Below are 54880 nucleotides of genomic sequence, written 5' to 3'. Positions count from 1 at the left end.
CTATTTCGCTAATCACAACGAACTGATTGAAAATTCAATTGGCAACCTTCTTAGCAGATCAACACCAAATATCATAGGCCCGAGAATTAAAGCGAACTCAAAAAGCGGTTGACATTAGTCTTAAAACTAACGTCAACCGCTTTTAGTTGGTCAACAACTCGTCAACCTGATAAAACCTTATTGCATGTGTAATAAGCCCATCTTGTGCATCGTTTCAGCAATCTGAACCGAATTCCAAGCAGCCCCCTTCAACATGTTGTCAGAAACGTTCCACATCTGGAAAGCTTGCGGCGTTTCTTGATCCGGCCGAATCCGACCAACGAACGTGTCGCGGGACCCTTCGGCGTTGTGAGCCTGCGGGTAAATTTGGTGATCAGGGTCGTCTTGCAAGACGATGCCCGGTGCCGCTGCCAAAGCATCTTGAATGCCCTTGACCGTGGCCTTTGGATCCTCAACTTCGAAGTAAATTGATTCTGAATGACTCACTGGAACTGGAATCCGAACACAGGTAGCCGTTACCTTAATGTCCTTCGCATCCATATCATTCAACATAATCTTCTTGGTTTCGTGGATCATTTTCCATTCTTCATGGGTGTAACCGTCTTCTTCAAACACGTCAATTTGTGGGAGCGCGTTGAAGGCGATCGGATAATGTTTCTTATCCCCAGCAGTTGGTAAAATTTCCGCGTGCATTTCTTCACCGTTTAAGTAGGCTTGCGTTTCATCGTGTAATTCCTTTAAGGCCCGGTTACCCGCACCACTAACGGCTTGATAAGTTGAAACAATGACCCGCTTCAACCCAAAGGCCTTGCGAATTGGTTCCAACGCAACCACCATTTGAATCGTCGAACAGTTCGGGTTCGCCACGATACCGTGATGTAATTTCAGGGCTTCGGGGTTTACTTCGGGAACGACCAACGGAATCTTTGGATCCATCCGAAACGCACTCGTATTGTCAACAACCACCGCACCGCGTTTAACGGCTTCGGGGGCAAACTTCTTGGAGACCGACCCACCCGCTGAAAACAGTGCCAAATCAATTCCTTCGAATGATTCAGGAACGGTTTCTTCAACCGTTAATGCTTGGCCGTTAAATTGAAGTTGCTTACCTGCTGAACGACTTGATGCCAACAGCTTAACCGAATTAACCGGTAAACTTGTTTGTTCCACCATTTTGATCATCCGTGCACCGACTGCACCGGTTGCGCCAACGATCGCGACGTTATATCCACTCACTATGAAGACCTCGCTTTGATAGTTATTGAAACATTATTATAACACGCTTTTAAAGATTGGAAAATAATGAGCCTACAAAATTACCCTTTTCTAATGTCAATTAACATTTAATTAGGTCGTTCACGAAAACCGATGCTTTGGCGGCCGGTCATTGTAAGCGTATACTAAGGGCAACGAAAGGAGCGCTTTTGCATGTGTACGAGCCTTACCTATACCGATACGCGCGGCGGTCACTACTTCGCGCGCACCATGGACTTTCCCACGACCACGCCCTGGCGACCAATCTTTTTGCCCCGGGGCTATCAGTGGCCCACCGGCCTACAAACTAACCGCACGACCCGCTACGCCATCTTAGGCGGCGGCCGCCTTCCAATTCACTTTGCGAGCTGTTTGATGGCGGACGGTCTCAACGAAGCCGGGCTGACCTGTGCCGAACTTTACCTGCCACACGCCGTGCACTACCAGTCAGCCGCCCAAACCGACCAAATTAACCTAACCCCACAGGGCTTCATCAACTGGGTCCTCGGTGAACACGCCACCGTGGCCGAAGTTCAAGCTGACCTACCACGGGTCAACCTAGTTGCCGGCCTGTGGGGCGGTGCTGATCAGGTCTACCCCTTCCACTGGTTCATCAGTGATCAAACTGGCGCCCAAATCGTAATTGAACCGACCACGCCCACCCTGCACGCGCAAGCCAATCCGGCGGGCGTTCTAACAAACACGCCGACCTTACCCGTTCACTTAACGAACTTGCGGCGGCTACTCGACGTTGCGGACCAGCCGTTTGAAGCTGTCCGAACCGCGGCCCAAAATTGGGTTGCGTCTCAGCGTCCTTTACCCAGTGGGGTGGTGCCCACCCGGCGCTTTAATCACATGGCGATTCGCCGCCTCGGTAGTCCGCAACTCACGCCCGCCCAGGCGCCAACGACCCTACTCGACTGGCTGGCAGCCGTGAGCATTCCCTTCGACCCGGCCAAGCGCAACCAGGTCAGTCACAACTACACCCACTACCGCAGTGTAATTGATTTAACACACGCGACTTACCACTTCGTTGCGCGCACGACGCTGCGACACCAACAAATCCAATTAACGCCGACGATGGCCGCGACTTGGCACGCGCCGTTTATCTTTCGCGCGGACTAGTGCCGGCGTTTCAAAAAGTGATCAAATTCGGTATTGATGGCGGCGCGCACCCGCGGATCCTTTAAGTCCGCCGGGTCATCCGGCTGCGCCCCCGTCATCCGACTGACAACTTGCAAGTAACCAAACAGCACCTGGCTCGGATCAAGGTGGTACTGACCAGCTAATTGCACAGCTAAATCGTAGCGGTCCGGTCCTAATAATGCGGAATAATCCATATTTAATAACCCCATTCTTAATTGATTGTCGCCATAGCTTAGCACATTCACCCGAATTTTTCAGAGACCAGCCCCGCGCCGGAAAAATGGTTCTGTACCAATTGGTGTTGCGGTTGCCGCCAGCAGCGGGGGTAACCGGGTGGCTAGCTTGACCCTGTTTTAACAGCTTGACATCACATATTATGAACTAAAAAAATCCGCACCCCTGAACAATTCGTTCAAGGATGCGGATTTAATCAGCCACTGTTAACTTGTGACTAGCCTTGCCGCCGAACAGTATAAACGCTAAAACCAATTAGCATTAACAGTAGGGCTAAGCCAACTACAACTGCGAGCGGTTGCGAACGCCGTTCACCAGTTTGTGGCAACTGGTTAACCGCTGGCGTAATGGCATTGGCTGGCCGCTGACCATTAACGGTCGCGGCTGAACCATTGCTGGACGCCTGACCCGTTTGACCAATCGTCGCCGTTGAACCAGCTTGACTAGCGCCCGTTGCTGGTGCGGTCACCCCTGGCACAGTTGGTGTTGTGGGTGCGGGTTGACTCGGCGCGGGCTGCGGCTTAGCCGGTGCTGGCGTCGCTGGTGCTGGCGTCTCCGGTTGACCTAAATCTGGTTCGCCAGTCCCGGGTTGCGCCGGACCAGTCGTCCCCGGAGTACTGGTTCCAGGTGCGGTCGTCCCGGGTTCAGTTGTTCCCGGCTGACTAGTACCTGGGTTCTCAGGTTCAGTTGTTCCTGGATTCTCCGGCTCTGTGGTACCAGGATTTTCAGGTTCAGTTGTTCCTGGATTCTCCGGCTCAGTGGTGCCAGGATTTTCAGGTTCAGTCGTTCCTGGATTCTCCGGCTCAGTGGTGCCAGGATTTCCAGGTTCGCCCGGAGCCGCTTCAATTGGCTGATTGGTGGCGCTCACCTTAACGGGCGCCGTCTGACCACTCGTAATCGTAAACTTGATTGGTGTGGCGTTCAATTGGTACCCGGTTGGGGCCTGCGTTTCAACGAATTGATAGTCACCAGGTGCTAAGCCGGCGACCGATAACTGACCAGTTTGATCAGTTGTCAGCCCCGTTTTCAGCACTTGACCAGTGCCGTCGGTCAATTGATAAACCGCTCCGGCTAACGGCTCCTGCGTATCAAACGCGGTTTTCGTTAAAACAACCTCACCAGTCGTTGGGGCCACTGGCAGCTTTTGGTTTGACTGCGTCAAGTCCGTTAATTCACGCGCAGTATTCAAATCAATTGTGAACGGAATTGGCGTTGAATCCAGCTGATAACCCGTTGGCGCTTTCGTTTCAACTAACTGATAGTTACCTAACCGTAAGTTGCTGATGATCAGCTCACCGTTGGCATTCGTCGTCAATCCTGACTGAATCACGTTGCCGGCACTGTCTTGCAACTCGTACTCAGCGCCACTCAACGGTGCCTTCGTATCCGCGTCTTCCTTTAACAGCATGATGCTCCCGAGGTGGTCCTCACCATTCCCGGTCCCATCACCGCCGTAACTAACGTTGCTACTAATCGTGACGCCGTTCATCGATGCTGAATTCGTCCAATTGTTACTATTTTCCGTCACGTTGGCTAACTGAACGTTGTAGACCATGTTCACCGCGGTCGTAATGTCATGGAACGTAAACGTAATCTGGTTACCATTGACCGCTACGGTTGGCGTGGTCGTCCCACTTTGAATGAAGTTACCGACGTCATTGTAGCTCCCAGTTTGAGCCACAACCGAACCCGGAATAAAGGTCTGATTTGGCCCCAGGGTATCGGTGACCGTGACCGTTCCCAAATTCTGACCGGTTGGGTTAAACGCCACGTTCCACGCTAACGTTGACGGTAAGCCGTTGGCGTCATAATCCCCAATCCAACCAATTTTGTTGATTGACCAGTCAAAGTGTACGTCGTTATCAACGGTCCCCTTCGCGAAAAATTGGAGGGTTCCCGTCCGGTTCGTCCCAGTTTGCGACAACGCATCGTTAAACGTAATGGTCCCGGTCGTTTGCCCGGCCTGGATTGCAAAAGTCCCAACAACGCGCCCATTATTATCTTTCAACGGAAAACTAAGGTTGACCGGCGCGACGGCCCCGTTTGGTAACGTCACCGTCGTCGTATCGCCATCCGCAATTGGTTGCCCATCTCGAATTGACCAGTTATACTGCACAGTATAGTCTTCCCATTTGCTTAACGTATTCGTGTCCGTAATGACGTGGCCATAGCGGTCCGTCACGGTTGCGTCACTACCGGTTAACCCCAGTGCTGGGATTTCATCGGCGCGAGCAACGGATCCCAGTGCGAAGACCGTTGCAATAACTGTCAACAGACCAAGAAGGGCTGTAAACAATTTGGCTCGCATAAACTCTTTCCCCCATTTCTATCATGACTACCTAACACACAACTAAACCATTAGAACGTTTAGCTCGCCGCAACTTAACTGGCTAACGGCGACGTCCCCACGCGTCCTAACTACGTTAACCATAAAACCATCCCGTTACGGAGGTGTACTAATAAGCCTTAAATGAAAATTTGCCGAACAAATTCGCCCCTTAACCGTTGGGGACCGCATTCATTCGGCAAATCTAATTGTATTGCTGATTTAGGACGCCGCTTAGAACCTGCGTTGCATCTGTTGGTGCCGTAACCCGGCTTCCATAAATTCCGGGCCCACTGCTTGAAAACCCAGCTGCTGATAAAAGCTCTGCGCGGTCACTTGCGCGCCCAACACTAAACGCTGCGTGTTAGCCGCCCGCGCATCCAGGGCAATTTGGGCCAGTAACTGGCGGGCATAGCCGTGACCGCGAGCCGTTTTGAGTGTCGCAACCCGCTGTACGTGCCAACTACCAGGGCCTTCCGGGGTAATGCGAGCAGTCGCCACCGGCTGGTTCTGGTCATCGTAAGCCACGTAATGCCAGGTCGCCGCCGTCACTTGATCCAGCTCATCTTCCGGGGCAATCCCCTGCTCATCAATGAAAACTGCTCGCCGAATTGCGAGCGCGTCGCGGTAAACCGCCGACGTCGTTTGATTACTTTTTTCAATTTTCATACCTTTTGACCACCTCTAAAGATGAGCATACCGGTTGTTTTAATTACCGTCAATTCTGCATTTAACGCATTCTTAAAAATGTTAGCGATTTCGAACCGGTCTCTTATGTTAAAATGACTTGATAGTACCTTTAACGTTACCCTAAATTTGTCACAGAATGAGGTCTTATATTCATGTTTACCAAATTCCGCCAACTCGTGAATACGCGGATCGGGTTCTTTTGGCTCTTAGTATTACTATTCTGGGCTAAAACGATTTTCGCGTACCTCGCAGAGTTCTCATTGGGCGTGGCCGACATCTTGCAAGTATTCTTAATGTTGGTCAACCCAATCGCAACCACGGTTTTTCTGTTTAGTCTAGCTTTTTATATTCGGAAAACTGGCTATTATTACTACCTATTACTGTTGATTGATGCGCTCGATACGATTTTACTGTACGCTAACGTCATTTATTACCGTGAATTCACCGACTTCATGACGGTGAGTACGATTACCGGTTATTCCAAAGTTAATCAGGGACTGACCGGCTCGTCACTGGCTTTAATGAAGGGCTACGACCTGATTTACTGGGTCGATTTAATCGTCGTCCTCGGCCTGTTACTGGTTCACGTTATCAAGCAGGACCAACGACCAATCCGGAAGCACTCGGCGTTTGCCTACACGTCGGTCGCCCTGGCTGGCTTTGGCCTTAACTTGGCGCTTGCCGAAGCCAACCGGCCACAGTTATTGACCCGGACCTTTGACCGTAATTACCTGGTTAAATACCTCGGTTTAGACGCATTCACGGTGTATGACGCCATTAAAGATGAGCAAACGAATCATCAGCGGGCGAGCGCCAAGAAATCGGAACTAGATACGGTTCACGATTTTACCAAGGCTCATTACGCAGCGCCGAATGACAAGATGTATGGGATTGCCAAGGGTAAAAACGTGATTGTCATTCACTTGGAAAGTTTCCAACAATTTCTGATTGATAAAAAAATCGACGGCAAGGAAGTTACCCCGTTCCTGAATAAGTTGTATCATAGCCAATCGACTTACGCCTTTAAGAACTTTTTCCATCAGGTTGGCCAGGGTAAAACTAGTGATGCCGAAAACATGTTGGAAACGAGTACTTACGGACTGTCCACCGGGTCACTATTCTCGCAACTAGGTTCGGATAACACTTTCCAAGCCGCTCCGGCAATTTTAAACCAGCGCGGCAATTACTCGTCCGCCGTCTTTCACGGAAACGTCGCCAGCTTCTGGAACCGCAATAACACTTACAAGAATATGGGTTATCAATACTTCTTTGATGCTAGCTACTTCGATACCACTGGTGATAAATCAACCGGTTACGGCTTGAAAGATAAATTACTATTCAAGCATTCCGTCCAGTACCTCGAACGACTCCAACAACCGTTCTACGTTAAGTACATTACGGTCACGAACCACTTTCCGTTCACGTTGGACGAAGAAGATACCGACTTTAAGACGACTGATACTAGCGATTCCGCCATTAACGGCTACTTCCAAACGGCCCATTACTTGGATCAATCAATTCAGGAATTCTACCAGTACTTAGAAAAAGCTGGCTTATTGAAGAACTCGATGATTGTTCTGTACGGGGACCACTACGGCTTGTCCAACAGTGAAAACGATACGTTGGCGCCAATTCTTGGTAAGTCGGCCGACGATTGGAGTTCGTTTGACAACGCGCAATTGCAACGGGTTCCGTTCATGGTCAACCTCCCCGGAACGACCGGCGGAAAAATCGAATCCACCTATGGTGGTGAAATTGACGTCCTCCCAACCCTGCTCCATTTGCTGGGAATTTCTAGCAAACGCTACATTCAGTTTGGGACCGACCTCTTCTCCAAAGATCATGACCAGACGGTCGCGTTTCGAAACCGTGATTTTGTCACCCCGAAGTACACCGTCCTCAATGATACCGTTTATGACAATCATACCGGTGAAGAGGTCGATACGAGTGACGACGAGGCCCTCCAGAAACGGATCGACAAACTGCAAAAGAAGGTCAACAAGGAACTGAGCCTGTCGGATTCGCTGAACACGAAGAACCTTTTGCGCTTCTATACGCCGAAGGACTTTAAGGCCGTTGATGCGTCCGACTATAACTACGCTGACGAACTCGAAAAGACCATTCAGATTGAAGAAAAACTCAAGAAGGGCTCGACTAGTCTGTATAGCAAGAACGGTAACAAATCGACCGAATCACTGTACAAGACGGACGCGCCTGAAGATTCACATAAGAAGACCGACTCAACGCGGATCAAGATCACCAATCCGGATGAAAATGATACCAACCAGTCCACTTCTAGCAGCAGTGCTTCCGGTCAATAACTGGTTGTCCTGCAACGGAACCCCCAACTGCCATTGTCGTAGTTGGGGGTTTTGTTCACTAAGAAAGTAACGACCACAACGTTCATTTCTAAAGTAACCGTGATAGCTTTTAACCATTTCGTCAGTTTTTTTCGACGCGCCCGTGCTAAACTATAACTATCTATGACGATAAGGGAGTTTTGATAATGGGTGCATGGCAATTTTGGTGGGGCGCGACCCGCCGGTTTTATCGTAATTGGGGAAGTTACGTCGCGCTAATTTTTGGGACCAACCTAGTGATCAGCTACTTAGCGATTCCGTTTTTCAACGAAGCGTTGGAACTGTTACTAAAGAGTCAGGGCGTCGCTTACGTTTCGTACACTAACTTCGCGGCCATTGCCCGGCAGGCACCGCTGGCGATGCTGGGAATGCTCGTTTTATTAGTGGCGCTGATTGAGCTCGTCTACTGGCAATTTGCCTTCTTGTTACTGGGCATTACCAACATTCTCCGCGGGCGGCCGCAAACGGTCCGCCAGGTTTTACGCGCAACGGTCGGTAGCTTACGGCACACGTCTTTGAGTAGTTTTCCCCTCTTCGTGGGCTACTTCATTGTGATCCTCCCGTTTGGCAGTTTCATGTTTACCACCCCACTGCTGAACAAGGCCCGGATTCCAGCATTCATCGTCAGCTTCCTGATGGACAATCCCTGGATGACGGTTGCGCTGGCGGCGTTTTACCTGATTACCGGCTACCTGGGGTTACGTCTCATCGCCCTGCTACCACTGATGATTTTGGACCAGCTCCCCTGGCGGATTGCGGTTCGGCGTAGTTGGTCGCAGACCAGGCACCGGACGCTCCGCAATTTATGGGCTATGCTGGTCATTCTCCTCATGACCGGTCTTAGTGTCAGTTTAATTTACGGCGTACTCTACGTTGCTCAGCTAGCTTGGGATCAAACGACGCTGGCAATGGGCGCCGCGACCGTCAACCTCTTTTTGATGGAAATCGCAACTGAAATCCTGATCTGTTACACGACCGCGCTCTTCATGATGTTGTTCATCGCCCTTTACCGGCAAGATTTAAGCCTCATTTCTAAGCGCCCCCGCTACTTTAACGAGCCGCCGCATTTAAAGCGGTGGACCCGTACTGGCGTGGTTGCGGGCCTCGTTTTAGCCAGCGGGGTCCTCGTTGGCTTTAACCTAATTTACCTCAACGGGCTGGCAATTAGTAAACCACTCATCATTGCGCACCGCGGGGTCGATCACCATAACGGCGTTCAAAACACCATTCCCGCTTTGAAAAAAACCGCACAGGCGCACCCGGCCTACGTTGAGATGGATGTGCAAGTCACCAAGGATCATCAGTTTGTCGTGATGCACGATACCAACCTCAAAACGCTAACTGGTAAAAACGTGCGCACGGCCAACCTAACCCTTGCGCAACTGCAGCGTTTAACCGTCCGGGAGAACGGCCACGCGGCTAAAATTCCCAGCTTCGACGCTTACTTACAAGCCGCCCACCAGTCTGGCCAACGCTTGCTCGTGGAAATCAAGACGAACCGCGCCTACACCCGGGCCGACACGCGCCGCTTCGTCCAGCGATATGGTGCCAGTTTGAAGCAGCACCACGATCAGGTCCAGACGTTGAGTTACCGGGTGATGAGCGACCTCAAGCAACGTGATCAGCAGCAGACGACCAGCTACATTTTACCGTATAACCTGACCTTCCCACATACCGTGGCGGATGGCTACACGATGGAAGTCACGACCCTTAACGACCGCTTTGTTGACAAGGCCGAGCGTGCCCATAAACTAGTTTATGCGTGGGACATCGACGATGAGGATCAGATGACCCAGATGATGTTCATGGGCGTTGACGGCGTGATCACCAACAACACGCGTCAAATGCAGCGCCAAGTCCGAACGACTACTGAGCACCCCAGCTACGCCAAACTACTCCTCACCTTCATGAACGAACTGAGTTTAACGGACCAGAGTTAAAACCAACACTTGCATCAAATCACAAAACCCGCTGACGGTTAGCACCATTGCTAACTGTCAGCGGGTTTAATTTAATTATGATAAAAAATGACTAGCGCCCCTGCTTTTCAAATAAAGTGGTACTGTGCAACGGACTGCGCCGTTCCGGATAGAGCGTCATCATTAACTGGTTGACCGCGTTCGGGGCCTCCCCAAACCCGCTGGCAATCAATCCCAGTTTGCCCGGATAAGTAACGGTGTCCCCAATGGCCGCAATGCCCGGTACATCGGTCTTCATTTCCGTATCAACCGCAAACAACCGGTGAGTCAGCGTTGGTACGACGTGCCAGTTACGAATGACTTTATTGTCCGCGATAAACCCGTAGTTAACCACCAAAGCGTCGACGGCCAACTGCTCTTCGGCTTCGCCGCGCACTTCACGCATCGTTAGGCCTAATTGGCCGGTTGGCGTCTCTGCTAATTTTTTAATTAAAAATGGGGTTTTAATAATCACCGACGACGCCTTCAACAAGTCAACGCTGTGCTCCATTCCCCGAAACTGGTCGCGGCGGTGCATAATGTACACCTGTTTGGCGACCGGTTCCAATAATAGCGCCATGTCAATCGCCGAATCACCCCCACCGGCAACCAGCACGGTCTGATCCTTAAACTGCTCCACCTTTGGAATGTGGTAGAATAACTGCCGGCCTTCAAAGTCTGCCGCGTTATCCACCGCGAGCCGGCGCGGCTCAAACGCACCGTTCCCGGTCGCAATGATAATCGCCTTCGTCTTGGAAGTTTGGCCGTCCGCGGTCGTCACCATAAAATCGCCAATCTGACCTGCCACGTCGGTCACCGCCGCGTTCAACCGGACGTCGATTGGAAACTGCTTCATCTGCCGGGCAAGTTGTGCAACCAATTCGCGCCCCTTAATACCGGGGTAGCCGGCGACGTCGTGAATCAGCTTTTCGGGATACAGCGCCTGCACCTGCCCGCCCAATTCGGGTAAGCTTTCCAACAACTGGACCCGGGCGTTGCGCATGCCCGCGTAAAACGCCGCGAACATTCCGACCGGACCCCCACCAATAATCGTTAAATCGTAAGTTGTACTCATCATGTTCCTACTCTCTTAAAAAATTTGACGTTGGCTTAATTCTAGTGGATTTACGCTTAGAATGCAAAGCGAACTGCTAGCGCTCACAAATCCCGTAACGGCGCGATTTACCCAAATTTGTGCCACCATTACTATCGCATTGTTTGCTTAATTGCCAAACCAATGCACCTGGCGTTGCTTCACTGTACAAACATGGTAAATTATGGGTGCCGAGTTAGGCAAGTAATCAGCAAGAATGGGGGTATGTCTTGTGCGTAAAATTTGGTTTTTATTGTTAGCCACCCTTAGTGGGCTCCTCTTAAGTTTGGCCGCACCACCACTCGTTAGTCAGGCGCGGGTGATTACCGAAGCGACCGGATTGGACGTCAATAGCGCCGTCATTAAAGACGCCGCGGGTAACATCCTGTCGCATGACGCCGAGTTACCGGAAAGTTCGGAATACACCGTCAACTATAACTGGAGTATTCCGAACACTAGCCTCGTCCGTTCGGGTGACACTCTGAGCGTTCAGGTCCCAACCAACGTTAAAATTCCCGCCGATGACGCCTTCCCAATGGTTAGTTCTGACGGCGGAACCATCGGGACCTTCTTCATTGCCGCGGGGAGTCATACCGGGACCGTCACTTTAAACAGTTACTTTACGTTACGACCGTTAAACCGCCGTGGGTATATTCACTTAGCCGTTATCGGGGCCACCCCGGATCAACCGATTGACTTAGCGCCGATTGCGATGAGTAAATCGGTAGCGTGGGCCGACCCACTTGACCAAACCAAATTAAATTGGACGGTTGACGTTTTAGCGAATGAAAACTCACTCGTCAACCCAGTCATCACGGATCAAATCAGCACGAACCAGAGCTACGTCGCTGATAGTGCCAAGTTAACGGATGAGTTAGGAAACCCAATCGATGCAACGGCCACCGTTAGTGGTAGTCAGCTAATCGTCACCGCGACGGGGGCGTTCGTGGGGCATTTAACGTTAACTTACCAGACAACGACCAACGAGCCAACGGGGGAAGCCCTGTATACCAACCAGGCCACCTACATTGATGATCAGGGAAATAGCGGTTCCGCCGACGCGTCAATCGTGCGGCCCGCACCGGTGGAAGATGATCCCCCGGTAACGGCGCCGGAAAATCCGGATACGTCAACGCCGGAAAATCCGGATACGTCGACGCCGGAGAACCCCGATACGTCAACGCCGGAAAATCCGGGTACGTCGACACCGGAGAACCCCGATACGTCAACACCGGGAAATCCGGGTACCTCAACGCCGGAAAATCCGGATACTTCGACACCGGAGAACCCCGATACGTCAACACCGGAAAATCCGGGTACCTCAACGCCAGAAAATCCGGATACGTCGGCGCCGACGAACCCAAGTCAACCACAACCCGAGGCCCCAACGACGGCCGCCCCGGAAGTTCCAGGTCCGACTGCACCGGTAAACGACCAACCAACGCCGCCAACTAGTTTGCAACCAGCCCCTAGCCAACCGACTGGGCCCGCCCCAGCAACCGGATTGCCCGCCCTGCCGCCAACGACCGCGAGTGCTAATTCCACTCAGCAGCCCGTTACGGGTGCGACGCCAGCACTGCCAAGTAATCCAAGCTCCTTCGTGCCCACCACAACCACCATTGTTGCGGCGCCGGGTTCAGCTAGCGTGACGACCACCCCGGCCGCTTCCGCTGAAGAAGCCGATGAAGAAACCAATTCAGTGCGGGGACTCCCACAAACCGGTGAACGTACGGAAAGTACGTGGCTCGCAACTGGAATTGCCTTACTGTTAAGCTTACTAGCATTAAGCTACTTCACCTGGATGCGTCACCGGATTCATTGACTCCGTGACACGAGCGTGATTGTAATCGCTGTCATCTTTAGATATTGGCAAATAAGCGACCGTGGCAAAAGCCACGGCCGCTTATTCGTCTTCAAAGGGGCGGCGCTAATTCGTGCGGCTCCCGTTGGCTGGTACCACCCAACTGCCCGTCACCACCTTCATGCTGGTTGCGGTTACGGGTCTTCTTCATTCATTTTCATGATCTAATTGGTCTAACGCTGCTTTTAACTGCGCCTGTTCACTCGGCATGAGTGACGGGTACGCCAACGGTAACTCAGCCAGGCGCTGATTAATAATTTCAGAAACGCACAACCGCGAATACCACTTACTATCAGATGGAATCACATACCACGGCACCTGCTTAGTGGCGGTGTGCGTCAAGGCATCCCCGTAAACCCGCTGGTAAGCATCCCAGTACTGACGTTCACGCACGTCGGCCGCCGAAAACTTCCAATTATGACTGGGAATCTCAATGCGCCGAATGAAGCGTTGCTTCTGTTCAGCCTTTGACATGTGTAAAAAGAATTTCAAAACCAAAAATCCATTGGCTTGCAAGTAGGATTCAAAGAAGCGCAGGTCGTTGAAACGGCGTTCAAAAAACGCATCGTCAACGTCACTGACCGATTGAAGTGCACCAATATGGGCGTTAACGATTAGCTCGGGATGAACCCGGCTAACTAGCACGTCTTCATAATAGGACCGATTAAAGATCCCAATCATGCCCCGCTCGGGAACTTGCTGGTGAATTCGCCACAGATAATCGTGGGCCAGTTCGTTACTCGTCGGCTGCTTAAACGCCGTCACCCGACAGCCCTGTGGATTCACCCCACTCATAATATGGCGAATCATGCTGTCCTTCCCGGCCGCGTCCATCGCTTGAAAAATAATCAAGACGCCGTAGCGGTCCTGAGCATAAAGCTTACCTTGTAACTCCTTTAGTTGTTTGATATTCTTCGCAATTTGCTTTTTGATTAGTTTTTCATCCGCAAACCGCGGATCCGGTGCCGTTGTTTGCGCCGCTAGTGTCAACTGTTCCTTACCCGTATAGCGGTAATGCTTTTCAAAGTTCACCCGTCAACATCCCCTTACAATTACTTCAGTTTTAGTATAAGACAGCGATTACATTTTGACTAGGGGCCGCTAAGTCCCCGAAAAAGCCAAGTTTTCACGCGAATTTCCGAACGGCCGTTGTCACCGTCCCCTGAAACGTTTACAATTAAGCTAACAACAACGCTAATCATTAAAAACTGTCTTTCACAGGGAGGATTTTGCAGATGGCAAAACGGAAAATGATTTTAGACTTGGATACTGGGATTGATGATTCACTGGCAATCGCCTACGCTGTGGGTGCGCCCGACGTCGATTTAATTGGGATCATGAGCTCGTACGGTAACGTGCTCGTTGACCAAGCGGCGGACAATAGCCTGCGGATTTTAGAGTTACTCGGTGCCACCGACGTACCGGTCTTTGTCGGTGAACCGCATTCCAGCACGACTGAACACTTCGACGTAATGGCAATTTCACAACAAATTCACGGTAAAAACGGGATTGGTGAAGTGGCGTTGCCAAAACCGAAACGCGCAGTCGAAACCCAGTCTGCGGTGGACTTTTTAATTGACGCGGCCCACAAGTACGGGTCCGACTTAACGCTGGTGCCAACCGGCCCGCTGACGAACTTAGCCGCCGCTTTGAAAAAGGCGCCCGAAATCGCCACCGAAATTGGCAATGTGACCATTATGGGCGGTGCACTGACCGTTCCTGGGAACGTGAGTCACTTCGCAGAAGCCAACATTAACCAGGACGCTGAGGCGGCCAACGCCGTCTTCACCAGTCCAATTCACTTAACGATGGTTGGATTAGACGTTACCCTGCGGACGTTGCTTACGACCACTGAAACTAAATCTTGGCGTGACCTGCAAACGACCGCTGGTGAAAAATTCGCCGACATCGTGGATTACTATATTGATGCGTACAAGGTAACGAGCCCGCACTTGCACGGCTGTGCTTTGCACGATCCGTTGGCCGTTGGGGTCGCAATTGATCCAAGTTTTGTGACTACTTTTGACTTAAACATGTTCGTGCAGGCCGAGGGTGAAGATTATGGTCGGACCATTGGCGATCCGGCCCGCTTGAAGGAACCAACTAACGTTAAGGTGGCAATCAACGTTGATCAGGACCGTTACTTACAAGCGTTTATGGATAACCTGACGGGGCTGTTTAAGAAATATTAGAGTGTGAAACCAAGCGGGTTGACCTTGAGCATTGCCTAGCTAAGGACATGATGCCTGGGTTTGGCATTGTGGCCTTAGCGTAGCAATCGCAGAGGTCAGCTTGGTTGAACACGTTTCGGCGATATTGCAGGTAAGTGTCAAATGAGCACTGCCTAGACAGCGGTGTGACGCGGGCTTTGCGTTGGACCGCTGTCGTAGCAGGCACAGGCATCAGTTGGTTTGGAGCACGTTTCAAAACCAGAGTGTGATGCCCAGCGGGTTGGTCTGAGGATTAGCCTAGCCACTGGTGCGATGCGAACTGTGCATGGTGCTAGTGGCGTAGCTAACCGCAGGACTATGCTGGGCCGAACACGTTTCGGCGATATCGCCATAAAGTGCCAGATGAACTTCAGCCTTACCTAGCTAAAGAACCGGGGGGACCGTGGCAAAAGTCACGGTCCCTTTTACGTTGCCTCATGTTAATCGCTAAAAGTCAGCTGGCTCCGCTTAACCGACTTTTGGCACACTCCCTTTCAATTAGCCTTTTCCCCACCAGTAAATTATGCTAAATTGAAGTTATCCCAACACTTAGAAAGTAGGTCCTATCCGTGGCACAAAAATACTATGCCGTTCGACGTGGCCGACAACCAGGCATTTACCGTTCCTGGCCGGAAACGCAAAAGCAAGTCAGTGGTTACCCTCAGGCGCAGTACAAGAGCTTTACGACCGCAGCGGCCGCCCAAGCTTTTATGGCTGGCCGGGCACCTAAAACTAACACCCCAACAACGCGGTCAACCGCAGTCGTAAGCCCTCAAACTCCGGCGGACATCGTCGTTTACACCGATGGCGGTTCCCGTAACCACGGTAACGTTGCCGGTGACCACGTCCATCAAGACGATCCAGCCGCGTGGGCGTACCGGATTGAATTACCCGGTGAAATCGTCACCGATTCGGCCGGTGAATGGGGTGCGACCAACAACCGAATGGAAATCATGGCTTTCTTGCGCGCGCTGGAACAACTTGCCAAGTTAGACCAAACGGCCACGCGGATTCAATTCGTCTTAGATTCGCAGTACGTCTTAAACGCCGTGACCAAGGGCTGGCTGGCGGGTTGGAAACGCCGGGGCTGGAAACGAGCCAGCGGACCCCTCGTCAACGCCGAATTGTGGCAAGCCGTCGATCAGCTTTTGCCGCGCTTCCAGCACCTTCAGTACCGTTGGACTAAGGGCCACGCGACGAATCAGGGAAACGTCTACGTTGACCACCGCCTGAACCAAACGATGGACGCCATGCAGGCTAACCAGCCGACCGCTGCGCATTCCCAAGTCACCCCTAAATCAATAGCATCGGCCAAGCCTAAGCCCGCACAACCGCAACCGGCCAAGCCAGCCGACCCGGCAACGGTGCAGAAATCAGTCGCTGCCATCCGGGCAATGTTGAAGAAGACTAATCAATCCGATTAGCCGAGCTACGGCAGTTGACCGTTTCAAGCAATCTAAAATTTACTATTAGTTGGTGTCAATGGCTCAAAGCCGTTGGCACCAACTTTTTTGAGTTACGTCCAAACAGTCCCATTACCCCGCACAACGATTTAACCAACTATAAGCGATTGAAAGCACGTGAATAATGGTTACTACGACGAATTTATTCCAAATTAACAAAAACTATCCGCACACATCACTTTCGTGGGCAAATGGGCGTCCTTTCTGTATACTAATTTTGTACACAACTCGATAAAACGGGTAAATGCCACTTTTGCACCTCAAGTGCGCGCCAACTGCAACATCCCTGTCTAAAATAAATTACTTAGGTGGTCCAATCATGACTTTTAATACTGACGACTTTCTCTACCATTTTGTTCAAGACGCACTCTTTAACAATCTAATCTACTTGCTAATATCCGTCATCAGCTATACCATTGCTTTTGCCATCCTCACCAAGCGTTCCAAGGCCTTATTGCAGCAGTCCAAAGCATTGCTTAAAAATAATGTCGCCGAACCAAAACCGGACAGAGATTCCAAACTGGAACGGATCCTGTCGTTCTTGAAATATCCCCTGATTCTAAGTTTGCTCGTCTACCTTCTGCTCCGGTTATTTTTGCACCTTAATCTCATCCTGCCATTAACCTACACTGTTCAGCTAATTTTCAGTTTGATGGTCTTGCTCCGCGTTTCCGCTAATAATCAGTATATTCACCAAGCGTATCAATATTCTCAACGCCCCGCTGAACAAGTTCAAGCGGTTGTGCGCGGCAACTTGTCTTTAGCTAACATGCGGTCGCTTCAAGTCCAATTAAAACAACTGTGTCTCGTACTCGGCGTCATCAATATTTTGCACATTCTTAGCTACTTTATTGTCTTTGATACTATTCAACTTGATCTACAATTTTTTGCATGACGTCGCGCGTTATGCAAAATAAATAATGCAACTCAATTACGGAACTAGTTGGGTTGCATTATGTCTGATTCAATTGTAACTACACAAGGTTACCACCCATTAATCCGCACACGAATCCCGTGCTGCTCGATAGCGTGGGCGTAATCTACTAGGTCATCCGCCTGTAACTGTTTAACGTCTTTCAAGGCATAGTCACGCCCCAGGTCTTGGTACTTTTTCAGTCCGAACTGATGAAACGGCAATAGTTCAACTTCCGGAACGCCGAGTTTAACGAATAACTGACCGAAATGGTCGGCATCTTCCAACGTATAGTTAAACCCCGGAATAACTGGAATGCGGACCATCATCGTTTTATGGGCCTGGACAGCGGTTTCAAGATTTTTTAAAATCACACCGTTATCGGCGCCAGTCCCAGCCCGGTGACGATTACGATCCCACTGCTTACAGTCATAGTACATGAAGTCCATGTACTGCATAAATTCTTTAAATAGTTTTGGCGTTGTGTAACCGGTCGTTTCACAGGCTAGGTGAATTCCGGCCGCCTTAATGGCCTTGGCCAGTTCAATCGCAAACGGCGCTTGAAACAGCACTTCGCCACCCGAGAAGGTCACCCCACCCCCGGATTCATCATAAAAATCCTTATCCTGCATAACAACCTTCATCACGTCTTCTACCGTCATGTAATCGCCAACGATAGTTTCCTTGGCAGTTTGTTCGTCGTACATCGACTCTTGAATTCCGGATTGCGATTCCGGATTCGCACACCACTTACAGCGTAACGGGCAGCCTTTAAAGAAAACTACCGTTCGAATGCCCGGACCATCATTAATACTAAATTTTTGAATGTTAAAAACAAGCCCTTTTAAGGGGGCCGTCGTACTGGTCGTCATCATGCTCACTCCCCTGATTGATTTACAACCTTAGCCTAGCACGATTTTTATCAAGCGTAAATGGTTTTTATTTCGAAAGAAACTAATTGAAACTTAGTTGCGTATTTTAAAAACTTGCGCTAACCTAGCCTAAAGAGGAAGTGATCCCGATGAATCAACGTAACGAACGACTACTCCAAATTGTTAACCAGCGAAAGAGAATCGAAGTCAACGAGTTAGCGGCCCTCCTCGACGTTTCGAAAGTCACCATTCGAAAGGACCTGACCCAATTAGAACAGCGGGGGCTCTTACGTCGGCAACACGGTGTCGCTATCATTAACAACCCCAATGATTTAAAGTTTCGGCTCGCTCAAAATTACGATACCAAGCGTCAAATCGCCACGGCGGCCGCAAGCTTAATTGAAGATAATGAAACAATTATGATTGAATCTGGCTCAACCTGCGCCCTTCTGGCCGAAGCCCTCGCACAGAGTGGCAAACACGTGACAATCATCACCATTTCATTTTTCATTGCCAACTACGTCCGTGACTACGATAACATCACCGTAATGGTGCTCGGAGGCGCCTACCAAGCTGATGCTCAGGTTGCGGTCGGGCCAATTACGAAGGCCACCCTCGCCAATTTCCATACGAATAAGTTATTCGTTGGCGTTGACGGCTACGCGGCCGACTACGGCTTTTACGGTAATGACATTATGCGGGCCGACACGGTTCAGGCGATGGCACAAAACGCCGAACAGACCTACGTTTTGACGGACGCTAGCAAGTTCACCGCACCTAGCACGGTTCGCCAACTCGGTTGGCAGCAGGTCAATCACGTAATTACCGACGCACAACTGCCGACTGCGATTGCGCGTCGGTTACGCCAACACGTTCAGTTAACCGTCGTTCCCAAATAAACTCAAATTTGCATTTCAAAAGGCTGTGACCTCCCCGCCACCGCCTTTTTTGATAACTTCGAATCCACCTATCGAAACGGCTACTAAATTGCACAATTGTGCATTCCATTAAAGATTCTATTTTTCACTTGAAAACGCTTAATTTTCCGGGATGCCCATGCTATGATGATTACGTAAGAAAGATATATGAGTTTCAAACGACAGAAAGGAAGACGAACATGTCAGAAACTTTAACAAAAACCACGAATCATTTTGGTCAACTCACTCCAATGATGGACCGCTTCCGCGATAGCATCATTGACGCTAAACCATACGTCGATCCCGAACGGGCGATTCTCACTACTGAAACTTACCGCGCCCACCAGGACGAGCAGGTTGATATTTTACGGGCTAAGATGTTAGAAAACGTTTTAAATAAGATGACGATTTTCATCGAAAACGACACCCTCTTAGCCGGGAACCAGGCCCGTCAAAACCGCTGGGCCCCCGTTTTCCCAGAATACTCAATGAACTGGGTGATCGACGAACTCGATCAATTTGAAAAGCGTCCCGGTGACGTTTTCTATATTACGGAAGAATCCAAACAAGAACTCCGCGAAATCGCTCCATTTTGGCAACATAATACCTTAGAGGACCGCGGTTACGCGAGCTTCCCCGAAGCCAGTCGCATTTTCTACGACCTTGGCATCATTGGTGCCGACGGGAACATCACGTCCGGCGATGGCCACATTGCCGTGGACTACAAGAACGTGGTTAACAAGGGGCTCAAATGGTACGAAGACCGGATTAAAGCTAAGCTTGCGGCCATCGATTTAACTGATTTTAACCAGCAGAAGCAGTACTACTTCTATAAGGCTGGTTTAATCGCAATTAATGCGATTCATCATTTTGCCCAACGCTACGCCGACCTCGCGGCTAAACAAGCCCAAACCGCAACCAATCCAGAACGGCGCGCGCAACTCGAAAAAATGAGCGCCATTTTAAATAAGGTGCCGTACGAACCGGCTGAGACCTTCTACGAAGCCGTTCAAGCCGTCTGGTTAACGCACCTGACCTTGCAAATTGAATCGAACGGCCACTCCGTTTCATACGGCCGCCTCGATCAGTACTTGGACCCGTTTTACGAACACGATTTAAAGACCGGCGAAATCAATGCCGACCAAGCGACCGAATTATTGACCAACCTGTGTTTAAAGACCCTCACAATTAACAAGGTCCGGTCATGGCAACATACCGAATTCTCAGCTGGGAGTCCACTTTACCAAAACATTACGATTGGTGGACAAACTCCGGATGGGCATGACGCGGTCAACCCAACCTCTTACTTGATTTTGCGGGCAATTGCCCAGGCCCACTTGCCACAACCAAACTTAACGGTTCGCTACCATAAAGGACTCAGTGACAAATTCATGCGTGAATGTGTGGAAGTCATTAAACAAGGACTCGGGATGCCCGCCTTTAACAACGACGAAGTCATCATTCCATCCTTTATCCGGCGCGGGGTTAAAAAGGAAGACGCCTACAATTACAGTGCCATTGGCTGTGTTGAAACTGCCATTCCTGGTAAGTGGGGCTACCGGTGTACCGGGATGAGTTTCATTAACTTCCCACGGGTTCTATTGCTCGTCATGAACGGCGGGATCGACCCCGAATCCGGTAAGCGGCTCCTCCCCGATTACGGTAAATTCACTGACATGACGTCCTATCAACAATTAATGGACGCTTGGGATAAAGCCCTGCGTGAAATGACCCGTCAAAGTGTCATCATTGAAAATAGTTGTGACTTGGCGCTTGAACAAAACTATCCCGACATCCTTTGCTCCGTCTTAACCGACGACTGCATTGGCCGGGGTAAAACGATCAAAGAAGGGGGCGCGGTTTACGACTTTATTAGTGGGCTCCAAGTTGGGATTGCTAACCTTGCCGACTCACTGGCCGCCATTAAGAAACTCGTCTTTGAAGAAAAGCGCTTAACGACCGCTCAGCTTTGGCACGCACTTGTAACCGACTTTGCCGGCGAAGACGGCGAAAAGATTCGGCAAATGCTCATCAACGACGCGCCAAAATACGGTAACGACGACGACTACGTTGACGACCTGATTGTCGACGCTTACCAACCATACATTGACGAAATCGCAAAGTACAAGAATACCCGTTACGGTCGCGGTCCAATCGGTGGCTTACGCTACGCCGGGACGTCCTCAATTTCGGCCAACGTTGGTCAGGGCCATAGCACCCTCGCCACGCCGGATGGTCGCCACGCCCGCACACCATTAGCGGAAGGTTGTTCTCCAGAACATGCCATGGACGTTGATGGCCCAACCGCCGTCTTTAAATCCGTTTCTAAGCTGCACACCGAAGACATTACTGGTGGGGTGCTCCTCAACCAAAAGATGTCGCCACAAATTTTGCGCAGCGATGAAAGTTGTATGAAACTGGTCGCGCTTTTACGGACCTTCTTCAACCGGTTGCACGGCTACCACGTTCAATACAACATTGTGTCCCGTGACACTTTGATTGACGCGCAGAACCATCCTGCTAAGCACCGCGACTTAATCGTTCGGGTTGCCGGCTACTCGGCCTTCTTCGTTGGGCTATCCAAGGAAACCCAAGATGATATCATCGAACGGACGGAACAATCGCTCTAGAATGGGCATCATTTTAATTGAATAACACAAAAAGTCCGCCTCAACACTTACTCAAACTTTCATCCCGATATTGAGTTGTTGCGAGGCGGGCTTTTCGTGTCGAATCACCCAAATATTGTAGCACCTGAAAAACAAAGAATAGGTTCCAATTCAACCTTGGTTCAGACACCCAATCGTTAAAAGCATAAAAAACGCACCCGCACCGACGCTAATCAAAGCGGCACTGCGAGTGAGTTTTCATCTACACTTCAAAAAGTTGTTCGGGAATAAAGAGGTGGCCCAACGTGGCCGCCATAATTGCTTTAATTGCGGGCATCCGGTTAGCCGCCTCCTCAAAAATCAACGACTGCGGACCGTTTAAAACGTCATCCATAATTTCATTAGTAAACTGCCGCAAATGCCGACCGTACTCAGCCCGGAAATGAAGTCAACCGGCGAAACGATTGGCCTGGGGCCGAATTTCGAGGCGGCCTGGCAAGCCGTTATGCCGGACAGCTACCAACTGCCGACCAAGCCCGTTGAACTGCTAACGGATGCCGCCACTTGGCAGCACCCTGCAGTTCAGGCCGTTTTGAAGGCCGCCAAGGTTCCCGCCACCATTCTGTCTGCTGACCAGCCACTCGCCGACCACACCTACGTGGGCTTCACTTTAACCGATAAAGCCAACAGCCCGCTCGTCACGACCGTATTAGCGCACGGCTGGCCACTAGTTACGGCGTTGGATACGTTACGGGCGTGGGTGGCAGCGCTCGTCCCCGTTCAAAATTAACTAAAACTTTTGGCGAAGAGGCTAGTAAAGGTTGCGTTTACTGCACAAACGCTATTTATATTTTTATTAATGCACAAATGTGCAACCATCACCAAAGTTCGGCCTTAAAAGCCCGCCCGCTCGCGGTTTAGCGAATTTCTTCCTTAAGAATTGTAGTTAGCGCTTTCATTTCCCGTTATAGTATAACCGTAAACAAAAACAGGGGTGAAAATCATGGAATTCTTATTAGATACCGTTCACATTGAAGACATTAAAAAGTACGCGCGCATCATGCCACTCAGCGGGGTAACGTCGAACCCGTCAATCGTTAAAAAGGAAGGCCAAATCGACTTCTTCCCACACATGCGTGCCATTCGGGCCATCATTGGCGACCAAGCTAGTTTCCACATTCAAGCCGTTGGTCAAACCACGGAAGCAATGATTCAAGACGCCCACACCATTTTGGAAAACGTCGACGACAACGTCTTCGTCAAAATTCCAACGAACGAAGCCGGACTCGCCGCCATCAAGCAATTAAAGGCCGAAGGGGTCAACGTCACCGCAACCGCAATCTATACCAAGTTCCAGGGTTACCTGGCAATGTCGGCCGGCGCTGATTACTTAGCACCCTACTACAACCGAATGGTTAACATGAACATTAACGCTGACGAAGTGATTGGTGAATTAGCCAATCAAATCGCCCGTGAAAACAGCACCACTAAGATTTTAGCGGCCAGCTTCCACACCGTTCAGCAAGTTAACTCGGCCTTTGAAATGGGCGCTCAAGCCGCAACCATGGGCGTTGACATTTTAAAGACTGGCCTAAGTGCACCAGCCATTGGTGCCGCCATCAACGACTTTACCGCTGATTGGGAATCGCTTTATGGTAAGGACAGCACCATCGCTTCAATTGCCAAGCAACCGCTACACGCTTAATTAACTTAACCGATCAAATCTCCTTAACGACAATCAGGCCCCTAGTTCGCATGTGCGTGTGACTAGGGGCCTGATTTTTAAGCTCTGTACCACTTGGTGCTGATCTGCTGCCTGCAGCGGGTGTAACCGGTTGGCTGGAACACTGCGGGCATCGATTTGAATCTCTTCTTTATCTCCGAATATTAATAGCCGAAACGTGCTATCGGGGGCAACGACTTCCGCCTAGCTACGAACTGGCAACGATTGGAAACCCACCAATCATCACCAGTTCTAGGCTATGACGCTTGCTGGCAATGGGGCCGAAACGTGCACTAACCAGCAGCTTCCTCCGCCTAGCTACAATAGTCACACGATGGTAAAGCCCACCATCATGTGACTATTTAGGCTATGCTCGGAAACTACCCGCTGGTTAGCGCACTCTTAATTAATCCACCCAATCTCCTTCAAACCATGCGCAATCCCATCATGGTCACAATCCGTCGTCGTCATATCCGCCTGCGCCTTAATTTCCGGCGCCGCATTGCCCATTGCAATGCCAATGCCCGCGCTCTTCAACATCTCACGGTCATTCTGGTTATCACCAAACGCCACCACGTTTTCCGGCGCCACCTTTAACGAGGCCGCCAACTTTGCAACCCCCTGTGCCTTCGAACCGACCCGCGGAATAATATCCACCCCGTACCGGTGGAACCGCACGAACGAAAACTCATCCGCGTGCGGCAACCGGTGATCCAACTCGTTCGGGTAAAACATCATCGCCTGGTAAATATCATGCGTTAAATAATAGTCCGGATCATAGTGCAACTCCGGCGCCCGGAACGTCTGCAACACCCGCTGCGTAATCGGCGTCGGGTGCGTATGCGCGTGCAAGCCATCCAACGATTCAAACACGATGTCCATGTGGTTGCGGTCCGCCGCCGTAACTAATTCTTGCACGTTCGCACGCGACAGCGTGTGACCATGAATTTGCTGGTGGTTCGCAAACGCCGCTGAACCGTTGCAGAGCACGAAATCTTGGAGGTCTAAGCGGTTAATAACCGCTTTTGCCATCGCTAGGTTTCGGCCCGTCGCAATCGCAACGTTAATCTGCCGCTGTTTCAACTGTTTAATACTCGTTAAGGTACTCTTCAAAAACGTTTTGTTGCTTGCTAGCAACGTATCGTCAATATCAAAAACTGCTAATCTTGCTACCATATCATGGGCCTCCAGCCTAACGTTCAATAAATTTTGATTTAATTAATTGGTGCGTGTGGGTATTGCTAATCGCCAGCTTAAAGGCGGCTTGGCCCAGTGCTTCCAAGTGATGGTCAATCGTGGGTAACCCCAACAAGCGACCCGATAGTAAATTTTCCTGACCAATGACCGTAATTTTCGGTAACTGGTGTTCGCGATAATAGCTGACAATCCCGGCAGCAATGTCATCGCTATTGGCTAAAATGCCATCAACCGCGGGCGTTAATTGCGCAAAATAGGCACCGGCGCGGTAGCCATCTTCAAAAGTAACCGCCCCATCAAATAAGTTCTGCGCGGGTAAAGCGCCCAAAACTTCTTGGTACGCTTGCCGTGTCATCCGGGCACTCGCACTAATCAAGTTATTGCGACTTAACAAAACACCTAAGTTTTGAATGCCCTGACGCTGCGTCCATTGGAGCGCCTCGACAACTGACTGCCGGCGGTCGGTATACGCCGCGGCCAATGTGCAATCAGCCCCGGGATCTTCGCAGCAAACGATGGGCCCGTACTTACGGTAACGTTCAAGCGTACTGAGCGCACTACTACGCGACGTAAAGACGAGCGCGTCGTAGGCCTTACTCCGAAACTCTTCTAAATACCGGCGCTCAGTCGTCATATCGTAGTTGGTCGGTAACATTGTAATTTTATAGCCGGCGGCAAATCCCGCCGTCACAATGCCGTCCACGATTCGAGCAAAATACGGATGGTTCGCATACGGTAAAACCACCCCAATCGTTTTGGTCCGCCCCTTGCTTAAATCCCGCGCCACCCGGTTGGGAACGTAGTCTAAGTCCCGCATAATGCGTTCAATTTTCTGTCGCTTATCATCAGCGACGTACTTTTGATGATTAATGACCCGTGAAACGGTCGAAACTGAGTAACCCGATAACCGGGCAATATCATGAATATTAGTCATTTTGCCACCCTCGTCTTTGGTTGACCAGCGCCGCTATGAAGATAACGTATGAAACCGGTCCCAGGTCAACCTTTTTAGTTTACTGCTATTTCCACTTAATTAAAAGGGACGCAAAAACGCGCCCAGGGCATTTCCAGGCACGTTTAAAGTTACTATCCTAATTGTAAGTTGGCACTGGCGAGGGCTTGATCAACCACATCCATCACAATTTGGGAGTGTGCCATCCGTTGTTTGGCAACCGTCATGTCGTGGGTTTCAATGATGCGCTCAAATTCTTTAAATTCCGCGTACATCCGGTGAATATGCTTATTCAAGCGCACTTTCCGGGTCACCCCACCCGGCCAGTTTTCTTCATACTGTTCCAGCGTATTCGTTGGGCCCTCAACAACAATGGCGCCCTTAGTACCTTGAATTGTGGAGCGCACGGGTGCGGCACAGTCCTTCGCCCCAATGCAAACGACCTGCGTGTTCGGATAAGTCATCGTTAGCACGCCCGACGTATCAATGTCGCGTTCAATGTTTGCGTGGTAGCTAACCTTCGTGGGTGCCCCCAGCAACCCAGTGACGAAGTGAATGTTATAAATATTCAAATCCATCAAGGCGCCACCCCCAAGTTTCGGGTTAAAGGCGGGCAATACCGTCCCCGCCTTAAATTGATCATAGCGCGATGAATATTGCGAATAGTTACATTCCACAACCTTCAAGTCGCCCAGATCGGTTAAGCTCTTTTGAATCCCCTGATAATTTTCCAGGTACTGGTTCGTAATGGCTTCAACCAGCACTAAGTCCTTGGTAATCGCCAGGGCCTTCAGCTTCGCAAGTTCAACGCCGCTTAACGTAAACGGCTTTTCACAAATGACGTTTTTACCGGCTTCCAACGCTTCTTTCGCATATTGATAATGCAGTGAATTAGGTAGCGCAACGTAGACCGTATCAATGTCCTCATTTGCCAGTAGTTCCTGATAATCCGTGTATAAATGCTTAATTGGGTAAGTGGTTTGTAACTGGCGCGCCCGGTCCAAACTATGGGGCCGCACGAGCATCCCAACGAGTTCAATGGTCGGTAGCGTCCCGACCATTGGTAAAAAGTCCTGCACGATTTTACCCGTGCCTAATATCCCTAATCGCATCGTTTATTTCCTCCTATTAGTGGCACTGCCGAATACCCGTTTCCAACATTTTAATTTGGAGTAACGTTTCTTCGTCCTTAACTAACTTGGGCTGACCGTTAACCAACGTATCATAAACACCTTGATACATCCGGCTATAATCCCCAACGCTCGAAACCACCTTTTCTTCGTGGTACTGACCAGCATCATCGACGTAGGTGAGCGTTCCGTAATCTTCGGGCCGATCAATCCCAAAATCAGCATGGTCTGGCATATAAAAGTGCTTCAAATCAAACTCCTGCCGGTCGGTCTCCTGCTTCACGAACATTCCTTTTTGACCAACGACCACAAAGCTTGGTCGCGGTTTAATTCGGAAGTAACTTGACTTCACAGCGACTTTGACCCCGTCATAGTCCAAATCTAAATCAAAATAGTCACTCATCCGACCGCGACCTAATAATTGACGCACGTCGTAGTGCACGTCATCCGGTCGCCCAAAATAGGAAATGATTTGATCAAGCGTGTGGCACGCATGCCCATACAAGAAACTATCCGCCCAGTTAAACCGGGTCGTCTGTTCGGGCACGTTCGGCCGGAAGTAGTCAAAATTATCTTCCACTTCCAACAAATCTCCCAGTTTACCGCTTTCAATTACCCGTTGAACGGTCAAGAAATCTGAATCAAAGCGCCGATTTTGATAGCACTGAATAAACAGGTGCTTTTCCTGGGCCAACGCAAACAGTTCCTGCGCTTCCGCCGTCGTCTCCGCAAACGGCTTCTCCACTAACACATTCTTACCATGTTGCAAGACGTCCTTAGCCACCGCGTAGTGACTTTGACTTGGCGTCGAAACCACTACTAATTGAATCTCCGGATCTTGATAAATATCATCAATATTAGTTGTGTAGTGCACACCCGCAATCGGTTGCCAATTTTGCTTCCCCGACCGCGAATAAATCGTTTTCACTTTAAACTGGTCTTTTAACTTTAAAACGTATGGTAAATGGTAGCGGTTGGCGCTTTTCCCGTTACCAATGAATGCAATTGTTAGCATTTGAAAACCCTCCATCAATCTAATTAAGTTAAGTGTACCATTTCAACGGCGTTTTGCGAATGTTAGGCCTGCGCTACCCCCCTTGATTAAAAATGGTCAGCCTAATTAGTTACGACACTAAGACTACTAACACTCACATTCGGCTTTTTGACATCCAAACAGGTACACTATCAATTGTACCGTTAAGTTCTATCCGGCACCCGTGACTAGTCACTGACTAACTCGCTTGCCGTTACCCCCAAAAGTATTATGCTTGAACTTAACGGCGTCCCCAATCAATGCGGCTGTGACTTCGGTGACAGCCGCATTTTTGTATCCAAATGATGTGCATTGAGAGGTGTTCGGCGTCAAACCGCTGTTTTTCGGCGATATAGCCGAAACGTGTTCCAGACCAACTGATGCCTGCGCCTGCTACGACAACGACACGATGCAAAATACGCATCATGCCGTTGTCTAGGCAGTGCTCAGCATCAACCCGTTGGTCTTCCACACTCTCACTCTTTCCCAAACACCCCCCTTGCCTTCCAGCTACTCGAAGGTGCTATCCTTAAATCATCAAGCAAATAGAAAGTGAGCGATTTTTTCATAATGAATACTCCAATTTTAAATCGGATCGAACAACCCGCCGATCTCAAACAACTTAGTTTGGCAGAGTTGACCGACCTCGCTGCCGAACTTCGGCAAGTTTTACTCAACAAAGTTAGTCACACCGGCGGACACGTTGGCCCCAACTTGGGCGTCGTTGAACTAACGATTGCGTTTCACACGGTCTTTAATTCACCAATCGACAAGGTCGTTTGGGACGTATCGCACCAATCGTATACCCATAAAATTTTAACCGGTCGCAAGCAGGCCTGGCTCGACCCCCAGCACTACGACGACGTTAGCGGCTATACCGCGCCCGAAGAAAGTCCCCACGACTACTTCAACATCGGTCACACGTCAACCTCGATCGCCCTTGCAACCGGTATGGCAGTTGCCCGTGACTTACAAGGAAAATCCGGCAACGTCATGGCCGTAATTGGCGATGGCTCCCTTTCCGGTGGCCTCGCACTTGAAGGACTCAACACCGCGGCCACTTTAAATTCAAACCTCATTATTTTAGTTAACGATAACGGGATGTCAATCGCCGAAGACCACGGTGGCTTATACGGCAACTTAGCTGAACTACGGCAAACGAACGGCCAAAGTACCAACAACCTGTTCAAGGCAATGGGCTTAGACTACCGTTACGTGGCAGACGGCAACGATTTACAAACCATGCTGGACACCTTTAAGGCCGTCAAGGACATCGACCACCCCATCGTGCTCCACGTCCACACTGAAAAGGGGCACGGCTATCAACCAGCCATCACTAATAAGGAAGCTTTCCACTGGCACGTTCCGTTCGACTTAAAGACCGGCGAAGCGCTTCATCCTGCAACCGGTGAAAGCTATAATGACGTGATCCACGCTGAACTTGAACATGAATTAACCGATGAAAAGACCCCCATAACCGCAATCACCGCAGCGATTCCGGGCGCTTATGATTTGAAGCGGTTCGGCCGCAAACACCCCGACCGCTACTTTGACGTTGGCATTGCCGAACAAGAATCAATTACCTTTGCAGCGGGCCAGGCTCAACAATGGTTGCGTCCCATCGTCTTTCATTCTGGGACCTTCTTACAACGGGCCTATGACCAGTTATCCCACGACCTCGGCATTAACCGTCTGCCAGTGACGATCATGGTCAAAGGTGGCCAAATCAGCGCCGGCGATCCAACCCATCAAGGCGTCTTTGACGTGGCGATGCTCAGCAACATCCCTAACTTAACGTTGCTCGCACCAACCACCAAGCAGGAATTAACCGCCATGATGCACTGGGCCTTACACCAAACTAACGGCCCAGTTGCCATCCGCGTCCCTGGCAACGACGTGCAAAGTGCACCGCTAGCCGCCGACTTCGACGCGCATAAAATGCGGACCGTTCATGCGGGTCACCAAGTCGCCGTGCTTGGCGTGGGGAGTTTACTGCCGTTAGCCCAAGCTGCCCAAAAGCAATTAGCAACTCACGGCGTTGACGCAACCGTCATTGACCCCCGCGACATTTCGGATCCAGACGGCGCCACCCTCGACGCACTCTTGGCTGACCACCAACTCGTGGTGACACTAGAAGAAGCCAGCCTGAGTGGTGGGTTTGGCGAAAAGGTCAGTCGCCATTATGGCAATACTGCCATGCGCGTCTTAAACCTGGGCGCTGCCAAACGGTTTAACGACCGCGAAACGACCGCCGAACTACTGCACGAATTCAAATTAACCCCCGACCAAGTGGTGAAGACCGTTACGGACGCCCTCGCTAACTAGTTAAAGCTAAACTAAAACCATCAGCCCGGTTATGATTATGACATAGCCGGGCTGATGGTCGTTCATAACAACTTGTAACCAACGAAAGCCTAAGTAGCAGTTTAGAATTCTCGTAATTTTGGCCGTTTTCCAGTATAATCAAGTCAATCAATCAACCGTTCAAGCTATGACAGAGCTAATTGTCATGGCTTTTTTTCGGCCATAAGAAAGAAGCTGTTTTGATGACTAATCCCGTGACCCTCCGCGTTAAACTTTCAATTTTAGCGGTCGGGCTGCTCACGTTTTTGGGTGTTTTAATTGAGACGTCAATGAACGTGACCTTTCCAACGTTAACCAAAGATTTAAACGTCTCCCTGGGAACCGTCCAGTGGCTAACGACCGGCTACCTGTTACTGACGACGATTGTTATGAGTACAACCGCCTTTATTCTGAAAAAATTCAACCCGCGCAATATTTTCCTAGTTGCAGTCAGTTTGTGCTTAATTGGCTCACTAATTTGTTGGAGCGCCCCCAACTTCACCATTCTAATGGCCGGTCGGCTCCTTCAAGCCGTCGCCACTGGTCTGTCAACGCCCCTCATGTTTAGTTTGATTTTTGATCAAATTCCCGCCGCGCGCCTGGGACTCTATACCGGAATCGCAGGGGTGGTCATTTCATTGGCTCCGGCGCTGGGCCCCACGTACGGCGGTATTGTGAACCGGATTTGGTCTTGGCGTGAAATCTTTGTGGGCATCTTACCCCTAATTCTCATCATTCTAATTCTCGGTTGGCTGACCATCCGCGGAACCGCCCGGGGAACGCACGGCGTCCACTTTGATTACCTCGGAGTGGCCGGGTTAGCCATCATTTTCATTACCATCCTGTTTACGTTTGATGAAGCTGGGCGGCACGGCTGGTTGTCCCGTGAGTTTTGGCTAGGTGTGCTGATTGCGCTTCTGTTCGGGGCCGCCTTAACGTGGTACAACCACCGCAGTCGCCGGCAATTAATCGACTTTTCAATCTTAAAATTACCGGTTTTGCGGTTGCGGCTTTTTAGCTACTTTGGCTTGCAATTCATGAACATTGGGCTCTCATTCGTCCTACCAATCTTTGCCCAAACGGTGTTAAAAGCGGACTCCGCTCAAGCTGGTTTGATGCTTCTTCCCGGTTCACTGCTCGGTTCCGTCGTTGGACTGATTGCTGGACAACTCTTTGACAAACGCGGCGCAACGCTCCCACTAATGTTGAGTGGGATTCTGATTACCATTGGCTGTAGCTTATTTTTCTTCACCGCCAGTTCACTAACCCTGATTAGCATTACTTGGATCTACGTTCTGGTACGGATTGGCTTTAACTTTGGCTTCAGTAGCGCCCTTTCCGACGGGAGCCTCCAAGTTCAGGGCGCCCAGAAATCCGACCAGAACTCCTTGTTCAGCATGATGCAACAGTACGCCGGTTCACTGGGAACCAACGTTTTGTCGGTCGTTATTTCGGCGGTGGCCCTCACAACGAGTGATGCCGTTTTAAGTACGGCGCGTGGTGCAACCATCGACTTCGCGATTCTCACGCTTCTCGCCATCTTAATTCTAATTTCCATTATCTACGTCTACTACCGTTACGAACGGCCAACCGCGTAATTGCCAGCAACAAAATAGGTGCCAGCATCCCGCTTAAATGGCGACGATGCTGGCACCTATTTTAATAACTTCGTCCAATTACAACTCTCTTTTATCTGACCACTAATTTAGGAATGTCGCCGGTAACCCAGCCAGCCTAATACGACCAACAACCACGTCCCGAGAATTGCGAGTAGGCCTTGGCGCCGCTCCCTAGTTTGTGGGAGGGTTGGCGGCGTTACTTGGGCCGTATCCGCATTAACCGCCCGGGCCCGTTTCAAAGTTGTCGTAGTTGAGATTGTTTTCTGGACATCCACCCGGGCCACTTCTGGCAACTTGGCTACTGGTTTAGCCGCTGACGTCTCCGATTCAGCCGGTGCCGTTGGTTTAGTTGGCGCTACCGGCTGTTCGGGAGCGATTGGCTCTTGCGGGTCCGTCGGCTTCTCTGGTTCCGTTGGTTGCTCTGGATTCGTTGGTTTCTCCGGTTCCGTCGGTTGCTCTGGCTCCGTCGGCTTCTCCGGTTCCGTCGGCTTCTCCGGCTCCGTCGGTTTTTCTGGATCCGTTGGTTGCTCTGGCTCCGTTGGTTCTACTGGATCAATGACTTGGTACGTTACGGTCGTTTCAAAGTCCGCGCTGGTTGGCGTAACCCCTTCAATTGCGGGTACAACTGCTTGATCAGCTTGATACCCAGCAATCACTGGTGACGGCTGCGCCGCAAAACTAGTTTGCGCCCCCGTCCAATTATGCCAAGTAACGCCTCCCGTCACGAGGTCTTCAATGCCCGTTCGTTCAAAGGTCACTGCGGCCACCACCTGGGGAGCCGCCACCTGACCATTTGCAAACTGATAATTGATCACCCGTCGAACCTGCCGCTGTTCAGACACACTCCGCGTCCCGTGTGCTAAGACAACCTGATAGGTTTGCGGTTCAGAACCAAATTTAACCCCCACAGGGTAACCGTCCGTCACTAACACATAATTTTGTGCCAAGTACGCTTGAATTTGGGCGTTCGTTTGGTAATCACTCACGCTGTCAACGGGTCCACTCAAAGTCTTCGTCGCCAACTGCTGGCCCGTCGTCTGGTCAACGTAAGTCACGGTAATGGTGCCGACCGCAACCTGATTTGGCCGAAATTCCAAGGTCAGCGTTTCCGGCGTCGCCTGATAAACGTAGGTTGGATTAGCCGCCCCGACGTAGGTGTAACCGTCAACGCTTGTGTAAGCGCTTAAATTTTCGACGTCACCAACGTACTTATCCTGACTAAAATGTAGGTCCGGCTTGATTGACTGGCCCGTCGTCTGATCAACGAACCGCACCGTTAACCCACCGGTCTGCTTGGAGAAGTACAGCCGCAACGTTTGCGGACTCACCTTAAAGGTAATTTGGTCTAAATCCATTGGTACAAATGACCGTAACCGCGACCGGAGTTGGTTAGCCAAGTGATATTGATTATAACGGTAACCGGCAAGTACACGCTCGGCCATCAAGTCAATAACGTCACTGACGTATTGACCATCACCGATGACTTTGGCAGTTTGAATCGCCCGCCCCGTATCCTGATCAATGTATTCAATCGTAATCGTACCCGCCGCCTGATCAAAGTACAGCTGAATCGTTTGGGCTTCGGCGGTCAGCGTGACGTTTAAATCCGTTACGGACGCATACCGATAACGGTATTCTGCTAAATGCGTGAGGTCCGTTAAATCCAGTTGCTCGCCAACCAACCCGTTCGTCCCAAGAACCTGCGTTTTAAGGGTCGCGTTAGTTGCGGCGTTCACCCAGTTAACGGTAACGGGAGCGGCCTGCTGAATATAATAAGCAGTCACCGTTTGAGCCGTTGCCGAATAGCTTGTTGGGAGCGTTTGGGGGTCGGTTTCAACCAATCGATAACCCGCTAACGCTAAATAACTCGTCAGATCCAACGCATCCCCAACGAGGGCGTTGGCGCCAAATACTTGGCTAGCCAAAGTCTTACCAGTACGCTGATCAACCAGGTTGACCGTGACCGGTTGCGCTAACTGGTCAAACGCTAACGTGACTTTTTGATTCGTCGCCTGATAAGTCGTTGGTAACGCGTCGCTGGCAGCTTCGTTGAAACGGTAACCAGCCAACGTTAGTAAGTGCGTTAAATCCAGCTTATCACCCACCAGCTGCGTGCCATCGCCAAACGTCTGGGCTGACGCAATGGTTTCGCCAGTCTTTCGATTAACAAAGTTGACCGTAACTGACTGTGCCAACTGGTGGAAGTAAAGCGTAACCGTTTGCGCATCGGCCCCATACACGACGTTCAGGTTCGTCGGGTTGGAAACCATGAACCGGTACCCAGACAGCTCAGTTTCACCAGTCAAATCTTGCACGTCGCCGACTAATTTGCCATCGCCGAACATCTTAGTCGCCTGAAGCGGTTTACCCGTTACTTCGTCGCGATATTCAACGTTGATTACGCCTGCAAGTTGGTCGAAATATAACTTAACTGCTTGCTCTGCGGCAGTAAACGTTGTTGGCAGTTCGCCCGTCTCCTTGGCTTTAAACCGATAACCGGCTTGTTCAAGGTAACTAGTTAAATCTAGCGCGTCACCCACCAGTTGCGTACCATCGCCAATGGTTTGTGCTGACTTAATGGGTTCACCAGTCTTCTTGTTAATAAAGTTGACCGTGATCGATTGCGCTAACTGGTGGAAATAAAGCGTAACAGTTTGTGCATCGGCCCCATACACGATGTTCAGGTTCGTCGGGTTGGAATCCATGAACCGGTACCCGGACAGCTCAGTTTCAGCAGATAAGTCCTCAACATCGTCAACCAATTTACCATCGCCGAATGTCTTAGTCCCCTGGAGCGGTTTCCCCGTTACATCATCACGATATTCAACTTTGATTACGCCTGCAAGTTGATCAAAGTATAGCGTTACTATTTGGCCATCAGCGGTAAAGGTTGTCGGCAGTTCGCCCGTCTCCTCAGCATTAAATCGATAGCCCGTTAAAGCCAGTAAGTGCGTCAAATCAAGCTCATCACCAACTAATTCAGAACCGTCTCCTAATTTTTGAGTTGGTGCAATTGTTTTACCAGTCTTCTTATTAATAAAGCTAACCTTAACTGGTTGTGCCAATTGATCAAAATACAGCGTCACCGTTTGCGATTCAGCAGTGAAAGTCGTTGGCAACTCACCAGTCAACTTAGCGTTAAACCGATAACCCGCTTGTTCGAGGTGGTTGTTTAAATCTAGCGTATCGCCTACCAGCTGCGTACCGTCACCAACGATTTGGGGGAGTTTAATGGCTTCATCAGTTTTCGAATTTATAAAGTTGACCGTGACTGACTTCGCAAGCTGGTCGAAATATAACGTCACTGCTTGTTCTGTGGCTGTAAACGTTGTTGGCAGCTCGCCCGTCAGCTTAGCGTTAAACCGATAACCGGCTTGTTCAAGGTAACTGGTTAAATCTAACCCATCACCTACTAATTGCGTGCCATCACCAACGGTTTGGGGTATCTTGATGGCTTCATCAGTTTTTGAATTTATAAAGTTGACCGTAACTGGCTTCGCAAGTTGATCGAAGTATAGTGTCACTGCTTGTTCTGTGGCTGTAAACGTTGTTGGTAGTTCACCCGTCGCCTTGACGTTAAAGCGATAACCAGCTTGCTCGAGGTAACTAGTTAAATCTAAAGCATCACCAACTAATTGCGTACCATCACCAACGGTTTGTGCTGGCTTAATGGGTTCACTAGTCTTCTTATTAATAAAGTTAACTGTGACTGACTGCGCCAACTGGTGGAAGTAGAGCGTAACCGTCTGCGCATCGACCCCATACGTAATGTTCAAATCAGTGGGATCTGAAGACATGAAGCGATAACCAGCCATCATAGTTTCAGCAGATAGGTCCTCAACATCGCCAACCAATTTGCCATCGCCGAACGTCTTAGTCTCCTGGACCGGTTTTCCCGTTACATCGTCGCGATATTCAACTTTGATTACGCCTGCAAGTTGGTCGAAATATAACTTAACTGCTTGTTCTGTGGCAGTAAACGTTGTTGGCAGTTCACCCGTTACCTTAGCGTTAAACCGATAACCCGCTTGTTCGAGGTAGCTGGTCAAATCTAAAGCATCGCCAACTAATTGCGTGCCATCACCAACGGTTTGTGCTGACTTAATGGGTTCACCAGTCTTCTTGTTAATAAAGTTGACCGTAACTGACTTCGCAAGCTGGTCGAAATATAACGTCACTGCCTGTTCTGTGGCAGTAAACGTTGTTGGCAGTTCACCTGTTACCTTAGCGTTAAACCGATAACCCGCTTGTTCGAGGTAACTGGTGAAATCTAGCGCGTCGCCTACCAGTTGCGTACCGTCACCAACGATTTGGGGGAGTTTAATGACTTCATCAGTTTTTGAATTTATAAAGTTGACCGTAACTGATTGCGCTAACTGGTGAAAGTAGAGCATGACCGTCTGCCCATCGGCCCCATACGTAATGTTCAAATCAGTTGGATCTGAAGACATGAAGCGATAACCAGCCATCATAGTTTCAGCAGATAAGTCCTCAACATCGCCAACCAATTTGCCATCGCCGAACGTCTTAGGCTCCTGGAGCCATGTTCCCGTTACATCATCGCGATATTCAACTTTGATTGCGCCCGCAAGCTGATCAAAGTATAGCGTTACCGTTTGGGCATCAGCGGTAAAGCTTGTTGGCAGGTCACCCGTCTTCTCGGCATTAAACCGATAACCAGCAAGTTCAAGATAACCACCTAAGTCGAGTGCATCACCAACTAGTTGCGTCCCGTCACCAACGGTTTGCGTTTCCACAATGGTTTCATTCGTCTTGGTATTGACAAAGTTAATCGTCACCGCCCGCGCCAGCTGGTCATAGTATAGGTTAACCTCAAGCGGATCAGAGCCATACGTTTGCGTTAATGCATCGGAGGCAGTTACGTCTAGGCGATAACCGTCAACTTGGGAATCAATCTCAACTGAATCGCCAATTTTAGTCTGTTCATCGCCATACGAAAATTGCTTAATACGTTCGCCCGTCTTTTTATCCCAATAGTTAACTGTAATCATGGGGTAATCTAACCAGTTGATTGGGCGGGTCACTAGACCATAAGTCATTAGCCGTAAACCAGTCTCGTTTTCTCCATAATATTGATCAATATAGTCGGCCAAATGGCTTCCAATATAACTTTGCTTATGACCGTATTGTAGAAATTCGAGACTACTATCCACGCTCGGTAAATAATAGCGACCATCGGCTAACTGCTCAATTTCTTGACCGTCACTAGTATAAATTTTACCGTAACGCGCCCGTTCACCATCGATACCAATCATTTCATCCGCCGTAAAAATTAACGGCTGGCCTTTAACGATGTTAATCGGTTCTGAATTCGTAATCGTCTGACCCCAACTTGTTACCCAAGCCGTTTTCCATTTGTCTGAATTGTGATCAATCCCCTTTAATGATGAGTAATCACTAATCTGGTTTTTTCCCACGCAAATCTGCATAAAACCCCCGGCCCCAGTACCCCCGGTATTCATCATCTCCGTCAACCAGCCCGCAATTTGGGCCAACTGTTCGTTAGTCATCCCGTTTGGATTGGGAACGTTTGAAGTCCCTTCCAAGGTCACCGTTTGCAATGGCACCGGATCAATTTTCAATAATTGGGTGACGTCCACGTCATGCCAATCGGGAGTAATTAAATTCAGTGAAGTAAACCGTAAATTTTGCAGGGGCGTTAAGTCAAAACCGCCCTTGCCTTGAATTCCGATATATAGATTCAGTAAGCCCCCATAGTCTTGAAACGCCTCTAACCCAACTAATGAGGTTATCGGTGTTTCATCATAAGTGATGTGAGAACGTGCAATCTTTAGACTATCACTCTTTATTTTCCGAATATCCCCATAAGTCAGTTCCCCATCCATGTCCAATTGCATGCTTTTAAGCACCGTTCCTTTTAGATAAGCATCCTCAAAGTGAACGACATCCGTATCGGCATGCTCAGAAGCGTTTTTGACAGCGCTTTCATTTTTGGCTGAACGTTGCACGGGCTGCTGTGACCGTACCGTGGTCTTCGCTAAAACCGGCTCTGCTTCCGCCGACGCTTGAACGTTCGCAGGGGTAACCACTAATTTATTCACCCCATCGGCACTAGTTGTCCCAGGTTCGGGGTCGTCCGCGGTCGGGTCCTCAGTCACTGCAGGTGCCGCCGACGTTACCGGCTCATCTGCCTCCCCTGATGATGGGGATTCACTCGCACTACTATTATCATCTACTGGCTGTGTGGCGGACGCTTCAGTCTGTGGATTCTGGGCTTGCGATGGCGTTGTGGGTGCCGCTGAAGCTTGCGGTTGCTCCGCGTCCACGTTAGTCGTATTCGTTTGCTTCGAACCCGTGGAATCAGCGCTAGTTGCTATCGACTGCGCTCCCGCGGTTGCGCCATCCGGGTTCTTTTCCCCGGCCGCAATTGGTTGCGAATTCAAATCCACCGTTGTTCGTAACGCCTGACTCCCTGATAATTCGGGAGCCGCTTGCTTCGCTTGTTGACTAACATCAGCAGCCGACGTTACCCCCGTGGTGGCATCAGCCTGCGCATGCGTGGTTAAAAATAAGGCCCCGGATAGCACCAGTGAGACCGTACTCACGTAATACCAACCCTTTTTTTTCGGTGTTTTGATTGGATCATTAATAGGAAACATTGATTCATCCTCCATAAAAATCAATTAAAGCCGCTCACCTGATTGTTCGTCATGCTCATAATTACACACGATCGTCGCGACCAAGTAACCGTTCCATTTTACATTATCGGCTCAACCTATAAGCCCCTTAACAATCCTACCTTATCATATAAAAAAATTAATCGTCAACTTAATCAACCTTTTCTTGTTATTTAATTATTAGCGGAACCTTTGGACTGGTTAGCACTACCATAATCCCGTTTATAAAGCGAGTTAACGCCCTTGGATAATAGTTATCCTAATTAATTATTATTAAATTATTTATACACAAATGAAAAGAATGGCCTTCTAATTGACAGTCTGCCGAAAACTCGTACAATTAATACAAGTTAACTAGTTACCCAAACGTTTACCGAATTACACTGGAGGAGATTTTACATGGCATCTAAGCAGGCACTACTTATCATCGATTACACAAACGACTTCGTTGCTGATCAGGGCGCCCTCACTTGTGGCCAGCCCGGTCAAGCACTTGCGGAACCCATCGTCACGTTAGCCGATCAAATGGCAGCCAATGGTGACTGGGTCTTGCTTCCGACCGACGTTCATACGCCCCACGACCCCTATCATCCCGAAAGCCGCTTATTTCCACCGCACAACGTTCGTGGTACTTGGGGACGCGAATTATACGGCCCCTTAAAAAAATGGTTTGAAACGCACCACGCCGAGCGTAACGTCTGGCAATTTGATAAAACGCGGTACAGTTCGTTTGCAGGAACCGACCTCGATTTACGCCTGCGCGAGCGCCACGTGGAGACGCTCCACTTAGTCGGCGTCTGTACCGACATCTGCGTCCTGCATACCGCGGTTGACGCTTATAATCTGGGTTACCAACTCGTGATCCACGAAAACGCAGTCGCTAGCTTTGACGCTGCCGGTCACGACTGGGCGCTCCGCCATTTTAAAAACAGCCTCGGCGCCGAAATTAAATAGTATGTACAGGAGCTGTGACATGCGCCACAGCTCCTTTTGTGTTTTCCGAATGTTAATAGTCGAAACGCGCGCCAGCTAACTGACTTTTGGCACACTCTCTTTTTTACGTTCTGTCATTAGAAACAGTGCTAAATCAACATTTTCAGCTAACTAACCACTTTACTGACGCTTGCGGAACCAGTACGTGGCGCCAATCAGACCGAGTAAGGCCAGGCCTAATTGCCGCGCCCAACTAGTAGCCTGCTCATCCGTTTGGGGGAGCGTTTTCGACGTCGCTTCATCGCGGGTCGTTTCATCCCGGGTAACAGCACCAGCAGTGATCGAAGTTGCAGCGGCGGCCATTGCGGACTTTTCGTCGACTAATCGCTCATTAGCCGCGGTGTGAACAACGTGACCTAATAGTGATTCACCAAAGTGTGGCCGTAGCACCGCACCAAGCTGATTAAGGTGCTGTGCGGACACTGCCACGGGTTGCGAACCTGCGTCTAAATCGGTAAGCACATCTGCTTGCTGGGACTGGGCCGCTTCATCGTCAGCAGGTGCGGAATCGTTATTTTGATCCGCTGCACCAGTTGAATCTGACGGGGCCGGTTGCGCGGGCTGTTCTGAATCAGTTGGTTGTTCCGAAGTCCCGGGCTGTTCAGACTCGCCTGGTTGTTCTGGTTCTTGGGGTTCACCTGGCTGTCCAGGCTCTTCGGGCTCACCTGGCTGCTCGGGTGTCTCTGGTTCTTGCGGTTCGCCTGGCTGTTCGGGTGTTTCTGGTTCTTGCGGTTCACCTGGCTGTTCGGGTGTTTCTGGTTCTTGCGGTTCACCTGGCTGTTCGGGTGTTTCTGGTTCTTGCGGTTCGCCTGGCTGTTCGGGTGTTTCTGGTTCTTGCGGTTCACTTGGTTGCTCTGGTTCCCCTGGTTGTTCCGGCGTTTCTGGTTCACCCGGGGCAGCGAAATCCTCATCCTTTTCATAAGTGAACGTGATTCCCGTATCCGTGCCTGTGAATTGGCCTGACAAGTCCCCCTCAGTCATGACTAACTTATAGCCCGGAATTGGCTGCGGTGTAATCGTAAAATCGGTATTCAATAGTCCTTGAACAACTTCTTTTTCGGCAATTGGTTGATTATTTTGATCAACATAGTGTAGTGTAACGTTGCCTAATTTCCGTTTAAAAGTCAAAATTAGGTTATGAACTGGTTTGGTGTACATGACCTCAAGCTTGTAGTTTTCATCTACTGCCAGGGGCTTACCATCTAATTCCGCAGAAACGTATTTAAAATAGTCTGACTCGTCCACAACATAAAATTCCCACATATCTTCTAAATCGGCCGGTTCAATCATGTTTACAGGATCATCCGGAATCGCATTACCATCTTGATCAACAAATAAAACGTGTAAAATACTTTGGGCTGGTCGAACAACAACCGTAACCACGTGTAGCTCATCCGTCATTTTCCATTCAGTATCTCCAATAATCTCAATCTCATGAGCTTTCATAAGATCAAATAAATATGTGCCATAATGATAATAACGTTCTATCTCGTAGCAATTCATTTCTACACCAATTGGCGCCGAAAAGTGGATGGACGGCAAGACTGGATTGCCCTGTTCATCGACAAAGTTAATTTGCGCATTCCCATAACTTAAATCCGTTTCGTACGGAATCACAATCGACCCACTAAAAGTATTCGCGTTAATTCCGGACGCTATCGCAGGAATATCCCACGCCATCACAAACTCGCCCGCCTGGCCCAACTGGTCCCATTCAATTGTGTACGCATCAAGATTGTGACCCTTGGCAGTTGCCGTTGCACCGACTTTGACTGGTATCCGTTTACCGTTCATATCTACGGCATACGAAGTCGTCACATATTTGCCAGTTACCGGATCCGCGTGTACCTTGATATTCGGTTCTGTAATCATTTGGTCCGCAATAATGACGGACTGCCCTTTATCAACCAAACTATCGGTAAGTTGATCAATACTTGCAATTTGATTATTCGACAGGTCAACAAATTCTAAGTTATGGAGTATTTGGAGCTGATCTAACGACAGTCGGTTGACGGACGTGCCCCTAACAATTAAGGCCTTCAGCTTCGGCTTCATTCTTAATGCCGTGATGTCCAATAACTTGCTTCGACGCTGTGCACCTTGGTATCCCCACTTATCCAGAGCTTTTTGAGAGACCGTAAAGTCAAATTTTTCCAAGTCCACCATGTATTGCACACCCCAAATGGACGCTACATTCAGAACGGCTTCCATATACGCCCGATCGTCCAACTGTAATTGTTCATCCAATTGGAATTCTTTTAGCTTTGATACCATTTCTGGTTTAATTTGATCAACACTCGTAATCTGAAATCCATATTTTTTTAATTGCTGCAATAAAATATAGCGGAAGTTTTCATCTGGTAACCACGTATCCATATCATGCGGAAAATAATAAGAAACGTCGGCCTGTTCCGCCGTGGTCAACGCCTTCGTCGAAGAATCAGTTCCCTCAGTCGCAGTTAAAATTGGTGCCGCTGACGCCCCCACATTAATCGCACTTTCTGCCAACTGCTCCGCCGGAACCGCAACCATGGAAGTGACCGGCGCTTCATTCGGTATTACCGGTGCTGCTAGGCTCCCCTGGGCTTCGCTAGCCGCACTCGTCTCAGCAGACTGCGCCGCACTTAAATTAGCCACAGCATCCGAACCAACACCACTTGTATTCGTTGCCTGACTGCTCGCAGCACTTAAGCTCGACTGACTTCCAGCACTAGGTGCGGCGTGCCCGTCGCTGATTGGTTCCGTGGTTGCGCTGGATATTGGCTTCTCCGCATCGCTATCAAGGTCGGTTCCATCCGTCCCGGCCGCACTGGTTGTTTGATTGGGCTGACTAGTTGCAGTTTGCGTATCAGTCTGAGCAGCACTAGCCGGTGCATTGGTCGCATTTTCATTCGGCGTACCAGCATCAACTTGAGTGCTAGCGGCCGATTCAAGCTCCGTACTTTGACTGCTAGCATCAGTTTGTGGCGAAACTTGAGCCGGTTGGTCCGCATCAGTTGGTGATAAAGCAGTCGCAACCTGACTGGCAGTGCTAGTTTGCGGCGTGCTACTTACCGTTTGACTGCTCGTATCAGTTTGTGGTGAAACGGCAACCACTGCTGCAGAAGTTACCGCCTCAGGTTCTGGCGTGACGGTGACCGTTTCAATGGCAGGTAACGACGGCGCATCTAACTGCCGATGCTCCTCAACTTTAACTTGGTCGCTTGCTGCTAAAACCTTTAACTGATTACAAAGTAGACCGGTTGACAAGGTCAAACCAACGATAACCCATGTTTTTCCACTCTTATACATTTTATACCGAACTTTCTCATCTCGAATTGCGCGCATGGCGTGTAACTCCCTTCAATTTCTAATTAATTAAACTGGACTCCTCGGAGTATACGAGATGTAATGGGTTTCGTAAAGACACAAAATTAACGGTAAAACGGTGGATTAACCGATTTCAACAATGTTTGAGCGACACGCTTTTTATTCTTAAGAACTTATAATTCTTATTCTAACTGGTTTATAACGAGCTTCACAGCTCCAGCTCCTCCCGGATGATTAATTTTCTGACGTTTTTTCAGTATCGAAAAAAGGACTCCCAACCTACCGTTGAAAAGTCCTTTGTCGTAGCGCCTTTACGCCACCTGCTATCTTCAGCTCCGAACGAGACGCCTAGCCAGTACTGTTCAGTAATCTGAACGGAATTAAACTGCATGCGGTTCAACCCACTTTTGTAAGAGCCAGACGTTGAGCGCGCTTTCGACAATAATGGTCACCAACATCACGGCGGCGCCTGTCCAGACGGAGGTCACACTGCCACCAGTCAAGGCCTGGCTTGACAGAAAGCTGACCATTCCAATTAGAATGGCGGCCAACCGAAAGGCCACGTAGATAATCACAATCGTCAAAATCACGTTGAGAAAATGTTGCTGAAACCGCGGAAGCCAGCCGTTGGTCGCGTTGCTAGCGTAGTGAATAAAGGTAATCGTACTCCAAATTACCAACGTTGCCAGAATCGCGACCACGACCGCTTGCAGCCCCACTTGCCACCAGTTAATGGACGCCGTCCATTGAAGATCGAGCATGTCCGTGACCATCGAGGCGCGAATTCGGATTCGCTTCCAGGCCAGGGCAAAGGACAGCCCGAGTAGTGCAAACTGAACGAGCCAAACGTACAATTGAACGGCTAACGATGCCAAAATATTGACCAAGTAAAACTGCCAGTCCGCAATTGGAATCATCCGAAAAGTTGGCTTGACCGCCGCCCGCTCCTGATCTACGGCGAGCAGGACCACCCCAATCGCAATTGGAATGAAAAACCAACCACTTAGCATATAAAACCAGGCGTCAGTCGTGAAGCGTCCCGTTACGAGCCGGGTCACCGTCATCACAACGACCGCCAATAACTCAACGGCTAAGATCACGTTCATTTTCAGAAAACGGGGCTTACTAAAGCCCTTAAATAAAGCCCAACTAGGCGTCATGTTGCTCGCCCCCTTCGTATAACTGTTCATAATAGTCTTGAATATCCTGATGCTCTTGATCCCGAATGGTCTCCGTGGCAACGTGCACCGCAATCGTTTGATCCTTAACGACCACGATTTCATCCAGAATCGGTGCGATTTCAGCAACGTAGTGGTCACTGATCACTAGCGTTGCATCCGTCGGCAGCCACTTGATAATGCTATTAATAATCTTCTTACGACTCATACTATCAATCCCACTGAAGGGCTCGTCTAGTAAATACAGTGCCACTTGTCGACTAAGCGTTAACGCAATCACTAACTTTTCACGGGTTCCCTTCGAAAGGGTGTTTAATTTAGCGTCCGCCCGCAATCCCAAAAAATCGGCCAGTTGCGCGTATCGTTGCCGGTTAAAATCGGGATAAACCAGCTGGTAGAACTGAACAATTTTTTGAACCTTCGCACTCGCCATGAAACCGTTCAGCGCGTCACTAAAGCTCACTTGCCGCTTTCGGGCTACCGGACTCGTTGCGCCCGCCACGTCGATGACCCCCTGCCCCTGAGCCAACCCAGTGATGAGGCGCATTAACGTTGTCTTACCAGCCCCGTTTTCGCCAAGAAGCCCCACTATTTTGCCACTCGTCAGGGTCAATTGTGCATCGTGCAGGAGCACGTGCTGGTTCCGCCGGTACTTAAGATTCTTAATCGTTAAAATCGTGCTCATCTTGTCGCCCCCTTTTTTCAATGTACGTCTGCATTGCTGTTATAATCTGTTGATCGGTTAAGTTAAGCGCCCGCAAATCATCGTAAACCGCACCCAGCCGGTCTTGAACAAGCTGATCGGCTAGCGTCGCTAGCGTTGTTTGGTCGGTCGTCACAAAGTTCCCCTTCCCCCGTTTTGAAATCAAAATTTGAGCCGCAATCAATTCTCGCAACGCCCGCTGAACCGTATTAACGTTAACGGTTAATTCAACCGCTAACTGGCGTACTGCCGGCAGTTGCGTTCCCGGTTGCCATTTACCCGTAATGATTTGCTGGTAAACGTACTGTTTAATTTGATAGTAAATTGGCACTTTATCGTCAAACTGCATCGCAGCCACCCTTCCTAGTGTTATAGTTATCTATTACACTCATATAATATCAAATTTTCACCATTAAGTCACCCGTTTAGTAGTTTTTGGCAGCGCTTACATTTAGTGGTTTCAATCTTGGGATAACTGAACTATACTAGAAGTAACAAAGGGGATGAGCACATGTTAAAAAATGAAAACGCCATTGCGTTGACGCGGGCCATTAATATCGCCTACGACGACCCAGAAGTTCAAGCAATTCCCGAACTGCGTGACACCCTGCTCCACGCCGCCCACGCGCTTGATCGGGTCGCGGATCACCACCAAGTTGCGGCTGACCTTTACCAAACTTTAACCGCCTGGGGAAACAGTCATCCGCGCGGACCGCAAGCGCTCGATCAGCTCTACTGGGTCGCACTTAAAGATGGGACCGGCTTACGGGCCAGCATGCCCTATCAGCAAAGTTAGGATAACTCCCTTATAAAAATGGCGTTGAGGCCGCAACCTCAACGCCATTTTTTAGTTATCCGCCACCGCACGCTGTAAAAACCGCGCCACGTGGTGCTTATATGCCTGATAATTTTGGGTAATCGCAGTGGTATGCCCGGCACCTTTGACCAGCCAGAAGCGCTTCGGCTGGTTAGCATTACGATATAGTTTGCGCCCCATCGCCGTTGGCACAAAGTCGTCCTGTGAGCCGCTAATAATCATAATTGGCCGGTGGTTTTGCCGAATCTGCTTCACAGCGTCGGCCTCGCCAAACGTATAGCCAGCCCGAATCTTCGTAATGGCACTCGTCACGTCAACCAATGGGAACGCTGGTAGATGGTACAGTTGCCCAGCCTGATAGCTAATAATCGCCTTCGCACTCGTAAAGGGACTGTCAACCACGTAGGCCTTAATCTCCGGAATTTGCGGTTCCCCGCTCGCCATGACCATTCCGGCTGCGCCCATGCTGATCCCGCTCATCACAATCCGGGTAGTCGCTGTTCGTTGAACCACAGTTTTGGCCCATTGAAGATCGTCACGCCGTTCTAACCAACCGTAGCCGACCGCCTGGCCCTGACTCGCGCCCGCCGCGCGGGCATCGGGGACGAGGACGTTGTAACCGAGCTCGTGATACATTCCGGCCCAGGCGCCCATTAAGCTTTTGTTGCCGGCAAATCCGTGCGCCAGGACGACCGTTTTTTTAGAATGGCCGTTCGGCAGGTACCACGCCACCAGTTTCAATTGATCATGACTTTCAATCGTCCACGTCTGTTTCTTGGCGTGCTGATACCAGTAGCGCTGTGCGTAAACTGGACTTTTCTTAGATAACTTACCGGCTTGCGCCACAAACGACTTTTCACCGCGCGCAATTGCGACGTGGTAAAAATAGCTCCCGGCGCCCACTAAGCCCACCACAACGATTGTTAAAATAACGCCAACCGCAACCAACCATTTTCGTCTCTTCTTCACTGTTCTTCCCCCACCCATTCGTAAATTCCACCTCGACAAATCGGTGAATTTTCGCCACTACTGTCATGATAACGTTTATAATAAAAGATAACTAGACTAGATTGGGAGGAATCGCAAATGCACTATCCACAAACGTGGGCCCTTGATCAAATTTTTGCGGGTGGCGCCACGTCGCCCGCTTTGCAGCGTAAAATGCAACGTTTGGCTAAGCAACTTACCGCAACCCAAGCCACGCTGGCCGCCGGTTCGGCCACTAGTCAGCCGGACGCCAACTGGCTAACGCAACTCGCGACCGAACTGCAGACATTGAGTGCCGGCTTGGCTCAGTGCGAAGTATTCGTGGTCGCCATCCAATCAGCGGACGCAAGCAACACGACGGCAGCGCCGGTTTTAAACCGGCTTTACCAGCTTGATAACCAGCTGGACCAGTTAATGGTGCAATTTAAAAAGCAACTGGTCAAACTGGATGATCGGACCTTTAAGCAACTCGTCGCCCGGCCAGCGCTAAAAGCAATTGCGTTTAACTTAACTGAGTTTCGCGAACAAGGCCGAAAATTGCTGGCTGATCAAACCGAAACGCTGATCAACGACTTAGCGTTAGATGGTTACCAAGCTTGGAGCGACCACTACGATACGCTCGTTAGTCAAATTAAGGTGCCGTACACCGATACGACCGGCGCCACCCACACCCTGTCAGCCGGGCAGGCCCAAAATCAACTAGCCGCTGCAATGCCTAACACCCAGCGCGCGGCCTTAATGGCCAATTGGGAAGCGGCGTGGCAACAACAGGCCCCTGCGTTTGCGGACACGTTAAACCACTTGGCGGGGTTTCGGTTAACGAATTATCGCGCACACGGAACCACCGACTTTTTGGCTAAACCGCTAGCGCTTAACCGCATGCGGGCGGAAACGCTGGATACGATGGAACGCGTCGTCGCTAATAACCAGCCGTTACTACTCAGCTATTTGAAGCGTAAGGCGGCGCTCCTCGGCAAAACGCAACTCGATTGGCAAGACGTGGAGGCACCGCTGACATTAAGCCAACAACCGCCGCACCAAACCTTCGACCAGGCCGCCGACTTCGTGATTACCAACTTTAAGCAGTTCAGCCCGCAAATGGCCGCGCTCGCCCAACGCGCCCTTGAAAATGGGTGGGTCGAAGCCGAAAATCGACCTAACAAGCGTCCCGGCGGCTACATGGATTTCTTGCCTGAATCGCAAGAGTCCCGAATCTTTATGACCTTTACCGGCACGCCGAACGATACCGCCACGTTAGCCCACGAATTGGGGCACGCGTTTCACGGCGACGTTATCAAAGATTTACCCGTTTGGCGCCAAGACTACGCCATGAACGTTGCGGAAACCGCGTCCACTTTTGCGGAACTGATCGTGGCCGATGCCAGCGTTAAAAACGCGTCCGATTCACGGACCAAGCTGGAACTACTGGACGCCAAAATGCAAAGTCCGTTGGCCATGTTTTTGGACATCCGGGCCCGCTACTTATTTGAACGCCGCTTCTACGCCACGCGCCAAACCGAGCTCGTTACGCCGGACGCCTTATCCGACTTAATGCTGAGCGCCCAAAAAGAAGCCTACGGGAACGCCCTTACGACTTATCACCCGATGTTTTGGGCCAGCAAGCTCCACTTTTACTTGGCCGACGTCCCGTTCTATAACTTCCCGTACACCTTTGGTTACCTCTTTAGTCTAGGCCTGTACGCCCAAGCCAAGCACCAACCGGACTTTGAACAACGCTACGTCGCCCTCCTACGCGACACCGCCAACATGTCCACCGAAGCCCTCGCTCAAAAGCACTTGAACGTTGACCTCACCAAACCGGACTTCTGGCAAGCGGGCGTAGCGTTAATCAAACGCGATATCGATGAATTTATGGCGCTTTCCGCGCCGTTACTATAAGAATTGGAAGTGATCACATGTTTCCAGAACGCTTAAGAGCACTCCGGCGGGGTCAAAAAATGACCCTCGCACAGTTGGCTGACGCGCTCAACCACCTGCCCGATGCCGATCAAACGACCCGCAAGAACACGCCCGCCCAGATTGGAAACTGGGAACGCAACTTACGGACCCCCTCCTACTTGGAAGTCCGTAAATTAGCTGAATTTTTCCACGTTACCACCGACTACTTGTCAGGCCGTGCCGATCAGGAAGAATACGACCTCGGCCGCATTTTCTTATCTGGTAAGCCCCTCACCTTTAATCAGGAACAACTATCCAGCGAAGATCGCTACGAACTGTTCCAATTGATGAATGGTTACCTCCACGGCCGCCAACAACGCAGCTTGCCTAGTGCAACTGGCCAAGAAGAACTTGATTTACATTTTGATGATTAGGAGCTTTTGATGAATCCCAAGAAGTTAAAACAACTCAAAAAACGCGCCCGGCAAAATCGACCGATGCCCTACATTACGCAGTTAAACCGCTACCGCGACCTATTCCACGCTGATCCGAAGGTGCTGGTTTTAATCAATAACGCGCTCGAGGCCGACCGCTTACTCGCAGCCGGCCTACCGCCGCAACAGCTTCCCTACTTGCAAGTTCCCGATGACTTTCAGGACGAACTGTTCCAACGAATTAACAACACCTACGCCATGGGCGACCCTGCTGGTGACGCCGAATGGAATCAACTCTCGGCAGCGCTCCCTAAAGTTGACAAGCTACTCCGCGATTTTCGCGACTACTTAGAGGAGCGCTACGGAATGTGGGCCTACATCAGCGCCCCGTTACTAAAGGACCTTGCTAACTTCACGGGTCGCGCACCGGTCCTTGAAGTCATGGCTGGTAACGGTTATATTTCAAAGGGGCTGTCGCGGTTACATCCCAGCCAGACCATCTATCCGACCGACTCCAAGGCCTGGACGCGCGAAAAAAATAACCAGACCGGGCGCCAACCCGTGATTGCGGTTGAGGCTTTAGACGCGCTCAGCGCGTTTGAAAAGTACGCCGCCGACATTCAGTACATCATCATGGCTTGGTCTCCCGACCACCTCACAATTGATTGGGAACTCCTCCAAGCCATCCGAGCCAGTGATTACGACATTCCGCTGATCGTAATTGGCGAGAAGTACGGTGCCACCGGCTCTAAACAATTTTGGGATAACGCGGACTACCAAACCGGTCCCGAAATTGAACAACTAAACGCCCACTTCCGGCCGTTCGATTTAATTCATGACCAGGTCTACGTAGTTAAGTAAAAGGACTTTGTACGAATTGGTTAATGAAGATGATTCTGGCGGAACGCTTTTTAAATCAAGTGCAGGGTCGCCCACTTATGTTGACAGTTACCGTGAATTTATTGAAAATTCAGCTGTACCATTTTTAGCAGATTAACATCACATATCACAAAGCCAGAAAAAACGCCAAAAACGACCAACTCATTTTGCTTGAGTTGGTCGTTTTAGTATTCTGAATTAAATTTGGGCAATGTGCTTCGTCAAAAAATGCACAGCCGCCTCGCTCATTCGGTGCGGGACGTGGTGCACACCACCATCGGCCTGCCGAAAAACCGTTTGCTTCAGGGCCGGCGTCGCCTCGAACCGTTCCTTAAAATCGGCGACGTACTTATACGGTACCATCTGATCAGCCGTCCCGTTAAAGAAGAACATTGGCCGTCCCGCTAAGCGTTCGGGGTGCACCGACAAATCAAACTGATCCAGCTGGGCATACGTCTTCGTCAGTAAACCCGCGGGTAGCTTAGCTGCCAATTCAGCAGGCAACTGGGCCACCTGATCCTTAGCAAACGCCACCGGTTCTGGCGATCCAATCAAGGAGACCCCGGCCCGCACGTTTGCCTGCGTTGCCATGATACCGGCCGCCGTAATCCCGCCCATCGAGGTTCCCATAACCCCAATTCGGTCGGGATCACTCAAACCTGCGTTAACCAGTTCGGCCACTAGCTGTGGAAATTCCGCCACCGAATGGCCCACAATTGACCAAAAATGTTCCGGATGGTGATTTAAGTCGGTGCCATCGTTACGACTTCCATGTAAGTACGCCGTCGGTAAAATCACCCGAAACCCGGCCCGGACGAGCGGGTAACTGGCAACTAATTCACTGGCCGTTTGCGTCGTCCACCCGTGGTAATCAATGATCGTGGGTAACTTCAGTTGTGCTTGACTGGCGGCGAAAACGTGTAGCACCGGTAAGCCGGCTAATTTCGTCGTTCGAACGATTACGTCTTCAAATACGTTGGTTGTCATTATTATCACCGTTTCCAAAATTAATAGTTAATAGTGTAGCAGAAGTTTGACTTTTGACCAAATAAAAAACTGGCAACCGACCGACTAAATCGTCGGCAGCTGCCAGTCAACGCGCCTAAACGCTTGCGCTTAATGGTTTATTTTTCTAATGTATCGAGGAAGTCTTCAACTTGCTTTTGCGTCTTGCGGAATTTGTCCACGTAACGACCAATTTCCTTCCCGTCTTCGATTCCAACAAAACTTGGAATCCCCATCACACCCATTTCTTGAGCGACTTCAATGTTGGCATCGCGGTCAACCGTGATCCAATCGTATTGATCATACTTTGCCTCAATATCGGGCATTACCGGTTTGATAAAGGCGCAATCTGGGCACCAATCCGCCGTAAAGAATAACATGTGCTTCCCAGTTTTGATGCGATCGCGAATTTCTGCATCACTTAAAGTTGCTGTTGCCATTTCAATGCCTCCATTATTCATGATAGTCCTAGTATAACACATACTAAAAGTAAGTAAAGTATTTAAATTTAACGGGTCGCGGCAATTAAGGCTTGCGTCAAATCTGCTTGCAAGTCAGCCACGTTTTCAATCCCCGTTGACAGGCGCACTAAGTTAGCCGTAATCCCCTTGGCTTGTCGGGCAGCCGCCGATAAATCGGCGTGCGTCTGCACGGCCGGGACGGTCACCAAACTTTCAACTCCACCTAAACTCTCAGCAAATGAAATAACTTGTAACGCACGCAAGAAAGCATCAACTTCGGTCCCCTTCGCTAAATAAAAACTAATCATCCCACCGCGCCCCGGGTACAGAACCCGTTCAACGTGCTTATCGGCCGTCAAGGCTTTAACGAGGGCTTGCGCGTTCGCCTCCTGTTGGTGTAACCGCAACGGCAACGTTTTGAGACTACGGAGGAGTAGCCAAGCATCAAACGGATCTAAAACTGCCCCGGTCGTGACTAGGTTAAATTCCAACTGTTTAGCATCTTCCGGATTCTTTGCAACGACCGCACCGGCTAAAATATCGTTGTGGCCCGCTAGGTACTTAGTTGCGGAATGAACGACGATGTCGGCCCCCAAGTCCAGTGGTTTTTGAATTAACGGCGTATAAAACGTATTATCAACGATCAACTTGATATGGTGTGCACGCGTCGTTTCGGCGGTCGCCGCAATGTCGATTACCTTCATCGTTGGGTTGGACGGCGTTTCAAGCCAAAGGGCCACCGTGTGCGCATCAATTAAATCCGCCAGCGCCTGCTGATCCTGTCCGTCCCACACGGAAAAGTTTAACTGGTAATGGTCGTGCAAGAGGTCGAAAAAGCGGTAAGACCCGCCGTACAAATCATCCGAAACAATGATCCGTTCCCCACTATGGAAAAGCGTAAAGACGAGCTGAATCGCGGCCATCCCTGAACTTAAGGCGTAGGCCGCCGTCCCGTGTTCTAATTCAGCTAACGTTGCCTCCAATATACAGCGGGTTGGTTGCGCTTCGCGGGGATAATCAAAGCCGGTTGACTGGCCTAAACCAGCGTGGCGGTAAGCCGTCGATAAATAAATTGGCGCCGAAATCGCCCCCGTCTTCTCATCATCCGTCCGATTTCCAGCTTGCGCTAAGCGCGTTTCCACGTGTAAGTTTGTATTCGTTTCCGTCATCATCGTTACCTCTTTCTCATTTTTAAGTCACTGTTAACGCCTAACCAACGCAAAAAACCGCCATCCTCAAGGGACGACGGTTCGTGATACCACCCAAGTTTAATAACGGGTCACCCCGCTAAACTTACCGAGTTGTTGCCAACTCACTGGGCTATCGGCCAGGGCCGCCAGCGTAGCCGTTAGACCGCCACTGGGCATTCCGAGTTCATCTTCATTGGTTACCAATTTGCCGCTTCGCACTCCCGACGGCTCCCTGTTGAAATTGGACCCCAATTACTCTTCTCATCAACATGTGTTTTAATAATATTTTCATCTTACTCTAATCTTTTAGCAATCGTCAAGCCCGCGCCCACAATTTACTCATTTTGTGCAGTTCCCAACCGAAACTAGCACCGGCCGTCGTGGTGCCGCTCGGCCTGGGCAACCCGCAAGAGCTCCCACGCAACTGGTAGTTCGAGCGTCGTTAGGGCAACCGGCGCTTCACTCAAAACAAGCGCGTCGTGGGCTAGTTGCCAAGCGCGCGAGCGCCCCCCACAGACATCCAGTTGCGTGCTCTGGGCGGTTAAGTACGGTAACAACGTTGCGAGCGGCTTAGTGGTCGCCACCAACTGGAGATCAGTAACGTGCGCGGCTAACAACCAACAGCGAGCCTGATCAGCCAGTCCCCGTAACTGTCCGGGAGCGCTGGACGTCCTTTTCACCCGCTGAACTGTCAGGGCCAATAACGCCGCGGCCGTATTAATGGGCGACTGGTGGCTTAGCACCGCCAACTCCGCCACCAAATACCACTGGGCTTGCAACTGCGCATCAACAATCGGCTTAGCGACGGTCCGCATCTGCGCCATTAAGCGAGCGTACGCCGTGTGCTCGATCTTGTCCGTCAGTTCCCCCTGATCATGCTGCGGGTAAATTTCACAGTGATCATTCTGTGGATTCCAGACCAGTAACTTAGCGTCCGGTGCGGCCTGCAATAGCGTCAACGCTTGCTGCGCATTGGTCGTCCAGGCACTCGCGGGTTCAAAATCGCACCCACCATTCTGAATGGCATACCGTAACACGTCATCAGCCTCCCTTCTTAAGTCCCCTTAGCATAGCACCTTAAAGTTACTCGAACGCAACCATTTTATATCGGCCAGAACCCCGGCGGTAAAATAGTTTACATTCCGGGCCAGATTGCTTAAACTAATTATCAGTAGATTGGTCTTTAAATATAAATAAACTTATGTTTGATCGCCAATCAACCGCAAACCGCCCATTATTGGGCTTTTCAGGAGGGTTCGAGTTGTCCTATACGATTCAAGAAGTTGCTAAAAAAATGAATATTTCAACCTACAGCATTCGTTACTACCATGATCACGGCATGTTGCCATTCGTAAAGCGGGATGCTAACAATAACCGGGTCTTTGAAGACGTTGACCTAGAATGGCTTAAAATCATCGTTTGCCTCCGTTCAACTGGAATGCCCGTCGAACGGATTCAACACTACTTAGAACTCGTTCAAGCCGGTGAAGAAACCGTTCCGGAGCGCTACGACATGATGAAGGCGCAACAACAACGCACCCTTAACGAAATCAATGACCTTCAAAGCCACTTAAAGATGATCAACTACAAGGTCGACCACTACGCCGATATTCTAATTAATCATAAAGTCGACGACTTCGTGCCGTCTAACATGGCCGAAGCGGAGCAACACGAAGTTTATCAACAAAACGAATCCTAGTTAATAAGACCTGTGTGGGTATCATCAGTATCCACGCAGGTCTTATTTGGTTAATTTTTGATTCTATACCAATTGGTGTTGATATGCCGTCAGCAGCGGGTGTAACCGGTTGGCTGGAACACTGCGGATATCGTTCGTTTCGGCACTACAAATTTATTCGTCCGTTGCAGTCAACCGCAGACGATATTGATTGACTGCCACAGGGTCGGGCTCGGTCGTGTTCATCATCTGAACCGTCCGAACCGCCTGAAAACCAACCTTTTCAAGTACACGCTGGGAGCGCCGGTTAGCTAACAGGCAATCCGCCCATAACCAGCGGTCGTGCTTCCCACGAATGAGCTCAAAACTAAGCTGAATCGCTTCTGGCATCAGCCCCCGCCCCCAGACAGCCGGGTCTAAGAAGTAGGCTAAATCGAGCGCACAGAGCCGCTCTGCGGGTGTCATGCGGTGATGGTAGTACAAAATCACGCCAATTAATCGGTGACTGTGGCGCCCAATCACCGCAAAAGCATACGGACTATGCCGATCCTTTTCAAAGGCAATCGCTAAAGTCGCCGGTGATAAATCATTAGCGGCGTGGTTTGCCCAGGCCATTACTGGAAATGAGAGTAACCGCTGGTAGTCAGCCAAATCGCTTTCAATTAAACGCCGTAACCGAACACGGCGGGTTTGAACCATCATGACCAGTCCCCCTTCCCTCTGATCAGCCATTTTGGTAACACTTTTAGATTAATTGTAACCGGCCCATCCGGGTTGTCAACCAC

The 54880-nt window shown here is 50.1% G+C and carries 42 protein-coding genes and 1 pseudogene; 19 read left to right on the top strand and 24 right to left on the bottom strand.

Going from position 1 to position 54880, the window contains the following annotated elements; genetic code table 11:
- Positions 1 to 177 precede the first annotated feature (177 nt).
- A complete protein-coding gene (locus FFM79_RS06980) occupies positions 178 to 1236 on the bottom strand; it encodes an aspartate-semialdehyde dehydrogenase (RefSeq protein WP_137642752.1) in 1059 nt (352 codons plus the stop codon).
- A gap of 192 nt (positions 1237 to 1428) precedes the next feature.
- On the opposite strand from FFM79_RS06980, the gene FFM79_RS06975 reads away from it, so the two are divergent.
- Positions 1429 to 2379, top strand: a complete 951-nt coding sequence (locus FFM79_RS06975) for a linear amide C-N hydrolase (protein WP_137642751.1) — start codon at positions 1429 to 1431, stop codon at positions 2377 to 2379.
- On the opposite strand, the gene FFM79_RS06970 is transcribed toward FFM79_RS06975, so the two are convergent.
- The 3 genes from FFM79_RS06970 to FFM79_RS06960 form a co-directional block, all read right to left on the bottom strand.
- Entirely contained in the window at positions 2376 to 2594 is a 219-nt protein-coding gene (locus FFM79_RS06970; RefSeq protein WP_137642750.1) for a hypothetical protein, read from the bottom strand. The genes FFM79_RS06975 and FFM79_RS06970 overlap by 4 nt on opposite strands.
- A gap of 257 nt (positions 2595 to 2851) precedes the next feature.
- Positions 2852 to 4942: a SpaA isopeptide-forming pilin-related protein gene (locus FFM79_RS06965; protein WP_137642749.1), complete on the bottom strand. Its 2091-nt coding sequence runs from the start codon at positions 4940 to 4942 to the stop codon at positions 2852 to 2854.
- A gap of 252 nt (positions 4943 to 5194) precedes the next feature.
- Positions 5195 to 5629, bottom strand: coding sequence for a GNAT family N-acetyltransferase (locus tag FFM79_RS06960; RefSeq protein WP_137642748.1), 435 nt, complete (start codon positions 5627 to 5629; stop codon positions 5195 to 5197).
- Positions 5630 to 5802: 173 nt separating this feature from the next.
- On the opposite strand from FFM79_RS06960, the gene FFM79_RS06955 reads away from it, so the two are divergent.
- The gene (locus tag FFM79_RS06955) at positions 5803 to 7971 is read left to right on the top strand and encodes an LTA synthase family protein (protein WP_137642747.1); all 2169 of its coding nucleotides are present in this window, start codon (positions 5803 to 5805) and stop codon (positions 7969 to 7971) included.
- 185 nt (positions 7972 to 8156) lie between these two features.
- Positions 8157 to 9950 (top strand): glycerophosphodiester phosphodiesterase, encoded by a 1794-nt coding sequence (locus FFM79_RS06950; RefSeq protein ID WP_137642746.1) that lies wholly within the window; start codon positions 8157 to 8159, stop codon positions 9948 to 9950.
- A 91-nt stretch (positions 9951 to 10041) separates the two neighbouring features.
- Here FFM79_RS06950 and FFM79_RS06945 read toward each other — a convergent pair whose 3' ends face one another.
- Positions 10042 to 11043 carry an NAD(P)/FAD-dependent oxidoreductase gene (locus FFM79_RS06945; RefSeq protein WP_137642756.1) on the bottom strand — a complete coding sequence of 334 codons (1002 nt, stop codon included), beginning with the start codon at positions 11041 to 11043 and terminating at the stop codon, positions 10042 to 10044.
- A gap of 250 nt (positions 11044 to 11293) precedes the next feature.
- Between FFM79_RS06945 and FFM79_RS06940 the strand changes: the two genes are divergently transcribed.
- On the top strand, positions 11294 to 12883 hold the full coding sequence (locus FFM79_RS06940) for an Ig-like domain-containing protein (RefSeq protein WP_137642745.1): 1590 nt from the start codon (positions 11294 to 11296) through the stop codon (positions 12881 to 12883).
- A gap of 186 nt (positions 12884 to 13069) precedes the next feature.
- Here FFM79_RS06940 and FFM79_RS06935 read toward each other — a convergent pair whose 3' ends face one another.
- On the bottom strand, positions 13070 to 13954 hold the full coding sequence (locus FFM79_RS06935) for a polyphosphate kinase 2 family protein (RefSeq protein ID WP_137642744.1): 885 nt from the start codon (positions 13952 to 13954) through the stop codon (positions 13070 to 13072).
- Positions 13955 to 14157: 203 nt separating this feature from the next.
- On the opposite strand from FFM79_RS06935, the gene FFM79_RS06930 reads away from it, so the two are divergent.
- The 3 genes from FFM79_RS06930 (at position 14158) to FFM79_RS06920 (ending at position 17490) form a co-directional block, all read left to right on the top strand.
- Positions 14158 to 15114, top strand: a complete 957-nt coding sequence (locus FFM79_RS06930; RefSeq protein ID WP_137642743.1) for a nucleoside hydrolase — start codon at positions 14158 to 14160, stop codon at positions 15112 to 15114.
- A gap of 587 nt (positions 15115 to 15701) precedes the next feature.
- Positions 15702 to 16556 carry a ribonuclease H family protein gene (locus FFM79_RS06925; protein ID WP_137642742.1) on the top strand — a complete coding sequence of 285 codons (855 nt, stop codon included), beginning with the start codon at positions 15702 to 15704 and terminating at the stop codon, positions 16554 to 16556.
- 358 nt (positions 16557 to 16914) lie between these two features.
- On the top strand, positions 16915 to 17490 hold the full coding sequence (locus FFM79_RS06920; protein ID WP_137642741.1) for a hypothetical protein: 576 nt from the start codon (positions 16915 to 16917) through the stop codon (positions 17488 to 17490).
- An 89-nt stretch (positions 17491 to 17579) separates the two neighbouring features.
- Here the strand turns inward: FFM79_RS06920 and FFM79_RS06915 are convergent, their stop codons facing one another.
- On the bottom strand, positions 17580 to 18383 hold the full coding sequence (locus tag FFM79_RS06915) for a glycyl-radical enzyme activating protein (RefSeq protein ID WP_137642740.1): 804 nt from the start codon (positions 18381 to 18383) through the stop codon (positions 17580 to 17582).
- Between the two features lie 146 nt (positions 18384 to 18529).
- Between FFM79_RS06915 and FFM79_RS06910 the strand changes: the two genes are divergently transcribed.
- Together FFM79_RS06910 and FFM79_RS06905 are read left to right on the top strand one after the other, a co-directional pair.
- Positions 18530 to 19279 (top strand): DeoR/GlpR family DNA-binding transcription regulator, encoded by a 750-nt coding sequence (locus FFM79_RS06910; RefSeq protein WP_137642739.1) that lies wholly within the window; start codon positions 18530 to 18532, stop codon positions 19277 to 19279.
- A gap of 218 nt (positions 19280 to 19497) precedes the next feature.
- Complete coding sequence (locus FFM79_RS06905; RefSeq protein WP_137642738.1) at positions 19498 to 21927, top strand: glycyl radical protein; 2430 nt, start codon at positions 19498 to 19500, stop codon at positions 21925 to 21927.
- A gap of 241 nt (positions 21928 to 22168) precedes the next feature.
- Here FFM79_RS06905 and FFM79_RS06900 read toward each other — a convergent pair.
- Positions 22169 to 22306, bottom strand: a pseudogene (locus tag FFM79_RS06900) (ornithine carbamoyltransferase); the annotation flags it as partial.
- An 18-nt stretch (positions 22307 to 22324) separates the two neighbouring features.
- Here FFM79_RS06900 and FFM79_RS06895 point away from each other — a divergent pair.
- Positions 22325 to 22696 carry a hypothetical protein gene (locus FFM79_RS06895; RefSeq protein WP_137642737.1) on the top strand — a complete coding sequence of 124 codons (372 nt, stop codon included), beginning with the start codon at positions 22325 to 22327 and terminating at the stop codon, positions 22694 to 22696.
- A 213-nt stretch (positions 22697 to 22909) separates the two neighbouring features.
- Entirely contained in the window at positions 22910 to 23611 is a 702-nt protein-coding gene (locus FFM79_RS06890) for a fructose-6-phosphate aldolase (protein ID WP_137642736.1), read from the top strand.
- A gap of 420 nt (positions 23612 to 24031) precedes the next feature.
- Here FFM79_RS06890 and FFM79_RS06885 read toward each other — a convergent pair whose 3' ends face one another.
- From FFM79_RS06885 to FFM79_RS06870, 4 genes are all read right to left on the bottom strand, one after another.
- The gene (locus tag FFM79_RS06885) at positions 24032 to 24805 is read right to left on the bottom strand and encodes a Cof-type HAD-IIB family hydrolase (protein ID WP_137642735.1); all 774 of its coding nucleotides are present in this window, start codon (positions 24803 to 24805) and stop codon (positions 24032 to 24034) included.
- A 16-nt stretch (positions 24806 to 24821) separates the two neighbouring features.
- Positions 24822 to 25760 carry a LacI family DNA-binding transcriptional regulator gene (locus FFM79_RS06880; RefSeq protein WP_137642734.1) on the bottom strand — a complete coding sequence of 313 codons (939 nt, stop codon included), beginning with the start codon at positions 25758 to 25760 and terminating at the stop codon, positions 24822 to 24824.
- 152 nt (positions 25761 to 25912) lie between these two features.
- Positions 25913 to 26890, bottom strand: a complete 978-nt coding sequence (locus FFM79_RS06875) for a Gfo/Idh/MocA family protein (RefSeq protein WP_137642733.1) — start codon at positions 26888 to 26890, stop codon at positions 25913 to 25915.
- A 16-nt stretch (positions 26891 to 26906) separates the two neighbouring features.
- Positions 26907 to 27923, bottom strand: coding sequence for a Gfo/Idh/MocA family oxidoreductase (locus FFM79_RS06870; RefSeq protein ID WP_137642732.1), 1017 nt, complete (start codon positions 27921 to 27923; stop codon positions 26907 to 26909).
- Between the two features lie 588 nt (positions 27924 to 28511).
- Here FFM79_RS06870 and FFM79_RS06865 point away from each other — a divergent pair.
- Both FFM79_RS06865 and FFM79_RS06860 read left to right on the top strand, forming a co-directional pair.
- Positions 28512 to 30266 carry a 1-deoxy-D-xylulose-5-phosphate synthase gene (locus FFM79_RS06865; RefSeq protein WP_137642731.1) on the top strand — a complete coding sequence of 585 codons (1755 nt, stop codon included), beginning with the start codon at positions 28512 to 28514 and terminating at the stop codon, positions 30264 to 30266.
- A gap of 221 nt (positions 30267 to 30487) precedes the next feature.
- Entirely contained in the window at positions 30488 to 31882 is a 1395-nt protein-coding gene (locus FFM79_RS06860) for an MFS transporter (protein ID WP_137642730.1), read from the top strand.
- 107 nt (positions 31883 to 31989) lie between these two features.
- Here FFM79_RS06860 and FFM79_RS06855 read toward each other — a convergent pair whose 3' ends face one another.
- Positions 31990 to 38544: a MucBP domain-containing protein gene (locus FFM79_RS06855; protein WP_170177405.1), complete on the bottom strand. Its 6555-nt coding sequence runs from the start codon at positions 38542 to 38544 to the stop codon at positions 31990 to 31992.
- Positions 38545 to 38961: 417 nt separating this feature from the next.
- Here FFM79_RS06855 and FFM79_RS06850 point away from each other — a divergent pair, with 417 nt between their 5' ends.
- The gene (locus FFM79_RS06850) at positions 38962 to 39516 is read left to right on the top strand and encodes a cysteine hydrolase family protein (RefSeq protein WP_137642728.1); all 555 of its coding nucleotides are present in this window, start codon (positions 38962 to 38964) and stop codon (positions 39514 to 39516) included.
- 159 nt (positions 39517 to 39675) lie between these two features.
- Here FFM79_RS06850 and FFM79_RS06845 read toward each other — a convergent pair whose 3' ends face one another.
- From FFM79_RS06845 to FFM79_RS06830, 4 genes are all read right to left on the bottom strand, one after another.
- A complete protein-coding gene (locus FFM79_RS06845) occupies positions 39676 to 42882 on the bottom strand; it encodes a MucBP domain-containing protein (RefSeq protein ID WP_137642727.1) in 3207 nt (1068 codons plus the stop codon).
- 362 nt (positions 42883 to 43244) lie between these two features.
- Positions 43245 to 44024: an ABC transporter permease gene (locus tag FFM79_RS06840; protein ID WP_137642726.1), complete on the bottom strand. Its 780-nt coding sequence runs from the start codon at positions 44022 to 44024 to the stop codon at positions 43245 to 43247.
- Positions 44014 to 44727, bottom strand: coding sequence for an ATP-binding cassette domain-containing protein (locus tag FFM79_RS06835; RefSeq protein WP_137642725.1), 714 nt, complete (start codon positions 44725 to 44727; stop codon positions 44014 to 44016). Before FFM79_RS06835 ends, FFM79_RS06840 begins: the two co-directional genes overlap by 11 nt.
- Positions 44705 to 45094 carry a GntR family transcriptional regulator gene (locus tag FFM79_RS06830; RefSeq protein ID WP_137642724.1) on the bottom strand — a complete coding sequence of 130 codons (390 nt, stop codon included), beginning with the start codon at positions 45092 to 45094 and terminating at the stop codon, positions 44705 to 44707. The genes FFM79_RS06835 and FFM79_RS06830 overlap by 23 nt, the downstream gene beginning before the upstream one ends.
- Before the next feature lie 162 nt (positions 45095 to 45256).
- Here FFM79_RS06830 and FFM79_RS06825 point away from each other — a divergent pair, with 162 nt between their 5' ends.
- Complete coding sequence (locus FFM79_RS06825; protein WP_137642723.1) at positions 45257 to 45541, top strand: bacteriocin immunity protein; 285 nt, start codon at positions 45257 to 45259, stop codon at positions 45539 to 45541.
- Positions 45542 to 45592: 51 nt separating this feature from the next.
- Here the strand turns inward: FFM79_RS06825 and FFM79_RS06820 are convergent, their stop codons facing one another.
- Complete coding sequence (locus tag FFM79_RS06820) at positions 45593 to 46510, bottom strand: alpha/beta hydrolase (protein WP_371852206.1); 918 nt, start codon at positions 46508 to 46510, stop codon at positions 45593 to 45595.
- Positions 46511 to 46648: 138 nt separating this feature from the next.
- Here FFM79_RS06820 and FFM79_RS06815 point away from each other — a divergent pair, with 138 nt between their 5' ends.
- From FFM79_RS06815 to FFM79_RS06805, 3 genes are read left to right on the top strand one after another with little or no spacing between them, the layout of a single operon-like run.
- Positions 46649 to 48448 carry a M3 family oligoendopeptidase gene (locus FFM79_RS06815; RefSeq protein ID WP_137642721.1) on the top strand — a complete coding sequence of 600 codons (1800 nt, stop codon included), beginning with the start codon at positions 46649 to 46651 and terminating at the stop codon, positions 48446 to 48448.
- Positions 48449 to 48465: 17 nt separating this feature from the next.
- A complete protein-coding gene (locus tag FFM79_RS06810) occupies positions 48466 to 48882 on the top strand; it encodes a helix-turn-helix domain-containing protein (RefSeq protein ID WP_137642720.1) in 417 nt (138 codons plus the stop codon).
- Between the two features lie 9 nt (positions 48883 to 48891).
- A complete protein-coding gene (locus tag FFM79_RS06805) occupies positions 48892 to 49743 on the top strand; it encodes an SAM-dependent methyltransferase (protein WP_137642719.1) in 852 nt (283 codons plus the stop codon).
- A 216-nt stretch (positions 49744 to 49959) separates the two neighbouring features.
- On the opposite strand, the gene FFM79_RS06800 is transcribed toward FFM79_RS06805, so the two are convergent.
- From FFM79_RS06800 to FFM79_RS06785, 5 genes are all read right to left on the bottom strand, one after another.
- Positions 49960 to 50748 carry an alpha/beta fold hydrolase gene (locus tag FFM79_RS06800; RefSeq protein WP_137642718.1) on the bottom strand — a complete coding sequence of 263 codons (789 nt, stop codon included), beginning with the start codon at positions 50746 to 50748 and terminating at the stop codon, positions 49960 to 49962.
- Between the two features lie 137 nt (positions 50749 to 50885).
- On the bottom strand, positions 50886 to 51206 hold the full coding sequence (locus tag FFM79_RS06795) for a thioredoxin family protein (protein ID WP_137642717.1): 321 nt from the start codon (positions 51204 to 51206) through the stop codon (positions 50886 to 50888).
- Positions 51207 to 51274: 68 nt separating this feature from the next.
- A complete protein-coding gene (locus FFM79_RS06790; RefSeq protein ID WP_137642754.1) occupies positions 51275 to 52396 on the bottom strand; it encodes a PLP-dependent transferase in 1122 nt (373 codons plus the stop codon).
- A gap of 99 nt (positions 52397 to 52495) precedes the next feature.
- Positions 52496 to 52636, bottom strand: a complete 141-nt coding sequence (locus FFM79_RS12630) for a hypothetical protein (protein ID WP_170177404.1) — start codon at positions 52634 to 52636, stop codon at positions 52496 to 52498.
- A gap of 146 nt (positions 52637 to 52782) precedes the next feature.
- Entirely contained in the window at positions 52783 to 53454 is a 672-nt protein-coding gene (locus FFM79_RS06785) for a hypothetical protein (RefSeq protein ID WP_137642716.1), read from the bottom strand.
- A 224-nt stretch (positions 53455 to 53678) separates the two neighbouring features.
- On the opposite strand from FFM79_RS06785, the gene FFM79_RS06780 reads away from it, so the two are divergent.
- A complete protein-coding gene (locus FFM79_RS06780; RefSeq protein ID WP_137642715.1) occupies positions 53679 to 54116 on the top strand; it encodes a MerR family transcriptional regulator in 438 nt (145 codons plus the stop codon).
- Positions 54117 to 54269: 153 nt separating this feature from the next.
- Here FFM79_RS06780 and FFM79_RS06775 read toward each other — a convergent pair whose 3' ends face one another.
- Positions 54270 to 54797, bottom strand: a complete 528-nt coding sequence (locus FFM79_RS06775; protein WP_170177403.1) for a GNAT family N-acetyltransferase — start codon at positions 54795 to 54797, stop codon at positions 54270 to 54272.
- Between the last annotated feature and the right edge of the window lie 83 nt (positions 54798 to 54880).

The sequence above is a fragment of the Lactiplantibacillus modestisalitolerans genome (genome assembly GCF_005405425.1).
Taxonomy (GTDB): domain Bacteria; phylum Bacillota; class Bacilli; order Lactobacillales; family Lactobacillaceae; genus Lactiplantibacillus; species Lactiplantibacillus modestisalitolerans.
The sequence above is the reverse complement of the archived record's forward strand: the minus strand, read 5'-3'. Positions and strand labels throughout refer to the sequence as shown.

Excerpts from the sequence above, each read along its gene's own strand:
- FFM79_RS06975 (WP_137642751.1), top strand. The coding sequence starts at position 1,429 with ATGTGTACGAGCCTTACCTATACCGATACGCGCGGCGGTCACTACTTC.
- FFM79_RS06970 (WP_137642750.1), bottom strand. The coding sequence starts at position 2,594 with ATGGATTATTCCGCATTATTAGGACCGGACCGCTACGATTTAGCTGTG.
- FFM79_RS06965 (WP_137642749.1), bottom strand. The coding sequence starts at position 4,942 with ATGCGAGCCAAATTGTTTACAGCCCTTCTTGGTCTGTTGACAGTTATT.
- FFM79_RS06960 (WP_137642748.1), bottom strand. The coding sequence starts at position 5,629 with ATGAAAATTGAAAAAAGTAATCAAACGACGTCGGCGGTTTACCGCGAC.
- FFM79_RS06955 (WP_137642747.1), top strand. The coding sequence starts at position 5,803 with ATGTTTACCAAATTCCGCCAACTCGTGAATACGCGGATCGGGTTCTTT.
- FFM79_RS06950 (WP_137642746.1), top strand. The coding sequence starts at position 8,157 with ATGGGTGCATGGCAATTTTGGTGGGGCGCGACCCGCCGGTTTTATCGT.
- FFM79_RS06945 (WP_137642756.1), bottom strand. The coding sequence starts at position 11,043 with ATGAGTACAACTTACGATTTAACGATTATTGGTGGGGGTCCGGTCGGA.
- FFM79_RS06930 (WP_137642743.1), top strand. The coding sequence starts at position 14,158 with ATGGCAAAACGGAAAATGATTTTAGACTTGGATACTGGGATTGATGAT.
- FFM79_RS06920 (WP_137642741.1), top strand. The coding sequence starts at position 16,915 with ATGACTTTTAATACTGACGACTTTCTCTACCATTTTGTTCAAGACGCA.
- FFM79_RS06915 (WP_137642740.1), bottom strand. The coding sequence starts at position 18,383 with ATGATGACGACCAGTACGACGGCCCCCTTAAAAGGGCTTGTTTTTAAC.
- FFM79_RS06910 (WP_137642739.1), top strand. The coding sequence starts at position 18,530 with ATGAATCAACGTAACGAACGACTACTCCAAATTGTTAACCAGCGAAAG.
- FFM79_RS06905 (WP_137642738.1), top strand. The coding sequence starts at position 19,498 with ATGTCAGAAACTTTAACAAAAACCACGAATCATTTTGGTCAACTCACT.
- FFM79_RS06895 (WP_137642737.1), top strand. The coding sequence starts at position 22,325 with ATGCCGACCGTACTCAGCCCGGAAATGAAGTCAACCGGCGAAACGATT.
- FFM79_RS06890 (WP_137642736.1), top strand. The coding sequence starts at position 22,910 with ATGGAATTCTTATTAGATACCGTTCACATTGAAGACATTAAAAAGTAC.
- FFM79_RS06885 (WP_137642735.1), bottom strand. The coding sequence starts at position 24,805 with ATGGTAGCAAGATTAGCAGTTTTTGATATTGACGATACGTTGCTAGCA.
- FFM79_RS06880 (WP_137642734.1), bottom strand. The coding sequence starts at position 25,760 with ATGACTAATATTCATGATATTGCCCGGTTATCGGGTTACTCAGTTTCG.
- FFM79_RS06875 (WP_137642733.1), bottom strand. The coding sequence starts at position 26,890 with ATGCGATTAGGGATATTAGGCACGGGTAAAATCGTGCAGGACTTTTTA.
- FFM79_RS06870 (WP_137642732.1), bottom strand. The coding sequence starts at position 27,923 with ATGCTAACAATTGCATTCATTGGTAACGGGAAAAGCGCCAACCGCTAC.
- FFM79_RS06865 (WP_137642731.1), top strand. The coding sequence starts at position 28,512 with ATGAATACTCCAATTTTAAATCGGATCGAACAACCCGCCGATCTCAAA.
- FFM79_RS06860 (WP_137642730.1), top strand. The coding sequence starts at position 30,488 with ATGACTAATCCCGTGACCCTCCGCGTTAAACTTTCAATTTTAGCGGTC.
- FFM79_RS06855 (WP_170177405.1), bottom strand. The coding sequence starts at position 38,544 with ATGTTTCCTATTAATGATCCAATCAAAACACCGAAAAAAAAGGGTTGG.
- FFM79_RS06850 (WP_137642728.1), top strand. The coding sequence starts at position 38,962 with ATGGCATCTAAGCAGGCACTACTTATCATCGATTACACAAACGACTTC.
- FFM79_RS06845 (WP_137642727.1), bottom strand. The coding sequence starts at position 42,882 with ATGCGCGCAATTCGAGATGAGAAAGTTCGGTATAAAATGTATAAGAGT.
- FFM79_RS06840 (WP_137642726.1), bottom strand. The coding sequence starts at position 44,024 with ATGACGCCTAGTTGGGCTTTATTTAAGGGCTTTAGTAAGCCCCGTTTT.
- FFM79_RS06835 (WP_137642725.1), bottom strand. The coding sequence starts at position 44,727 with ATGAGCACGATTTTAACGATTAAGAATCTTAAGTACCGGCGGAACCAG.
- FFM79_RS06830 (WP_137642724.1), bottom strand. The coding sequence starts at position 45,094 with ATGCAGTTTGACGATAAAGTGCCAATTTACTATCAAATTAAACAGTAC.
- FFM79_RS06825 (WP_137642723.1), top strand. The coding sequence starts at position 45,257 with ATGTTAAAAAATGAAAACGCCATTGCGTTGACGCGGGCCATTAATATC.
- FFM79_RS06815 (WP_137642721.1), top strand. The coding sequence starts at position 46,649 with ATGCACTATCCACAAACGTGGGCCCTTGATCAAATTTTTGCGGGTGGC.
- FFM79_RS06810 (WP_137642720.1), top strand. The coding sequence starts at position 48,466 with ATGTTTCCAGAACGCTTAAGAGCACTCCGGCGGGGTCAAAAAATGACC.
- FFM79_RS06805 (WP_137642719.1), top strand. The coding sequence starts at position 48,892 with ATGAATCCCAAGAAGTTAAAACAACTCAAAAAACGCGCCCGGCAAAAT.
- FFM79_RS06800 (WP_137642718.1), bottom strand. The coding sequence starts at position 50,748 with ATGACAACCAACGTATTTGAAGACGTAATCGTTCGAACGACGAAATTA.
- FFM79_RS06795 (WP_137642717.1), bottom strand. The coding sequence starts at position 51,206 with ATGGCAACAGCAACTTTAAGTGATGCAGAAATTCGCGATCGCATCAAA.
- FFM79_RS06790 (WP_137642754.1), bottom strand. The coding sequence starts at position 52,396 with ATGACGGAAACGAATACAAACTTACACGTGGAAACGCGCTTAGCGCAA.
- FFM79_RS06775 (WP_170177403.1), bottom strand. The coding sequence starts at position 54,797 with ATGATGGTTCAAACCCGCCGTGTTCGGTTACGGCGTTTAATTGAAAGC.